This window comes from Sphingopyxis sp. GW821-FHT12C06 (assembly GCF_058807415.1).
This window is the reverse complement of the sequence record NZ_JBXAQR010000004.1, coordinates 283,023-337,377: the sequence shown is the minus strand read 5'-3', so window position 1 is coordinate 337,377 and position 54,355 is coordinate 283,023. Positions and strand designations below refer to the sequence as shown.

Here is a 54,355-nt window from a genome sequence, read left to right as displayed (position 1 = left end):
CCATCCTGCTACTCGGCGGCTGGTGGTTCGGGAAACCGATGCTCAAATATCTGCTGCAATCGGCACTCGAGGGCGTCACCGAGCGCGGCTGGCTATTGCTGTCGCGCAACTGGGGGCTGTTCTTTGCCGCGCTCGGCATCGCCAATCACATCATGTATGTGATGATCCAGCGCGGCGATTTCAGCTTCGACACCTGGCTGACGGTCAAGGTGTGGGGTATCACCGCCCTCTCCTTCATCTTCACCCTCACCCAGCTTCCCGTGATGATGAAGAACGGCCTCGCGCTGCCCGAAGATCCCGCGGCCGACAAGCAAGGTTGAGCCATCCCCCCGACGCTGGCATAGCAGGCGTCATCGGCACCGGGTCGCATCCCATGCCGGATCACAAAGGGGGAACTGCAATGGACAAATTTTTCGGAAATCTGCACGCCGTGCTGGGCGCGGGACTGGTGCTCGCGATCATCCTGATGCTGTGCCTCAACGGCCAGAATTTCGAAGATGGCGTCGCCGCCGGCAACGCGATCATGCGCTGGCTGCACACCTTCTTCGGCGTACTGTGGATCGGCCTGCTTTATTATTTCAACTTCGTCCAGATCCCGACGATGCCGAAAATCCCGGCCGAACTGAAACCCGCAGTGGGCAAGCACATCGCGCCGGCCGCGCTTTTCTGGTTCCGCTGGGCAGCGCTGATCACCGTGCTGCTGGGCCTCGCGATCGCCGGCCACGCCAAATATCTGGCGCCCGCGCTGGGGCTGCAAGATCCCTATAAGCTGATCGGCGTCGGCATGTGGCTGGGGCTGATCATGGCGTTCAACGTCTGGTTCGTGATCTGGCCGAACCAGAAGAAGGCGCTGGGCATCGTCGAAGCCGATGATGCGACCAAGGCGAAGGCCGCCAAGACCGCGATGATCTTTTCGCGGACCAACACCCTGCTGTCGATCCCGATGCTCTATGCGATGGTGAACTTCAGCTAAGCTGGCCCAAGGCCAAAAGAAAAGGCGCTCCGGGAAACCGGGGCGCCTTTTCCTTGCCCCCTCCCGCAAGCGGAAGGGGATATCAACTCAGCCGTCAATAGCCGCCTTATGCATCCGGCCGTTCAGCACATAATGCGCCACGCCAACCTGCATCCCCGCGGCCTGCGCATCGTCGATCTCGCGCACGCGGCGCGCGGGCGATCCGGCCCACAGTTCGCGGGTCGGAATCTCCTTGTTCTCGGTGAGCAACGCGCCCGCCGCGAGCATCGCGTCGCTGCCGATCCGGCACCCGTTCATCACCGTCGCCTTCAGCCCGACAAAGGCGCGGTCGTCGAGCACGCAGCCGTGCACCATCGCGAGATGGCCGATCAGCACATCTTCGCCGATGATCGTCGGAAAGCCTTCGGGGCGGTGCGGCATCGGACCGTCGCAATGGACGACGCTGCCGTCCTGGATATTCGACCGCGCCCCGACGACGATCCGGCTGACGTCGGCGCGCAGCACGCAATTATACCAGATGCTGACATCGGGGCCGATCACGACATCGCCGATGATCCGGCACCCCGGCGCGATGAAGGCGCTGGGGTCAATCTGCGGCGTCTTGCCGTTGATGCTGATGATGCTGACGTCGTGATAGGTCATTCGCGATCCCCAATGATATTGCCCCAGTACAGGATAGGCAGGGTCGAGGCATAGTCGTCGGTCCAGCGCTCGAAATGCGCCCGCCCTTCCAGCGGCACCCAGACACCCTGTTCCTGCGAATCCTTGCGCGGCCTGATGCCGCCGGTCAACGCGTCCATGCGCTGCGGCGTCGCGGTCAGCGCGACCCAGTTCGACCCGGTGAGGTCACTGAAATCGTCGCCGGTCGGCGATGGGTCAATGCGGATCGCCGCGCTCCAGCCGCGCGCCTTCGCCTCGGCCGCGAGCACGGGTTCGAGGTCGAAAAAGCGGTTGGAGATATGGATCAGCAATATGCCGCCCGGTTTCAGCGCCCGCGCATAGATGCCGATCGCTTCCTTCGTCAGCAAATGGAGCGGAATGGCGTCGGATGAAAAGGCATCGATGACGAGAATATCGAAACGCCCCTGCGGCTGGTTTGCAACCTGCAGCCGCGCGTCGCCGAGGATGATCGGCGTGTCGCCGGCGCATTCAGACAGGAAAGTGAATTTCGCCGGATCGCGCGCGATATCGACCATCACCGGATCAATCTCGAAAATCGTCCATTTCTGCCCGGGCTTGCGGTAGCAGGCGAGTGTCCCCGCCCCCAGTCCGACGATACCGACCGCCGCATCGGGCCCGGCCAGCGCCTCGGCTTTGTCGAGGGTCAACCCGACCCCCGACTGATGGCCGTAATAGGTCGTCGGCTCCAGCTGCTTCCCGGCCTCGGTGCGCTGCAATCCATGCAGCGTCGTCCCGTGCGCGAGCCGCCGCTGGTGGTGCCCGGGATCGTCAGTGACCGTATAGACGCCGAAATAGCTGCGGACGCGCATGCCGCTAAAGCTTTCCTGCACCGTATCCCAGCCGCCGACACCAAGCATCAGCAGCGCGAAAACCGGTACAAAGGCCCAACGCCAGCCGATGACCAGCAAGCCGATTGCGAAAATGACGATTCCCCACCACTTCACATCGGCCACCACCCCGGTCCAGCCGTCGATCATTTTCCAGCACGCAAAGGCAGCCACCGCGACGAGCAGCGCCGCCGCCCAGCGCGCCGTCTGTGGCTTCAACCCCAGCCACTGGTCCCACGGGAAGAGTGCCGGCAATGGCAGCAGCATCGCCGACCCCAAAACGAGCAGCGGATGTTCGTACACCCAGTCAAAGACCAGCGGCGCAAACAGCGCGGCGAACAGCCCGCCGAGAACCCCGCCCGCCGACATGATGAGGTAAAAAAGCGTCAGATACCGGGGGGCCGGCCGCAGATGGTAAAGATAGCCGTGCAGCGCGGTCGCGACGAGGAACAGCATCGCAAGGCTGGCAAGCGCGATCATCATCGATCCGCCGCCCGAACTCAGCAGCGACAGGCCTCCCACCGACAACAGTCCGGCCGGCGCAACGACGGTGATGGTCTGGACCAGCCGGTCCATGGTTGAAAAGGCAATCACGAAGCTCAGCAAATACAGGCCGAGCGGCAGCACCCAAAGCAGCGGCATCGCGACGATATCGGTGGTGAGATGCGTCGTCGTCGACAGCATCAGCCCCGAGGGCACAGCAGCGATCAGCAGCCAGTGAATCTGGCGCCGCAGCGTCGGGCGCGCCTCGCCGTCCGCTACCGCCTCGGCGCCGGCAGCCTCCCCTCCGGCCCGCCAGCGCGCCGCCGCGCTGATCCCGACCAGAACGACCAGCAACGCATAGCCCGCGGTCCAGCCCCAGCTTTGCGCCGCGAGCGGCAGCGCCGGTTCGACGAGTGCAGGATAGCTGATCAACCCGGCAAAGCTGCCGAGGTTCGACGCCGCATAAAGAATGTAGGGATCGCCCGCGCGCGCGTCGGCGGCGAACCACCGCTGCATCAGCGGCGCCTGCGCCGCGACGACAAAAAAGACCGGGCCGATCGACGCGATCAGGAGCAGCGGCACCCACAAAGCCTCTTGCCCCGGTGCGGGCGGCGCGATGTTGGCGATGCCGATCGGCAGCCACAGCGCCGCAGCGACGAGCAGCGCAACGTGGATCCCCGCCTGGCGCCGTATCTGAAAACGCCCGAGCCAATGGGCATAGGCATAGCCGCCGAGCAGCAGCGCCTGATAGACCAGCATCGCGCTGTTCCACACCGCGGGCGCGCCGCCCAGTTTGGGCAGCACCATCCGCGCCACCATCGGCTGGACGAGGAAAAGCAGGAAGCTGCCGACGAGGATCGTCAGGACGAACAGCCAGCGGCGCGGCGAAGCAGAAGCGGTCATGCGGTTTCCCATGCCAAGCGTGATAAGGAATAGGTTACGTGCGGGCGCAGCGGATCGCCCTCGGCAAGCTTCGGATGATCGAAGTCGAGCTCTGCGCGATACTGCATGCCGAGCCGCTCCATCACTGCGCGGCTGCGGACATTGTCCTGCCAGGTGATCGCCCGGATTTCCTCGTCGGGCAGGTTCGCGAAAACCCACGCGGCCGCACCGCGCGCCGCCTCGCTGGCGAAGCCCGCGCCCCAGCAGTCGCGCGCCAGCCGCCAGCCGATCTCGACCTTGTCCGCGACAGGTGCCATGTCGCCGCGAATCACCCCGCACCAGCCGATCAGCCGCGCGTCGCTCTGGCGTTCGAGTGCCCAGAAGCAATGGCCATGCTCGGCCTCATGCCCGCGCATCCACGCGATCCGCGCGGCGGTTGCTTCCATATCGAGCGGCGGACCGAGGGTCGCCATGACCTCCGGGTCGCTGCAGATCGCCTGAAAAGGCGCAACATCGTCGTCGCGCCACGATCGCATGGCCAGCCGTTCAGTCCTGATCATCCGGCGAGAAGTCGAGCCGCGTGGAGCGCATGATAGCTCAGTACGCCCGACGCTCCGGCCCTGCGAAAAGCGAGCAGGGTTTCGAGGACGAGCGCGTCGCGGTCGCCCGCGCCCGCCGCCGCTGCGGCCTCGATCATCGCATATTCGCCCGACACCTGATAGGCATAGACGGGCACCGCGAAATTCGCCTTCACCGCGGCGACGATGTCGAGATAGGGCAGGCCCGGCTTCACCATCACGCTGTCGGCACCTTCAGCCAGATCCTGCGCAACTTCGCGCAGCGCCTCTTCGGCGTTGGCGGGGTCCATCTGATAGGTTTTCTTGTCGCCCTTGAGCAGCCCGCGCGAGCCGACGGCATCGCGGAACGGGCCATAAAAGGCCGAGGCATATTTGGCGGCATAGCTCATGATCTGGACATGGCCGAAGCCTTCGGCCTCCAGCGCCTGCCGAATCGCACCGATGCGGCCGTCCATCATGTCGCTGGGCGCGATGATGTCAGCCCCTGCCCGCGCCTGATTGAGCGCCTGCCCGACCAGCACCGCGACCGTCTCGTCGTTGAGGACATAACCCGCATCGTCGATCAGCCCGTCCTGCCCGTGGCTGGTATAGGGGTCGAGCGCGACGTCGGTGAGAACGCCGATATCGTCGCCCAGCGCATCCTTGATCGCGGCGACCGCACGGCACATCAGATTATCGGGGTTGAGCGCCTCGGCGCCGTCAGGGCTGCGCCGGTCGGGCTCAGTATAGGGAAAGAGCGCGAGGCAGGGAATTCCAGCCGCAACGGCGTCCTTCGCACGATCGACGATCCGGTCGACCGACCAGCGCGACACGCCGGGCAGGCTGGCGATCGGCTCCTCGGTCCCCGAACCGGGACAGACGAACAGCGGCCAGATCAGGTTCGCGGGCGAAAGCTGGGTTTCGCGCACCATCGCGCGGCTCCAGCCGGTACGACGGGTGCGGCGGAGGCGCAGGTCGGGGAAAGCGGCATGAGTCATGCGGCGTGCATAGCCGCGCTGGGCTGTGGGGCAAATGGATATTGGCAGTTCGCACTGCCCGTCTCTGGCCGCTTGCATCGAGCAAGCGGCACTTGAGAACCGCTGGACAACAGGATCAAATCCCGCCGTCCGCCCTCTTCGATGCGACGTGGGCGAGCGAACCCAGCTTCGGCCCCTCAATCTGTTTTGGCGCAATCGGCGTCAGGGCCGCACCGGGGGCGATCGCGGTCAGCGACCGGATGCGCGCCCGGAAAGCCGCCAGATCCTTGCCCTCCAGCGCCGCGCGGGTGACGAAGGTCACCGACGCGGGGTTCACCGCATGGCCGTTGCGATAGAGTTCGTAGTGAAGATGCGGCCCGGTCGAGAGCCCCGTCGAACCAATATAGCCGATGACCTGCCCGCGGCTGACGCGTTGCCCCGGGCGCACCGCGATGCGGCTCATATGACCATAGCCGGTGCCCAGACCATTGCCGTGGTTGAGCTTTACATAATTGCCGAATCCGCCGTGACGCCCGGCGATCGTCACCACGCCATCGGTCACCGCATAGATGGGCGAACCATAACCGCCGCCGAAATCCATCCCACTGTGCATGCGGCGATACCCCAGGATCGGGTGGCGCCGCATACCGAAGGTCGAGGTGACACGCCCGTTGCTCGGCCGCGCCATACCGCCGCGCTGCTCGCCGACGCCCGATGCCTCGAACCACTGGCTGCGGCCGTCCTTCTGCCATTCGAGCATCGACAATTTGGTCTGCCCACCGCGAATCAGGCCGGCATAAAGCAGTTTGCCCGTTTCGCTCTCGCCGGTTTCGGCGCGGCGATGATCGACGATGATGTCATATTCGTCTTGCGCGCGGATATCGCGACCGACCGAAATCTGCTGACCGATAATGCGCAGATAGGACTGGATCGCCTGCGGCGGCGCCCCGGCGGCGCGTGCCGAGCGATACAGGCTGTCGCCGACGCGACCGCGAATCCGCAGCGGCGTCGCATCGACCGCGATCGGGATGCGCCGCATCACCAGTCGCCCGTCCACTCGCTCCATCTCTATCCGCAAGTCGAAGCGCGCGCGCATCGCCAGCGCGTCGACCGGGCGCGGCATCGTACGCGCAGGCCGGCGGCCAAGGATCAGGTCGATGCGCGTTCCGGGTGCGATATCGGCAAGCGGCACCGCCCCCGACACTTGCACCGCCAGTGCCTGCGCTTCGGTTCCGCCGACCCCCGAACGTTCGAGCAGGCGCGCGAAACTGTCCCCACTGCCCAGCGTGGCGGTGAGTTCGATCTGCGGCCGTTCGGGGGTCTGGGTGAGCGGACGCACCGCGTCGGTCGCCGCCATGTGCCGCCCGGTGTCGCCGCCGAGCGCCAGCGGCACGATCATCTGCGCGCGCGCTTCGTTGAAGTCGGCCGTGTCGAGTGCGGGCGCGCCGCCGACTTCGATCGGCTGGATGCCCGGAAAGGTCGCGATCGCCGTTCCGCAGAGCAGGGTTAATGTCGCCAGCCCCCGCCACCAGGTCGCCGACCCGATATGATCGCCAAGGTCGGGAACGAGATCGAGCTGCGCCAGCCGCTCGCGCCACACCGGCCCGGGTTCCGCGCCAGCGCCAGCGCCAGCGCGACCCAGCGGAATCGCCTGCGACATGGCGAGCGCGGCCGTATTGCCGGACATTCCCGCAATGGGTTCGTGACGCTGGAACAAAAAGTGCGACCCCCATTCGACGACCAACCCCCTCGCGAGCGCCGCCGATGATGTTTCCGTGGCAATCTCTGTAAACAAAGGCCGTTAAAGTCAATTTAACGCGCCCCAAGGGATTTGGCCTTGCGGCAAGCCGTGTCGGCGTCGGGCCATGACGTGCCCGGTGGCCAGAAAATTCGCATTTCCGCCGCCATTGGGCGATCCCCTGTTGCGCGCCGCCGCCGGCCATGCCAGCGTAGCGGGCAAGACAATGCCACCTCCCTCATCCCATCCGGTCAAGGCTGTCCTTGGCCCCACGAACACCGGCAAAACCCATTTGGCGGTCGAGCGTCTGACCGCTCACAGCAGCGGCATGATCGGCTTTCCGCTGCGCCTGCTGGCGCGCGAAATTTACGACCGTGTCGTCGCGATCAAAGGCCCGGCCGAGGTCGCACTCATCACCGGCGAAGAACGCATCATGCCGGCGCAGGCGCGCTATCTGCTCGGCACGATGGAAGCGTTGCCGATCGAACGCGACGTCGCTTTCGTCGGCATCGACGAGGCACAATTGGGCGCCGACCCCGAACGCGGCCATGTCTTCACCGACCGGCTGCTGCGCGCGCGCGGCCGCGAGGAAACGATGATCCTCGGCTCCGCCAGCATCAAGGGACTGGTGCGCAAACTGGTGCCAGAGGCCGACATCGTCACCCGCCCGCGCTTTTCGACCCTGAGCTATGCGGGGTCTTCGAAGCTGTCTCGGCTCCCCAAACGCTCCGCCATCGTCGCCTTTTCGGCCGAGGAAGTTTACGCGATCGCCGAAATGCTGCGCCGCTTCTCGGGCGGCGCAGCGGTGGTGATGGGGGCGCTCAGCCCAAAGACGCGCAATTCGCAGGTTGCAATGTTCGAGGCAGGCGAGGTCGACTATCTCGTCGCCACCGACGCGATCGGCATGGGACTCAACCTCGACGTCCAGCATGTCGCCTTCGCGAGCCTGCAGAAATTCGACGGGCGGCGGCTGCGGCGGTTGACCATTTCGGAAATGGCACAGATCGCCGGGCGTGCCGGGCGGCATCAGCAGGACGGCAGCTTCGGCACCGTCGGCCTGCCGCAGGGCGGCTTCACGCCTGAGGAAATTGCCGCGATCGAGGGGCATCATTTCCCGCCGCTCGCCAGCCTGTTCTGGCGCAATCCGACCCCGGGCTTCGGCTCGCTCGACCAATTGCTGTCCGACCTCGCCCGGCCTCCGACCGATCCCGTGCTGCGCCCGGCGCCCGAGGCGGTCGACATCGCCGTGCTCAAACATCTGGCGGGCGACCTCGAAGTCCGCGCGCGCGGTGGCGATTTCGACGCTGTCCAGCGTCTCTGGGACGTGTGCGGCCTTCCCGATTTCGAACAATTGGGCGCCGAACATCACAGCCGCACCGTGCTGAAGCTGTGGCAATGGCGCACCAACGGCGACGGGATGATCGATCCCGACTGGTATGCGCGCAAACTCGCGAGGCTGAACGACGTCGAGGGCGATATCGACCAGCTCGCGAGCCGCATCGCCGCGGTCCGCACGCTCTGCTTCATCGCCCAGCGCGGCGACTGGATCGCGGGCGCTGCGGGCTGGACCGAGCAGACGCAGGATCTCGAATCGCGGCTGTCCGACGCATTGCACGCCGCGCTCGCACAGCGCTTCGTTGACCGCCGCCTCGCGCTGCTGCTTCGCGATGCCGGGCAACGCCACGCCGCGCTGCCGGTCGCGGTCGCCGCCGACGGCACCGTTGCGGTCGATGGCGAACCGATCGGAACGCTCAAGGGCTTTCAGTTCAAGGTCGACCCGGTGGCGCGCGCGAGCGATCACAAGATGCTGCTCGCCGCCGCCGAAAAGCATCTGCGCGCCGAACTCGCGCGGCGCGCGACGGCGTTGGCGGAAGGCGACGGCAATGCGCTGGCGCTGGTCAGCGACGCCGGCGCGACGCCGCGCCTCGCGTGGCACGGCCATGTTGTGGCGTCGCTCGGCCGTGGACCTACGCTGGTCCAACCGGCGATCCTGATCGACCCGTCGCTGCGCCGGCTCGAACCCCAGCAGGTGCAGGCGATTGCCGAACGATTGCAGCAATTTGTCGCACAGCAGCTCGCTCGCCACGCCGGACCGCTCGCCGCGATGGGCGAAGCGGCAGGCGATCTTTTCACCCCGCCGCGCGTCCGCGCACTGCTCGCCGCGCTGGTCGATGGCAGCGGGCTCGTCGCGCGCGCCGCGGTCGAAGAACAGCTCGCGGCGATGGCGGTCGAAGAACGTCCGCAGCTTCGCAAGCTTGGACTCACCATAGGCTCGCTCGACATCTTCCACCCGCAGTTGCTCAAACCCGAAGCGGTGCGCTGGCGCGCCGCGCTGATCGCGGCACAGCAAGGCGGCACGATCGCTGCGCTGCCACCGCACGGCGCGGTGTGGCAAAAGGAGGGCGCGGGAATCGCCCTCGGCATCGCGGGGTTCCGCCGCTGCGGCGCCGGATGGCTGCGTATCGACATGGCGGAGAAACTGGCGCGCCAGGCGCACGCCGCGCGGTTGCAGGCGGCCGCCCCGCCGTCCGCTCCGATAGCCGGCGCCGACCCGCATCATGACCATGAGTCGGACCTGCCGGAAGAAAGCGAAGACGGCCTCCCCGTCGCCGCTCCGCCGGGCTTTGCGATCGATCCCGCGCTCGCGACCTCGCTCGGCCTCGACACCGAGGCGCGCCGCTCACTGCTGCAGAGCTTCGGCTTCCGCACCATCGGCGAACCCGCGCTCGAACGCTGGCGCTGGTCGGGACTCAAGAGCGCCGAGAAGCGCCCGCGCCGCAAACACGCCCATAAAAATGGCGGAAATGCCAAGGCAGGAACGCCCGGCGTCCATAGCCATGCGGTGCGGCCGCCCGTAAAGCGGGGCAAAGGATCGGGACCCAAATCGGACCGGCCTGTACCACGCCCGCCGGAACGCGACCGCCCGCCGCGCCGTGGCCCGTCGCCGAACAGTCCGTTCGCCGGGCTTGCCGCGCTCCTCGCGGGCGCGCGCGAGGATTAATGGCCAGCCCGGGCGCCGCGGGAAGCATCCGGCTCGACAAGCTGCTCTGGTATCTGCGTTTCGCGCGCTCGCGCGGCATCGCCCAGGCGATCGTCGCCGCGGGGCATATCCGCCTCGACGGACGACGCGTCACGCGCTCGTCGTGCGCGGTCCATGTCGGACAGACGCTCGTGCTGCCGGTCGGCGAACATATCGAGGTGGTGCGCCTGCTCGCGCTGCCAATGCGCCGCGGCCCGCCCGGCGAAGCGCAGGCATGCTACGCCCGTCTTGACGCGAACGCTCCCGCTACTGTCACTTCCGCTATCAGCAGCCCAGAAAATGCTGTGCCGCAAAAGCGTGGGCAGCATCCTATGCATTGAGAGTGATTCGCAACTGTCGCTAAGCGTTGACGCGTCGCCGCCGCGCGGCATAGGAGGCGAAGAATCGCAATTTCGGGTGGCCTGGGGGCCGCCAACCAAGGGAGCCTATACCCATGACCTATGTCGTCACCGATGCCTGTGTCCGGTGCAAATATATGGATTGTGTCGAGGTTTGCCCCGTCGACTGTTTCTATGAGGGCGAGAATATGCTCGTCATCAATCCCAACGAATGCATCGATTGCGGCGTTTGCGAGCCCGAGTGCCCGGCCGAGGCAATTTTGCCCGACACCGAAAGCGGTCTCGAGAAATGGCTGGAAGTGAACACCAAGTTCAGCGCCGAATGGCCGAACATCACGGTGAAAAAGGACAGCCCCGCCGACGCCGACGAATATAAGGGCGTCGAGAACAAGTTCGAGACGCTGTTCTCGCCCGAACCTGGCGAGGGCGACTGATACAAAATGGGGCGGGACTTTCCCGCCCCTTCTTTTTTGCCCCCTTGAAACCGTTCCGGTTGGCGACGATGTAGGATGGCGGAGGGGCCAGCCAGCCGGTTCTCGGCGCGGCGCTCCAATAATGAAGGACGAATACCCGATGATCGATCCGCTGAGTGCGCTGGTACCCGTAGTCGTCGAACAGACGAGCCGCGGCGAACGCAGCTTTGACATTTTCTCCCGCCTGCTGCGCGAGCGGATCATCTTTGTCACCGGCGAGGTCGAGGACCAGATGGCCTCGCTGATCACCGCCCAGCTGCTGTTCCTCGAATCGGAGAATCCGAAGAAGGACATCTGGATGTACATCAACTCGCCGGGCGGAGTCGTCACCGCGGGCATGGCGATTCACGACACGATGCAATATATTCGTCCGCGCGTCGGCACGGTGTGCATCGGCCAGGCAGCGTCGATGGGCAGCTTCCTGCTCGCCGCAGGCGAACCCGGCATGCGCGTCGCATTGACCAACGCGCGCGTGATGGTGCACCAGCCCTCGGGCGGCGCGCGCGGCATGGCGTCGGACATCGAAATCCAGGCGCGCGAGATTCTCCGCATCCGCAAGCGGATGAACGATCTCTATGTCAAATATACCGGCAAGTCGCTGAAAGAGATTGAAAAGGCGATGGACCGCGACACCTTCCTCGAGGCCGACGAAGCCAAGGAATTCGGCATCGTCGACCAGGTCTATGACCGCCGCCCGGCAGCGACCGATGGCGATGCCCCCAAGGACGTCAGCGAAGGCCCGACGCCCTGATATTTCTGCCCGGCAAGGGGACGGCAATCGCGTTTCTTGACGCCATATTTACCGTCCTCTGCCAGGCAGACATTGTCCCCGTGTCACCCAATTGCCATATTGTAATTGGGTGACCGCGGGCTAGGATGAACGCGGCAGCGCCCTTTTGGCGCCCGCCAGAGGAATATATATGACGAAACTAAGCGGCTCGGACAGCAAGAGCACCCTTTACTGCTCCTTCTGCGGCAAGTCGCAGCACGAAGTCCGCAAGCTGATTGCCGGGCCGACCGTGTTCATCTGTGACGAATGCGTTGAACTGTGCAACGACATCATCCGCGAAGAGATCAAGGGCGGAATCGCCGCACGCAAGGATGGCGCGGTGCCCACGCCGCTGGAGATCTGCCAGCATCTCGACGCCTATGTGATCGGCCAGAATGTCGCCAAGCGCGTGCTGTCGGTCGCGGTGCACAATCACTACAAGCGCCTCGCCAACAGCGGCCGCGGTGATGACGTCGAACTGGCGAAATCGAACATCCTGCTCGTCGGCCCGACCGGCAGCGGCAAGACCCTGCTCGCGCAGACGCTCGCGCGCTTCCTCGACGTGCCCTTCACCATGGCCGACGCAACGACGCTGACCGAAGCCGGCTATGTCGGCGAGGATGTCGAGAATATCATTCTCAAGCTGCTGCAATCGTCCGACTATAATGTCGAAAAGGCGCAGCGCGGCATCGTCTATATCGACGAAATCGACAAGATCAGCCGCAAGGCCGAAAATCCGTCGATCACCCGCGACGTGTCGGGCGAAGGCGTGCAGCAGGCGCTGCTCAAGCTGATGGAAGGCACGACCGCGAGCGTTCCGCCGCAGGGCGGGCGCAAGCATCCGCAGCAGGAATTCCTCCAGGTCGACACGACGAACATCCTGTTCATCGCGGGCGGTGCATTCAGCGGCCTCGAAAAGATCATCGGCGACCGCCTGCAGGGCAAATCGATCGGCTTCGGCGCGCATGTCGCCGGCCCCGACGAGCGCCGCATGGGCGAAGTGCTGAAGAATATTGAGCCCGAAGATCTGCTGAAATTCGGCCTGATCCCGGAATTCGTCGGCCGCCTGCCGGTCATCGCGACGCTCGAGGATCTCGACATCGACGCGCTGGTCAAGATTTTGGGCGAGCCGAAGAACGCGCTGGTGAAGCAGTATCGCAAGCTGTTCGATCTCGAAGAGGTCGTGCTGACCTTCACCGACGATGCGCTGGTCGCGGTCGCCAAAAAGGCGATCGAACGCAAAACCGGCGCGCGCGGACTGCGCTCGATCGTCGAAGCGATCCTGCTCGACACCATGTTCGACCTGCCCGACCTCACCGATGTCGTCGAGATCGTCGTCGACAAGGATGTCGTCGAAGGCCGCAAGGATCCGGTGCGCGTTTACGCCGACAAGGCGAAGGAAGCGGCCGGCGACGCCGCCTGAATCGAGTCGCGCCAGCGGCGCGGCTCCTTTCATTATGTTGCATTGCAGCAACAGTTGCGGGAAAAAACGCATCGTGGCCTGTGGATAACTCCCGGGCCGCGACGCAAATTCGCGCTTTCCCGGCGCCTGGCTGACTGCACGCCCCCTCGCGGCTTGCACTGTCACATTTGCTGTCACAATCGTGCCACATGCGGGCGTCAGGGGCGCTCGCAGGTCAAGCGCGCCCCATTTGCCGCGCCTGCCAGACGCTAAAAATAGGGGACATCCTGACATGAAACTTCGTTATTCGATCGCCGCTAGCCTGATGGCTATCAGCGTCGCGACCGTCATCGCGGCACCAGCCCAGGCACAGCAGATCACCACCGGCATCCAGGGCCAGGTCAAGGACGACAGCGGCGCCGCAATCGGCGGCGCGACCGTCGTCGTCACCGACACCCGCACGGGCGCTGCGCGCACCATCACCACGGGCACCGACGGCCGCTTCACGACGACCGGCCTCACCACGGGAGGTCCGTACACGATCGCCGTCAACGCCGACAGCTTTGAAGGTCAGACGATCCAGGACGTCTATACCTCGCTGCAGGGCAACACCGAACTCACCTTCGCGCTTGCATCAGGCGGCGGCGAAATCGTCGTCACCGGTTCGCGCGTCAAGGTCACCCAGCTCGAAGTCGGCCCCGGCACCAGCTTCGCGGGCGAAACCCTCATCGCCGCGCCGTCGTTCAATCGCGACGTCCGCGATATCATCCGCTTCGATCCGCGCGTCAGCCTCGACCGCGACGACGGCGGTTCGGGCCAGGATCGCGTTTCGTGCCTCGGCGGCAATGATCGCGGCAACTCCTTCACCGTCGACGGCATCAGCCAGGGCGATATCTACGGCCTGAACGACACCGGCTTCTCGTCGCGCAGCTCGACCCCGATCCCCTATGATGCGGTTCGCGAAACGCAGGTGCAGTTCGCGCCGTTCGACGTCGACTATGGCCAGTTCACCGGTTGCGCGATCAACGTCGTGACCAAGTCGGGCACCAATGATTATCATTTCGGCGGCTTCTTCGAATATACCGATGCGGGCCTGCGCGGCAAAAACGTCGCCGGGCGCCCGGTCGTCTCGATCAAGCCCGACAAGCGCTGGGGCGGCTATTTCAGCGGCCCGATCATCAAGGACCGCCTGTTCATCTATGGCGCCTATGAGCATCAGGAAGCCGGCCAGTCGCAGGACGAAGGCCCCAATGGCGGGGACTTCACCACCGAAACGCCCGGCGTTTCCGTGGCGCAGTTCAACGAGATCACCCAGGTCTTGCGCGACGTTTACAAGATCGATTCGGGTCCGCTCGTGACCAATCGTCCGTTCACCAACGATCGCTATTTCGTCCGCGCCGACTTGCAGATCAACGACCAGCACCGTCTGGAAGCGACCTATCAGCGGCTGGAAGAAAGCACCGTTCGCGCGGACGATCTGGCGACCACTGGTCAATTTGCCAACACCATCGTCGGCCTGAACACCTTCTACAAGAGCGGCACCAAATCGAACTATTATTCGGGCCGCCTCTATTCGCAGTGGAACGACAACCTCTCGACCGAATTGCGCTATTCGCGTTCGGAAGTACGCGATTTGCAGGATCCGTTCGGCGGCGGCGAAGCCCAGTCGGCCAACCCGATCCCGCGCATCGTCGTCGGCATCCGCAACGCCGTCGGCACCCCTGATGGCGCGGTGGAAGTCGGCCCCGGCTTCTCGCGTTCGGCCAACGACCTGCGAACCACCGTCGATCAATATCGTGCGGTGGCCAAACTCGATGCCGGCAACCACAAGTTCAAGATCGGGTTCGAGTGGAACCATGCGAACCTGTTCAACCTGTTCGTTCAGAATGCGACCAGTACGCTGAACTTCCGCAGCATCGCCGACCTGCGCGCCGGCCTGCTGTCGCCGGGCACCGGCAACAACAACACGACCAACACGCCGAGCAACGTCGTCAGCGGCGCGGTCGAGGGCGCCTTCGGCAACTTCTCGTCGACCGGCAACATCAACGACGCTGCCGCAGCCTTCAAACGCGACCTTTATTCGGTCTACGCGCAGGATGATTGGGAAATCACCGACAGCCTGAGCGCCGTGATCGGCGTGCGCGCCGACTGGTACGACGGCGGCGCGCCGAAGCATAATCCGGAATTTTTCCGGCGCTATGGCATGACCAACGCGATCGGTTTCAGCAACCTGCCGCCGGTGGTCCTGCCGCGTCTCGCCATGACATACGACATGAAGGATTTTGCGGTCTTCTCGCGGGCCCAGATTCGCGGCGGCGTCGGCATCTTCTCGGGCGGCGATCCGCTCGTCTGGTTCGGCAATGCATTCCAGAACGACGGTCGCGGTTTCTCGCAGGGCACCAGCCAGTCGGCCAATTGCCCGACCGGACAGATCAGCGTTCTGACCAACGGCCAGTTCACCGGCGTTCCCAAATGTATCGCTGCCGACGGCATCGCCAGTGCAGCGGCGGGGCTGGGCGATACCCAGTCGGTCAATCCGAACATCAAGTCGCCGACCGTGCTCCGCGCGAATATCGGCTTCTCGTCGGAACTGAACTTTGCCGACAGCGGCTTCTTCAGCGGCTGGAACGTCAACCTCGACTATATCTACAGCAAGTTCCGCAACCCCTATACGCTCGTCGATCTGTCGGCGTCGCCGGCTGTGGCAACCTGGCTCACCGCCGGGGGCGGTACGGCCGGACCGGCGATCGGCCTGAACGGTTACACGATCGATGGCCGCCCGATCTACCGGTCGCTTGATCCCAACGTCGTCGGCTGCACGGCCAAGCTCACCGGCCAGAACCCGGGTCCGGTGTACAGCAATGTCAACGCCGTTTGCTTCAACACCCAGCGCGACGACGAGCTCCAGCTGACCAACGGCCCTGGCTACACCAGCCAGATCGCATCGTTCATCCTGTCGAAGAACTTCGACCGCGGCCTGTTCACCGAAAACGGCTCGACCTTCTTCAGCATCGGCTATGCCTATACCGACGCGCACGACCGCCGGAACATGTACAATTCGACCGCAGGGTCGAACTATGACAACACCGCCGCGTTCGATCGTCAGAACCCCGCCGAATCGCGTGGCTTCTTCTCGAGCAAGCATAACATCACCGCACAGCTGAATTTCCGCGAAGAATTCTTCAACGACCTCAGCACCCGCCTTGGGATCAGCTTCGTCGGCCGCTCGGGCCGTCCGTACAGCCTGACCTTCTCGGGCGGTTCGGTGTTCGGCGACAGCGTGTCGGGGTCAGACAATGCGCTGATCTATCTGCCCAAGGGCCTCAATCCGGTCGATCCCAACGTATCGCCCGAATCGACGATCACGGCCGACCAGATGAAGAGCCTGGTCGATTTCACCAACTCGCTCGGCTGCGCCAAGAAATATATCGGTCGCTCGATCCCGCGCAACACCTGCTCGAACGACTGGTTCTTTGATATCGATCTGTCCCTCTCGCAGGAAATCCCGGGTCCGGGCCGCTTGTTCGGCAAGAATGACAAGATCAAGCTCTATGCCACGATGGACAATTTCCTGAACTTCCTCGATCGGGACTGGAACGTCCAGCGTCGCCGCGACTTCGCCGGACGTCAGGATCTTGCCACGGTCAGCAATATCGATGCCCAGGGCCGCTACATCTTCACCAGCGTCAGCGGCGTGGGAACGTTCAATTCTGACAACCAGATCAACGTCAGCTCGTCGGTGTGGCGTCTGAAGGTTGGCGTATCGTACGACTTCTGATCGAACGGCAGTTGCAACAGAAAAGGGCGCGGGAAACAATTCCCGCGCCCTTTTTCATACCCGATGGAAATATATCAGCGGAGCGCCCGTCGCTGACCGGAATCAGTCCGCAGCGATACGCCGCGCAGTCTCTTGCACCAGCGCTATCATGTTGGGCACGCCCTGCGTGCGGTTCGACGATAGCTGGCGCGTGAGCTCAAAGGGCGCGAGCGCACCCGCGACGTCCATGTCCGCCACTTCGGCCGCAGGCTTGTCCTGCACCGCCGAAAGCACCAGCGCGACGATCCCCTTGGTGATCGCGGCATTGCTGTCGGCAAGGAAGTGGAGCGCGCCATCGTCGCGCGGAACGGGATAGACCCAGACGCTCGCCGAACAGCCGCGCACCAATGTGGCGTCGGTCTTGAGCGCGTCGGGCATCGGCTCGAGCGTGCGGCCAAGTTCGATCAGCAGGCGATAACGATCGTCGCCGTCGAGAAAGTCATATTCGTCGAAAATGTCGGAGAGGCTGCGCATGCGATGCGCACTGGCAGAAACCGCGCCGGGGCGAAAGGGGCAAGACGCCCGTCCCCTGCATGGTCATTGCGCGCGGAGTGAAGCAATCCGGGGCGGAGCAAGGCGGCCCCGAATTGCTTCACTGCGCACGCAACAACCGCGGCAAAGGGTCAAAGATCGACCCCTGCGGCAATCGCCTCGAGCTTGCGAAGCCGTTCCTTGAGGTCGGCGATCTCGATCCGCGACCCGGCGTGCGGGACGGCGGGGTCGTGTTGGGCGCTATGCCCCGCGGCGAGTTCCTCGCGCTTCAGCTGGATCCAGTCACGCCAGCCGCGCAGCGCGACCAGGCTCATGATCGTCAGCGCGATCAGCGCGACGGCGGCGGGGACAAGGCTGGTCGCAAGATCGGAAGTGATGGCGGCCATGGTTCGGCTCCTTCTTCGTCACATATCAGGGGACAGAGCGGTCGCGCAGCTTTTCGATTTCTTCATCGAGGCTGGCGGCGCGGTTGTGGTCGGTGGCAATGCGTTCGAGCACCTGGATGCGTTCCTTCAGCGCGCGGATTTCGGCCTGCAGCGCCCTGGTTTCTCCATTGTCCTGAGCGACCAGATAGTCGCCGCCCTTGGGATCGCGGCGGATGCCGTGCTTCGCGCGGACAATGCTGCCGATCGTCACGATCAGAACGATGCCGACAACCATTTCAAATGGGCCCATGGGGAAGATCCTTTCCGTATGTCTTGTTCTAGTTGAGCGGCGCGTCGCGCAGCTTTTCGATTTCGTCGGCAACGTCGATACCGCGGTCGGTCACGATCCGCTCGAGAACGCGAACCCGCGTTTCCAACCGTTCGGTCTGCGCCGCATATTGGGCGGCTTTCTCGGCGGTCATTTCCGACTGTTTTTCGATCATCTTCTGCTGATGCTTCGACCAGAAGATAAAACCGGCGAGGAGGAAGGGCGCCAGCGGGATCAGGATCCAGATTTCGTCACCCATGATCATATTTCCTTAGTTGGACGGACGCCGCAGCGCCTCGATCTCGTGGCTCAGCCGGCCGGCTTCGTCGGTGACGATGCGCTCGACCACCGCGAGGCGGTCCTTCACCGAACCCAGTTCGGCGCGCAGCTGGGCATTTTCCTGGCTGATCAGCTTGACGCGTTCCATCGCCTCGTCGCTGGTCTTGGGATAGACCGCCTTGCCCCAGCTATTCTCGAGCGGATAGCCGTGCTTGATCCGCAACCAGGTGGTGAATATCCATCCGCCGACACCAAGGACGCCGATGATGGCGATGATCGGTGCGACAGAATTCAGAAATTCGAGATTCATTATATTGTCCCTCTCAGCGCAGCCGGTCGATCTGGCCGGCGAGTTGCGCCGCTTGGCCGTGGGTGTCAGTAACGATGCGTTCGAGTACCGAAATCCGATCCTCCAGCCGGCCGATTTTGTCTGCCAGCTTGGCATTGTCGTCGGTCAGCAGCGCGATTTTTCGATCAGCGTCGGCGTCGGTTCGATGAACCGTGCCGCCCCATTCATTTTCGACCGGATAACCATGCTTTGCGCGGATCCATGTCGTGAACATCCAGCCGCCGATCGACAGTGCGATGATCGCGATCACAAAGGTAGGACCACCCCAGCTCATCTTCTTTCTCCCTGTTGCCCTTCAACCGTCCTCGGTCCGTCGGCGCCCGATTACCGAAGCGCGTCGATTTCGTCGGCGAGGCGGCGGTTGTGGCTGGTGTAATATTGTTCGATGTCGGCGAGCCGGCGGTCGATGTCGCGGAAGCGCGACTTGATGTCGCGGGTCGACGCGGTCGGGTTCGATCGCACACCCTGCCAGAATTTCGCTTCCTCGTTCGATCCGTAAAGGGCGAACGGCTTGGGCGTGGCCATCCAGGCGACAATCACATAAGCGATCAGCGTCCAGGGGAAACCGCCCATCAGGGTGAGGAGGACGGCGCCGACGCGGACCCAGAGGACATCGACACCACTATAGTCCGCGATTCCCGAGCACACGCCGCGCCATTTGGCGTTTTGTTTGTCGAGGTAGAATTTTGTGCGGCTGGCAGACATCTCAGTTCCTCCTGGTCGTATTTTCAAGTCGCGCCAGGTCTTCATCGCTACGCACCGCGGGGCGGAAGTCGGGATGGTCGGCGCTGATGATGCGTTCGACAGTATGTAGACGATTCTCGAGCCGGCGAGCCGTATCGTAAAGTTCGTCGAGCAGCTGTTCATCTTCTCCGGTCAGCGTCTTGGCCTGTTTCCACTTGGTGATGTAGTGGAGGATCAGCCAGGGCAGACCGAGGAAGAGTGTCCCGATGACGATCGGGATGATGATGATTTCTTCCATCGGCCCCGTCCCTTACTTCTTGGCCTGCGCAGCTTTCAGCGCGGCGAGTTCGTCGGCGACCTGGTCGGCGGCCTGCAGCTCGGCGATTTCCTCATCGAGCGACTTTTTATAGCCGAGGCCCAGCGCATCGGCGCGGCCTTCGGCCTCATCGACGCGGCGTTCGAGGATCTCGAAGCGCGAGAAGGCATCTTCGACGCGGTCGCCATTGGTCATTTCGCGCAGCTTGTAGCGGTTTTCGGCGCTTTCAAGCCGGGTGACGACGCTCGACTGGCGCGTGCGCGCTTCCGAAAGCTTCTTCTGCAGCTTGGCAATATCGCCTTCATAACCCGCCAGCGTTTCGTCGAGCACCGCGATTTCGGATTTCAGACGCGCGGCCATGTCGCCAGCCTTCTGCTTTTCGACGAGCGCGGCGGTGGCGAGGTCTTCGCGGTCCTTCGACAGCGCGAGTTCGGCCTTTTCCTTCCAGCTGTCCTGCAGGCTTTCCAGCTTGGCGATATGACGGCGCATTTCCTTCTGGTCCGCAATCGTGCGGGCGGCGGAGGCGCGAACTTCGACAAGCGTTTCGTTCATCTCGAAGATGATCTGACGGATCATCTTCTCCGGGTCTTCGGCCCGATCAAGCAGGTCGGTGACATTGGCGGCGATGATGTCGCGGGTTCGTGAAAAAATACCCATTTGAAAACTCCTGTCGAAAATCTTGAGACCTGTTGTCTGTTATTGAAAGGCTGGTGCCGGGGCGGGGCAAGGGGGGAGAGAGCCCCGGCACCAGTTCCGGTCAGGCCAAGGGACTGACCGCCGGGGAGGTGGCAGCATCGACCAGCGTAGCGGCGGGCGCGCCGGTGAGGCTGGTGGCGATTTGCGGCTGCTCGATCACGCCGACGAGGATGGCCAGCGCTCCCGCCGCGCTGAGCGCGAAACTGGTGGCCTGGGCAAACATCACTGACATGGTCGAACCTTCCTCTGCTGCGCCGGCACGGTGTGCGCCGGTTCGACGAATACTATGCAGGAGCTGTGCCAATTGCCAAGCAGCCCGGAAAAGCGCCAATTGGGAGCGATGAACAAGCCCTCAGCCGCATTTCTCTTGCCAATCAGCGGGAAAATTTGCCAATGATTGGGAATGGAGCGCGAAACGCAATTTATCGGCCAGTCGGCCACCTTCCAGGACGCGGTCGACCGCGCCAGTCAGGCCGCGGCGCTCGATCGTCCGGTGCTGGTGATCGGCGAACGCGGGACGGGCAAGGAATTGATCGCCGAGCGCCTCCATCGCCTGTCGACGCGCTGGGACCGCCCCTATGTCATCCTGAATTGCGCAGCGATGCCCGAGACGTTGATCGAATCGGAATTGTTCGGCCACGAAGCCGGCGCCTTTACCGGCGCGACGCGTACCCGCGCCGGCCGCTTCGAAGAAGCCGACGGCGGCACGCTGTTTCTCGACGAGCTCGCCACCATGTCGATGGGCGCACAGGAACGCCTGCTGCGCGCGGTCGAATATGGCGAGGTGACGCGCGTTGGCTCCTCACGCCCGATTCGCGTCGACGTCCGCATTGTCGCCGCGACCAACGAACATCTGCCCGCACTGGTCGACGCCAACCGCTTTCGCGCCGACTTGCTCGATCGCCTCTCGTTCGAAGTGATCACCCTGCCCCCGCTGCGCGCGCGCGAAGGCGACATCGAAGTGCTCGCCACCTATTTCGGCCAGCGCATGGCGGCAGTGCTCGGCTGGGACGAATGGCCGGGCTTTGGCCCGCGCGCGCTCGCGGCGATGGAGGGCCATGACTGGCCGGGCAATGTCCGCGAACTCCGGAACGTCATCGAACGCGCCATCTATCGCTGGGCCGACCCCGAACGGCCAGTCGACGCACTGAGCTTCGACCCTTTCGAAAGCCCGTGGCGCCCCGCTGCGCGCACCCCTCTGCCCAAAGTGGAAGACAGTGCACCACCGCCCCGGGCACCCGATTCGATCACGAGTCCGGCGGCGCCCCCATCGTCCGGCACCGTCAGCGACCTGCGCGCCGCGGTCGATGCCTATGAACGGCAGATATTGTCCGAGACCATGGCGCGCTGCCGCTTCAACCAGAAGGTCGCGGCCGAGGCATTGGGGTTAAGCTATGACCAGATTCGCCACGCGCTGAAAAAGCACGGGCTGAATCAGTAGTCGTCGCCGTCGCGGGGGCGCAGGACGCGCCTACCGCCCCGGCAACTGCGCATTCAGCGAATCGAGCACGGCATCCTGCGCCGAGGCCATATCGGCCAACCGGTCGCGCAACGCGTAAATATCGGGAAGCCCGTCGATCGCCTCATCGACGCTGCGCTCGATATAGAGGCGGTCGATGTCGGCGAGCGCCCCCGTCAGCGGCGCGCGCGCGGCGGTCAGGCGAGAGATCGCCTGTTGGGCAACGACCCAGCGCTCGCTGCCAACCGGCGCTCCGGCGGCAGCGGAAACTGTTGATGCGGTCGAATTGCGTTCGGCGGCAAAGGCTTGCTGCGCGCTCGCTGCATCCGATTCCCAGCGAGCGAGTCGCCCGGCGAGATCGGCGGGAAGCGGACCCGGCGGCGCCACGACCACTGCGGGCGGCGCAACATCGAATCGCCCTTCGACCGGCCGCTTGGCAAGCGATGGCGCATCGCCTCCCTGTGCGGCGGCACACCCCGACAGCATCGGAGTCGTCGCCAGGATCAGTGGACCCAAAAGAAAAACGCGTTTCATCGCCGTCTCTGATATGGGGGGGCGAGCAAGGCAGCAAGTGCCGAATCGGCGATGCGCGCGATAATCCGCCGCGCAGCGGGCTTTTGGACAAAAAGCACGGGATTTGGCGGTTGACAGCAACGGCATGGCTCGCTAGTGGCGCTGACTTTCCCGCATGCCGGAAAAATCGCCAGCTTCGGCGGGTGACTGGTGCGCGGGTGACTTAGTTTTTTGATTGGATGGAAGACCATGTTCGCAATCGTGCGCACGGGCGGCAAGCAATATCGCGTCGCCGCTGGAGACAAAATCGCCGTCGAGAAGATCGAAGGCGAAGCTGGCGATACCGTGTCGCTGGGCGACATTCTGCTGGCCGGTGACGGCGGCGAAGTGAAGGACGCGAACGGTCTGACCGTTTCGGCCGAGATCATCGCACAGACGCGCGGCGAAAAGGTCATCGTCTTCAAGAAGCGTCGTCGGCACAACTACCGTCGTCGCAACGGCCATCGCCAGTCGCTGACGCTGCTGCGTATCCTCGCTGTCGGTGATGCCAAGAAGGCCGCGCCGAAAAAGGAAGCCGCACCGAAGGCTGAAGCTGCTCCGGCTGCCGAAGCCGCTGCCAAGCCCGCTGCCAAAAAAGCAGCCCCCAAGAAGGAAGCCTGAGCGCGGTAACGCAGCTCGGCCCAGATTTAAGGAGCATCCCTCATGGCACATAAAAAAGCAGGCGGTTCATCGCGCAACGGTCGCGACTCAGCCGGCCGTCGCCTTGGCGTGAAAAAGTTCGGCGGTCAGGAAGTGATCGGCGGCAACATCATTATTCGCCAGCGCGGCACGCGCGTCTATCCGGGCGTCAACGTCGGCATGGGCAAGGATCATACGCTCTTCGCAACCGCCGAAGGCCGCGTCCGATTCCACGACGGCAAGCTTGGCCGTAAATATGTATCGGTCGATATGATGGCCGCTGCCGCCGAATAAGGACGATCGCTGACGGGTCGTCCTGCCAAGGGATGACCCGGAGCTGTCCTTTCCGCCACAAGCGGAAACCAGGTTCGAAAAGAGGGAGACGGGTCACCCCCGGACTCCCTTTTTTCTTGCCTGAAATCCGCACACTAGCGGTCAGGCGTGAAAATCGGGCCTTCCATCTCCCTCCACATCGATTGTCGTCAAAGCGTCACCATCTGGCGCCAGGGCGACAGGCAAATGGGAGTGACAAGATGTTTGCGCGTACCGAAAGACTGTTGCTGCGGCCCGGCTGGCAGGAAGATGCGCCCGCGCTGGCGCAGGCCATCGGCGAGGAAAGCGTTGTCCGCAATCTCGCGACCGCGCCCTGGCCCTATGGCGAGACCGAGGCCCAGGAGTTTCTGGGCAAGCCGATTGATCCGGCGCAGCCGCGCTTCCTGATCTTCGCCCGCACCGGCGGCGCCCCGCGCCTTGTCGGCGGCTGCGGCATTTCGCCGGACCCCGAAGGGGCGCTCGAGATGGGTTACTGGATCGCGCGGCCCTATTGGGGCCTTGGCTTCGCAACCGAGGCAGGGCGCCAGCTCATCCGCATCGCCCGCGCCATGCATATGCCCCGGCTTGCCGCGGGCCATTTCACCGACAATCCGGCGTCGGGCGCGGTGCTGCGCAAGCTCGGCTTTCGCCCTACCGGGCGCATCGCCCAGCGCTACAGCGTCGCGCGAGGCGGCCTGTTCGACTGTGCCTTGTTCGAAGAAGGCGCCGGTGACGCCGATGGCTCTGTCACCCCGATGCGAACCCGCATCGGGGTGGACGAGGATTTTCGTCAGGAACTCCGCCTGATGGCTGCCTGACCTTGGCCCCTCCCGCTCGCGAGAGGGGCCAGGCAGCCTAACCCCGGAGCTTGTTCGCCATACCCATGATGTCGTCGAGCGGATTGCCGTCGCCATCGAGGTCGAGCATGTTGGCAAGCCCCCCCAGGCCGCCGGACGCCGAAGGCGCCGCACCGCCGCCCAGCGCGCCGCCGAGCACATTGCCGAGCATTCCGCCGAGACCGCCGCCCGATCCGCCACCGCCAAGCGCACCGCCGATCAGGTCGCCAAGCCCGCCGCCGCCCGACTGGCCGCCGCTCTGCTTGGCCATATAGCCCGCCGCCATCATCGCGAGTATCGGCAGCATCTGCTTGAGCAGACTGCTGTCGATCCCGGTCTGGGCCGCCGCCTGTCCGGCGACAGTACGGCTGACATCCTTCGATCCGAAAATCTGGCCGAGCACGTCATTGCCCTGATCGACCGGGGTCGGTTGCGACCCCAGCACCGAATCGAGCAAGCCGCCGCCGCCGAGCTGGCCGAGCAGCCCGCCGAGGCCCTCGATCCCGCCGCCCTGCGCCTGTTTCTTGAATCCGCCGAGGATCGCGGGGAGCAGCGCGTCGGCGCCCGCTTTCGCGATCGAGGGGGACACGCCAAGTTCTTTCGCCATCGATTCGATGCCGCCCGCCTGGGCCAGGATGTCGGTCAGATTCATTTGCTCATCTCCCTCTCCGGCGCGGATCGAACCGCGCCGATGCGGCGTTAGTATAACAGCGCGCGGGCGAAGGACGAGATGTTCATTTTACTGTCATTTGGCTGTGCGTAACTTTAGCATGCAGCGATGCGACTCCCCATCCCGGGGGCCGCGACGCAACCTGATGGGAGCAAGTTCATGGGCATTTTCAGCAGTATCAAGGACGCTATCTTCGGCAAGAAAGCCGTGGCAGCAGAGCCCGCCGCACCGTCCGCGTCGGCAAACGCCGTCGGATCCGCACTCGACGCCGCAACAAGCGCCATGGCCGCTGCCCCTGCTGCCCCGGCGACGATCAGCGAAGTCGATGTCGTCGCGATCCTGTCGGCACAGGCCGCCAACGCCGGCCAGCCGCTCAACTGGGACAGCTCGATCGTCGACCTGATGAAGCTGGTCGGCATCGACCCCAGCCTCGACAACCGCAAACTGCTTGCCGAGGAACTTGGCTATACCGGCGAACGCAACGGCAGCGCCGAAATGAACATCTGGCTGCACAAGGCCGTGATGCGCGAACTCGCCGCCAATGGCGGCAGCGTGCCCGCTGCCCTCACCGACTGACGGATCGCGATAATTTTCGACATGGGGCGGGAGGGCATACGCTTTCCCGCCCCTTTTCATTGACCACTGCGTGCCTCCGCTCCAGACAGGTTTCATACGAAACAAAGTCGCCAAGGGAGCGCTCACGTGCACGACAGTCTTTCCACCCCCTTCAGCCGCCGCCAGACCCTCGCCACGCTCGGCGCCAGCACCGCCGGTCTGGCGCTGTCCGCGCCGTCATGGGCGGCCCCGGCCCCCGCGACATCGAGCGCCGACGCGCTGCTCGCGTCGGTCGCCGATAACCTCCTCTCCCATTCGCCCGAGGGCGCGACCTCGCTCGGCATCGACACCGGCGCCCGCGCCGCAATGCGCGCGAAGCTCGGCGATCGTTCGGCCGCCGGGGTTCAGGCGCTCGCCGCCACGTTGAAAGCCGACGTCGCGCGCGTCCGCGCCGTCGATACCAAGGGCCTCGACCACAAGACGCGCACCAGCCTCGCGGTTGTCGAAAGCGCCTATGGCGTCGCGCTCGACGGCTTTGCCCTGCCCTATGGCGACGTGGCGGTCGGTGGCTGGCGCAACACGCCCTATGTCGTGATCCAGAATGTCGGCGCCTATCTCGACGTGCCCAAATTCCTCGACAGCGACCATCCGGTCAAAAATGCCGCCGATGCCGAAGCCTATCTCTCGCGGCTCAACGCTTATCCCGCTGCGCTCGACGGCGAGACCGACCGGCTGAAGGCCGCGGGCGGACAGGGTCTGATCGCGCCCGCCTTCCTGATCGACAAGGCGGTCAAGCAGATGGAGGCAAGCCTTGCCGACGCCCGGCAGGGTGGCGGCCTCGTCGAAAGCCTCGCCAAGCGCACGCGCGAGGGCAAAATCGCGGGCAATTGGGGCCCGCGCGCCCAAACGATCACCCGCGGCGCCGTCGTCCCCGCGCTCGAACGCCAGCTCGCCGAGCTGAAGGCGCAGCGCAGCAAGGCGACGATGGACGCCGGCATGTGGGCACGTCCGGGCGGCGACGAGTGGTATGCCTGGGCGCTGCGCGCCTCGACGACGACGCGCATGACCCCCGAAGAGGTCCACCAGATGGGCCGCAATGAACTCGCCGAACTTCATGGCCGGATGGACCCGATCCTCAGGAAACTTGGCTATACGCAGGGCTCGGTCGGCGACCGGATGAATGCACTCGCCAAGGATCCGGCGTATAAATTCCCCGACAATGATGCCGGACGCGCCGAAATCGTCGCCTATATCCAGACATGGCTCGGCAAGATCCGCGCGCAGTTGCCGCATGCCTTTCGCACGCTGATGAAGGGCAATGTCGAGGTCAAGCGCCTGCCGCTCGCCGAAGAACCCGGCGCGCCCGCGGCCTATGGCGGCGCGGGCTCGATCGACGGCTCGGTCCCCGGCAAGATGTGGATCAACCTGCGCACCACCGAATTGCACAGCAAATATTCGCTGCCCGACCTGACGATGCACGAGGCGATACCCGGCCATGCCTGGCAGGGCGAATATGCGAACCAGATGCCGCTGATCCGTTCGATGCTGGCGTTCAACGCCTATAGTGAAGGCTGGGGCCTTTATGCCGAACAGCTTGCCGACGAACTGGGCCTCTATGATGATTTCGAGGTCGGGCGTCTCGGCTATCTCCAGTCAATCGCCTTCCGCGCCTGCCGCCTTGTCGTCGACACCGGCATCCACGCCAAACGCTGGACGCGCGAAGAAGGCGTGCGCTTTTTCGTCGAGCAAAATGGTTCGAACCCGCTCGAGGTCGCGAGCGAAGTCGATCGTTATTGCAGCTGGGCGGGACAGGCGTGCGGCTACAAGGTCGGTCACAGCGAGATCAACCGCCAGCGTGGACTGGCGCAGGCAGCGCTGGGCGCGAAATATGACCTGCGCGATTTCAACAATGTCGTGGTCGAAGGCGGCAATGTACCGCTCGACGTGCTGGCGAAGAATGTCGACGCCTATATCGCGGGGGCGAAGGCCTGAGGGAGTCTCACTCGCCCTTCTCGCCATCCCGGGGCAAGCCCGGGATGGCGAATCAATCCGTTTCGTCCCCGACTGTCATTGCCCCCGGCTCACCCGGGGGGCCGCTATTTCTTGCCGAACAGCGATCCGGCGATGCCGCCCAGGTCGTTGAGCGGGTTGCCGTCGCCGTCGCGGTCGAGCGCGCCGAGTATCCCCGAGGCGCCATCCTCCCGGAGCATCGTCGCAAAGCGACCGAGCGAGCCTTCACCGCCGATCTGACCGACAATTTCCTGCAGCTTTTCGAGCGGCAGCCCGGTCGCTGCGGCGGCCCCCTCGGCGGTATCGCCCTGCATCGGGTGATGCTTGGCGAGCGCGGCGATGGCCGATTCGACATGTTCGGGCGACAGACCGACCTTCGCGGCGAGGTTCGTCACCGTGTCATTCCCCGAAATCTGGCCAAGAATATTGTCCAATATGCTCATGTCATGCGCTCCTTGTGGAAGAACCCGGCGCGAGACTATCACGCCGAAGGCAACGGCGCGAGGTCCGGTGAGACAAATCCCCGCCGCGCAGCCACCGAGAACAGAAGGTCGCGGCTGTAGAAACGCAGCGGCCAGTCGCGACGGCCGACGTCGGACAGCAACATCGCGTTGACACGCGCGGTCAGGCCCGTCTCGCCAGTCTCCGACAGAAAAAGCCGCACCCCCGCGACATAGGCGCGGGTAATGCTGTCGTGATAGCCCTGGGTATCATCATTGACCCCGCCGACGCTCGTATTGAAGCGGCGGATGATGCCGCCAATCTCGGCGTCGACATCGACGTCGGGACGCTCGCTGAGCAGCCAGAGGCAAGCGCCCAGATGCGCCTCATGCGTCCAGGCTTCGCGCGGCAGGGCGCAGGCGAGCAGCCCTTCGCCGATCGCGCGGATGTCATCGTCGCGGGCAAACAGGCGCGGTGTATAGTCGGTGGTCATCTCGTCCGGTCCTTCCGGGTGATCTTGCCACCCGGAAGGACCGGGCGGAATTATGCTGCGACGGCCGCCTGCGGGGCAGCCTGACGAACGCCTTCGTCGACATGCTCGGCAAATTGCGCGAAATTGTCGATGAATTGCTGCACCAAAGTTTGCGCGGTGCGGTCATAGGCGGCCTTGTCGGCCCAGGCTTCGCGCGGATCGAGGATCGCGCTGTCGACGCCGGCCACAGCGACCGGATATTCGAAGCCGAAATTCGGATCCTTGCGGAATTCGGCATCGTTCAGGCTGCCGTCGAGCGCGGCGTTGAGCAGCGCGCGTGTTGCCTTGATCGGCATGCGGCTGATCCCGTCCATCGTCGCCATGCCGCCGGTCCAGCCGGTGTTGACGAGCCAGCACTGGACGCCGCCCTTGGCGATACGTTCTTTCAGCAGATTGCCGTACACCGACGGATGGCGCGGCATGAAGGGCGCGCCGAAGCAGGTCGAGAAGGTTGCCTCGGGCTCGGTCACGCCGATTTCGGTCCCGGCAACGCGTGCGGTATAGCCCGACAGGAAGTGATACATCGCCTGTTCGGGGGTCAGCTTGGCGATCGGAGGCAGCACGCCATAGGCATCGGCGGTCAGCATGATCACCGTCTTGGGCACCGGCCCCATATTCTCGGTCGATGCGTTGGGGATGAAGTCGATCGGATACGAACCGCGGCTATTCTCGGCGAGGCTGTTGTCGTCGAAGTCGAGCTCGCGGGTCGCGGGATCGATCACGACATTTTCGAGCACCGTGCCGAAGCGCTTGGTGGTCGCGAAAATCTCGGGCTCGGCTTCGGGCGAGAGGCGGATCATCTTGGCGTAGCAGCCGCCCTCGAAGTTGAAGACCGCGGTGTCCGACCAGCCATGCTCGTCATCGCCGATCAGCGTGCGCGACGCGTCGGCCGACAGCGTCGTCTTGCCGGTGCCCGACAGGCCAAAGAAGACCGCGGTGTCGCCGTTCGCGCCGATGTTCGCCGAACAGTGCATCGGCATCACGCCGTCGACGGGGAGCAGATAGTTGAGGATGCCGAACACCGACTTCTTCATCTCGCCCGCATAGGCGGTGCCGCCGATCAGCACGAGCTTTTCGGAGAAGTTGACCGCGACGACGGTTTCGGTGCGCGAGCCATGTTTTGCCGGATCGGCGCGGAAGCTCGGCAGGTCGATGATCGTATATTCGGTCGCGAACGCCGCCAGCTCTTCCTCGGTCGGGCGAACGAGCAAGGTGCGGATGAACTGGCTGTGCCACGCAAATTCGGTGACGACCTGGACGCTGACGCGATGTTCGGGCTGCGAGCCGCCGAACAGCTGCTGGCGATAGATCCGCGGGCGTTCGGCAAGGTGCGCGAAGAAATCGGCCTTGAGCGCGGCAAAATGTTCGGGGGTCATCGGGACATTGGTCTTGCCCCACCAGATGGTGTCGGCGGTTTCGGCGTCCTGGACGATGAACTTGTCCTTGGCCGACCGGCCGGTGTGCTTGCCGGTTTCGACGACGAGCGGGCCATCCTTGGCGAGCAGGCCTTCGCCGTGACGGATCGCATCTTCGACGAGCTGCGCGGTGCCCCAGTTTTCGGCAACCTCGGCCCGGGTTTCCACTGCCGCGTCACCGATCAAAATGCGAGTCATAGCCTTGCCTTTCCCTAGGCGTCCGGGCCCCTTTGCATAGGTATGCGGATGATCCCGAACACATGGGGAGGCCCGCATTTCCATGGGTGCCGACGTGACGCCGATTCTGTGAATTGGCTGTCGCGTTAGCGAGGATGACCCAAGAGGTCAAAAGATTAAAGCACCCTTACGGGCCGCCCGTGCACGGATATCGGCGGTCGGTCGACCGGTACAATCGCGCATCCTTGCGCGGTTGTTTCAGGGGAAAAATGCCCTCCTCCGTCACGCGGTTGTCGCTGCGCGCCGGATCGGCTAATCACTGCAAAATACCGCCAACGGAAAGAGCATGACGGCAACCATCGCACTGGTCGACGACGACCGCAACATCCTGCAATCGTTGTCGATCGCGCTCCAGGCCGAGGGGTTCGTGACGCGCGTCTATTCGGACGGCGAAGCCGCGCTCAAGCCGCTGCTCGACAATCCGCCCGACCTTGCTGTCTTCGACGTCAAAATGCCGCGAATGGACGGGCTCGAGCTGCTGCGCCGGTTGCGCGAGAAGAGCCAGCTTCCGGTCATTTTTCTGACCAGCAAGGATGACGAGATCGACGAGGCGCTCGGCCTCGCGATGGGCGCCGACGATTATATCGCCAAGCCCTTCTCGCAGCGGCTGGTGATCGCACGCATCCGCGCGATCCTGCGCCGCGTCGAACTCAACAAGAATCTGCCGAGCGAAGATGACGAACCCGTCGCCGAACCAATCACCCGCGGCCGGCTGCAAATGGATCCGGCGCGCCACAAGGTTGCCTGGGACGGGAAAGACGTCACCTTGACCGTCACCGAATTCCTCATCCTCGAAACGCTCGCGTCGCGCCCCGGCATCGTGCGCAGCCGCAACCAGTTGATGGACGCTGCCTATCAGGACGATGTCTATATCGACGACCGTACGATCGACAGCCATATCAAGCGCCTGCGCCGCAAGTTCCGCGAGGTAGACCCCGAATTCGATGCGATCGCTACCCTCTATGGCGCGGGCTACCGCTTTGCCGACGATGCGTGACGCGAAAAAGCCCGAAGGCAGTATCGCCGAGCAGGAGGAATCGCCGCTCGTCTGGTCGTCGCGCTGGTCGCTGACGACGCGCATTCTCGCGGTCAATATTCTCGCGGTCGCCATGCTCGCGGGCGGCTTTTATTATCTCGATACATATCGCAGCCGGCTGGTCGATACGCGCATCGAGGTGATGAAGGACCAGCTGGCGATGCTCGACGCCGCGCTCGAGGCAGCGAGGCCCGACCAGCGGCAGCGGCTGGTCGATGAGTTCGCAACCGCGACCGAATCGCGGCTGCGCTTTTATGATTCCGGCGGCAAGCGCAGCTTCGACAGCTTCGAAGCCGGACCGCAGACCTACACATTGCGCGACCCCGACCTGCAGGCCTGGCAACGCGACGCCGCGCGCGCGATGGACCGCGGCATCGACTGGATCGTCGGCGCGCCAAGCTATCCCGATTTTCACGAACCCGCGATCGATACCGCCGCCGCCTGGCCCGAAGTCGTCGAGGCGCAGCGGAGCGGCGATGTGGCGATCCGTTTTCGCTATGCCCCCGAACGCACCCCGCTTTTGAGCGCCGCACGCGTCGTCGATCTCGAAACGCCGCAAACGGTGCTGATGACGCTGAACGCGCGCGACATCACGCGCACCGTGCGCGCCGAACGCTTCCGCCTCGCGATCGTCGTGTCGGTGGTGCTGATGACCTCGGTCCTCCTCTCGCTCTTCCTCGCGCGCACCATCGTCCGTCCGCTGCGCCGGCTTGCGCGCGCTGCGGTGCGTGTGCGGCTGGGTCGCGCCCGCGAAGTTGTCGTTCCCCGACTGCCCAGCCGCCGCGACGAGATCGGCACCCTCGCCCGCGCGCTTTCGGACATGACGCAAGCGCTTCGCGAGCGCATCGACGCCGGCGAGCATTTCGCCGCCGATGTGACGCACGAGCTCAAAAACCCGATCGCCTCGGTGCGTTCGGCGATCGAAGGGCTGGGCCGCGTCCAGACCGGCGAACAACGCGCGCAATTGCTGGCGATCGCCGACGAAGATGTCCGCCGGCTCGACCGGCTGGTCAGCGACATCAGCGAGGCGAGCCGCGTCGACGCGCAATTGTCGCGCACCCTGTTCGAACCCGTCGACGTCGGGATGATGATCGAATCGATGCTCGCCGGCCGCGCCGCGCGCGCCGACCAGCGGCCGGGCCAGCCGCGCATCGCCTTCGCCCGCCCGCGCAAGGACACCACGACGGTGATGGGCGACGGCCACCGGCTCGAACGCGCGATCGACAATGTCATCGACAATGCGATCAGCTTTTCTCCCGAAAACGGGCTCGTCTGCATCGCCGCGACCCGGCTGGGCGATGAGGTGCATATCCGCATCGACGATGACGGACCCGGGATCGACCCCGATCAACGCGATGCCATTTTTCGCCGCTTCCATAGCGAACGCCCCGACGGCGAAGCCTTCGGCCGCCACAGCGGCCTCGGGCTCGCCATCGCGCGGACGATCATCGAGGGGCATGCGGGAACGATCGCCGCGCGCGACCGGGAGGACGGCAAACGTGGCGCCAGCCTGCTCATCACCCTGCCCGCGCGTCCGGCGCGCGAAAACCATACCGAAACGGGATAGCCACGCCCGGTATCCGCCTTGCGGCCCTGCAGCAGCACCGGTAAGCCTGCGCGATGTTTCCCAGCCGGACCCAGCCCCAGATCGTCAATGTCCATGCCAGTTGCGTCGCGGCCGGCAGCCGCGGCATTTTGCTGCTCGGCCTGTCGGGTCAGGGCAAGTCGGATCTCGCGCTACGGCTGATCGATCGCGGCGCGCGGCTCGTTGCCGACGATCGCTGCGACATCTGGTTCGACCGGAACCAGCTGTGGTGCCGCCCGCCCGCGGCTCTTGCCGGCAAACTGGAAGTGCGCGGGATCGGCATCGTCGAACAACCCTGGACCGCGCCCGTTCCGCTCGCGCTCGCGGTGCGGCTGACCGAACGCTACGAACGCATGCCGCCGGCGGGGCAGGTGGAAATGGTCGCGGAGCACGCGCTCCATGCTATCCAGCTATCCGCCTTTGAAGCATCGGCGCCTATCAAGATATTGCTCGCGCTCGACCATTTGGCGCTCCACCCATGACCAACCATCCCGAACCCCGCCTCCTGCTCGTCACCGGCCTTTCGGGCGCGGGCAAATCGACCGTGCTGAAGGTGCTCGAGGATCTGGGGTGGGAGGTTGTCGACAATCTCCCGCTCGCGCTGCTCGACGCGCTGATCGACGCCCCGGTCAAAAGCAGCGAGGCAGGGCGACCGCTCGCGGTGGGGATCGACAGCCGCAGCCGCGGCTTCAAGCCCGCAGCGCTGGTGCGACAGATCAAGGCGCTGCGCGATGCCGGCGGGCGCGACGTGCAGACGTTGTTCCTCGACTGCGCCGGCGCCGAACTCGAACGGCGCTTTTCCGAAACCCGCCGCCGCCACCCGCTCGCCGAGGATCGTCCCGCCGCCGACGGCATCGCGCGCGAGCGCGAGATGATGGAGCCGCTGCGTCGCTGGGCCGAACATGTCATCGACAGCACCAACTACAGCAGCAACGATCTGCAACAGGAGGTCCGCCAGCGCTTCGGCGACAGCAGCCACGACGAACCCGCCCTCAATATATTGAGCTTTGGCTTCGCGCGCGGCTTGCCGCGCAACGCCGATCTGGTGTTCGACATGCGATATCTGCGCAATCCGCATTGGGATAGCGCATTGCGCCCGGGCACCGGGCTCGACGCCGATGTCGCGGCCTATATCGTCGCCGACCCCGCCTATGAGGCGACGGTGGCGCAGATTGAGGCGCTGATCCTCGCCTTGCTGCCGCGCTACCGCGCCGAGGGCAAAAGCTATGTCACCATCGCGTTCGGCTGCACCGGCGGCCGTCACCGTTCGGTTCATGTCGCCGACCGCGTCACCCGGACGCTCCGCGCCGCGGGCCATCGCCCGACACTCACCCACCGCAACCTTGACTCTGCCCCGCAAGATGGGCTTGAGGGCAAGCCCCCGCCCGCATCTCCCGCGTCCGGCGACGAACAAGCATAAGGGTCCCGCTTTTCATGCCCACCGATAAAGCCTTGCCGCTCCTGGGAATGGTCCTGGTCACCCACGGCCGACTCGCCGAGGAGATGGTGACCGCAATGGAGCATGTCGTCGGTCCGCAGCGCGCGATCGCGACGGTCTGCATCGGCCCCAACGACAATATGGAAATGCGCCGCCGCGAAATCGCCGATGCGCTGCGCAAGGTCGATGAAGGCCGCGGTGTGATCATGCTGACTGACCTGTTCGGCGGAACGCCGTCGAATCTCGCGATCAGCCTGCTCGAAACAGGTCGGACCGAAGTGATCGCCGGGGTCAATCTGCCGATGCTGATCCGTCTCGAAAGCGCGCGCAAGACGATGGAGCTTCGCCCCGCGGTGATCGCCGCAAAGGAAGCCGGACAAAAATATATTTCCGTCGCATCGGAAATGCTGGGGGTGGGTTCATGAGCGAAATTTCGGAAACGGTTGAAATCACCAACCAGCGCGGGCTCCACGCGCGTGCCAGCGCAAAATTCGTCACCTTCGTCAGCCGCCTGCCTGAAACGGTGAGCGTCGAGGTCGAACGCAATGGTTCGCGCGTCAACGGCACGTCTATCATGGGGCTGATGATGCTCGGCGCCGCAAAGGGCGATTCGATCACCATTTATACGAAGGGCGACGGCGCCGATGCCGCGCTGCTCAAGCTCGTCGGGCTGGTCAAGGACAGCTTCGGCGAGGATTGACCGCATGACCGGTCGTCGTACCCCGATTGAAAGTCTGTCGAACCCGCTGATCAAGCGGATGCGGCTGCTCCGCGAGAAACGCCATCGCCGCGCCGAAGGCCTGTTCCTCGCCGAGGGGCTGCGCATCGCAACCGAAGCCCGGGAGGCGGGCACCCTCCCGCAATGGCTGTTCCTCGGCCCCGATGGCGACGCGCACCCGCTCGCCGCCGCGCTCGCCGCCGACACGCTGAAAGCGGGCGGCGAGGTGATCGACACGACGGGGGCAATCCTCTCCAAATTATCGGGCAAGGATAATCCGCAAACCGTCGTCGGCATCTATGCCGAACCCGAAACCAGCCTTGCCGATCTCGACCGCAGCGCATCACCGATCTGGCTTGTCGCCGAACGGCTGCGCGATCCGGGCAATCTCGGCACGATGCTGCGCACCGGCGATGCGGTCGGCGCGGGCGGGCTGATTCTGCTCGACGAAAGCACCGATCCCTATGCCGTCGAGGCGGTGCGCGCGAGCATGGGCGCGATCTTCACGCAAAAGCTGGTCGTCACACGCTGGGAGGAATTCCTCCCCTGGCTGCGGCAGGGACCCGGCCAGCTCGTCGCGACGTGGCTCGGCGGCGACACCCAGGATTATCAGGCGGTGCGCTATGACGCGCCGACCTTCATCCTCACCGGCAATGAATCGCAGGGCATGCCCGCCGAATATGCCGCCGCCGCCGACGTGCGCGTAAAAATGCCGATGATGGGCAAGGCCGACAGCCTCAATGCTGCGGTCGCCACGGCGGTAATGGCCTATGAGGTGCTGAACCAGCAGCGAAGCTGAACGGGCGCCTGCAATATCGTTCAGCATGCCGCCATTCGCATGCTATTATCCGGCCGGCTTTCCCGTTCGCATTGCGCGAGGTTCGTGGATTCCCGGTCTCGCACGATGACGACAGGTATCCCGCCTCCGCCCGGCACGAACGGAGGTGCCCAGGAGTATCCAATGTCAAAAACCCTTCCCCTGCTTGCCCTTGCTGCCACTCTTGCGGGCTGCGCGGCCGGAGCGCCGCCACAAGGCCCCGGTGGACCGCCCGCGACCGCCTATATGGCACTCGGCACCGAGCCCGGCTGGACGCTCGAGATTACCCCGGGCCGGCTGAACTATGCCGGCGATTATGGCGAGACGAAGATCATTGTGCCGAACCCCGGTGCGAAGCCATCCTTCAATGGCGAACGTTATGTCACGCCGCGCCTGACGGTCGACGTCACCCGCACGGCGTGCAGCGACGGGATGAGCGATCGGCGCTACGCCGATACGGTGACCGTCACGGCCGACGGCAAGACGGTGAAGGGCTGCGGTGGCGCGATCCTGCCGCCCGATACGCTGGCGGGGTCGAACTGGACCTTCGTGTCGATCGGCGGAGTGGCGGTGACGTCCGACCGTCCGACCTCGCTGCAATTCGACGGCGAACGGCTCAGCGGCAGCGCAGGCTGCAACCGCTTCGGCGGCGGCTATGCCGTCAAGGACGGCGTATTGACCGCGGGTCAGCTCGCAGCGACGCTGATGGCCTGTCCCGGCCCCGGCATGGAGCAGGAGCGCGCCTTTTCCGACCTGATGTCCGCCCCTGCGGGTATCAGCTTCCCGTCGGACGGCACGATGGTGCTGACCGGAAAAAACGGCAAGACCGCCGTACTCAAACGGGTGATCTGACCATCACGGCCCCTGCAATAGCAGGGGCCGAACCCTATTCCCCCGCGTCGTTGACCGCCGCCGGCGCCGCCGCCAGCTTGGCGAGCGGGCGCGCCGATTGCTCGGCGACGGGCAGCACGGGAATCTCCTTGTCGCCGGTTTCGATATCGAGGCTTTCGAAACGCCGCGCCTGCGTCAGCACCTGCGATTCGAAACTGCCAACAAAGCTGTTATACGCCCCCGTCGCCTGATCGAGATTCTTCCCGACGCGCGCGATGTGAGCCCCCATCGTGCTCATACGCGCATAAAGCTCCTTACCCAGCGCCGCGATTTCGCGCGCCTGATTGGCAAGTTTTTCCTGCCGCCACACCGCCGCCACGGTGCGCGCGATCGCGATCAAATTGGTCGGGGTCGCGAGCAGCACCTTGCGCTCGAACGCATAGTCCCAAAGCCCCGGATCCTGATCGAGCGCGGCAGCGAGGAAATGTTCGCCGGGGACGAACATCACGACGAAATCGGGAGTGTCGTCGAACTGGTTCCAATAGGCTTTGGCACCCAGCGTGTTCACATGCGCCTTCATCGCCGCGGCATGCGCGGCAAGATGCGAGACCTTCTCGCGTTCGTCGACCGCGCCGAATGCATCCTGATAGGCGTTGAGCGACACCTTGGCGTCGATCACGAGATTCTGCCCGCCCGGAACGCGCACCACGACGTCGGGACGCAGTCGCCCGCCGTCACCGTCGGTCACGCTCACCTCGGTCTGGAAATCGGCATGTTCTGAGAGGCCGCAGCTTTCGAGCACGTTGCGCAATTGCTGCTCGCCCCAGCGCCCGCGCGCCTTGGGCGCGTTGCGCAGCGCGTTGACCAGCTTCGCCGCCTCGCTTGACACCCGCTCGGTGCCCTCGCGCATCGCCGCAATCTGGCCATGCAGCAGCCCGAAAGCGTCGCGCCGCTCGGCCTCGACCTTCGCCACCGCCAGTTCATATTTTTCGAGCCTGTCGTGGACCGGATGGAGCAACGCCTTCAAATTCTGCCCCGCGGTCGCCTCGCTCTCCTTGAAGCGCGCTTCCGCACGATCGAGAAACGCCTTTTGCGCGCCGTCGAGCATCACCTGCCCGACCTCGCGAAACTGCGTGGTGAGCGCCGCTTGCGCGTCCTTGAGTTGCGCGATCTGCGCATCATGCGCTTCGTCACGCGCGCGCTGCTCGCTCAGCAGCGAGGCCAACTGGATATCGGCGCGCTTGCGCGCCTCGGCCTCGGCGGCAAGGTCGGCGACCGCGCTCCGGAACCGTTCGGCAAATCCGTCGCGTTCGGCCTTGAGCCCGCCCGACTGGCGGCCGGCAGCGAGCCAGCCGATGACCGCTCCCAGAAATAGGGCAACGAAAGCGATGATGAGCAACATGATATCCATGCATGGAACATAGAATGAACACCGCTCGCTTGGCTAGTCGCTAATTGCCCAATGTCATGCCGCACTTTGCAGCTTATGCTCACCCTCGATCCGGTATAAGGACCATATCGATATGACAATGCGGGGCCTTCAACGATGCTTGCTCGCGCTGGTCGCGGCGATGCTGTTCGTCGCCGGTCCCGGCGGGCCCTTTTGCATGGAGGCGGTCGCCGCGCAGCCCGAAGCCATGGCGACGACCGACTGTGGCCACCCCGCACCGGCCGGGAAAAAGACGCCGCCGCCCCACCCGCATTGTGTCGCCCCGTGCATCGCGATCAATGGCGCCGCTGCGACGCTGGCGCCGCGCGTGCACGAAGACATGCCACTCGCCGCGCCCGACGGGCGCACCCTCCACGGCGTTCATCCTGCCCCCGGTTTCGAACCTCCACGACGATAGAAGGCTCTGTTTCCAGTTTCTGTCTTTCAAGGAGTTTTACAATGAAAACCATCATGTTCGGGCTGGCCATCGCGCTGGCCGCCCCCGTCAGCGCCTTCGCCGCAGAAGCCCCGACCAGGGACTGCTGCTGCAAGGAGATGAAGGAGGATTGCGCCTGTTGCGACAAAATGGGCAAAAAGGGTGAAGAACACCCCGAGCACAAAGACATGCAACATTGATCATCCGGTCGGGGGGCGCCTGGTCGCCTCCCGGCCTTTTACCGGCGCAACACCGAAGCGCCGGCCCCCTTCCTGTCAGACTTGGTGCTCCGGCCCGAATGGCAGCACCGCCCGATACGCCTCCACCCCCGGCGCGCCGCCGACGATCATGCCCTGCGTCAGCAGCCAGTAGTGGCGGACAATCTCGGCCTGCTGCTCCAGCCCGTAGCGTTCGAGCCGCCAGCCAGGCTTGAGGCTGTAGTGATAGGTCGCGAACGGGTGGCGCATCAGCACCAGATACCAGCGGCCGCGCGTCTGCGCCTGCCAGACATGAACCATCTCGTGGATGAACAGCCCTTGCAATCGCTGCGACGCCGCGCCGAAATCGTCGCAATAGAGGTCGCCGTGCGGGTTGAAATGCAGGCTGCCCATCGGCGCCATGACGATGTGCCGCGGCTGGAAGAAAATCCATTTATGGTGGCAGATGCGTACCCGGTCATAGGCGATCGCGTCGCCGAACACCGGGCGCGCGAGCGCGATTTCGCCCGGAGTCAGGGGACGCGACGGTCGCCGCACTTATTTCTTGGCCGCGTCCGGGGCTGCCTTGCCGGCGTCGGCATGGTTCATCGCGCCATGATCCATTCCGCCATCGGTGACCGCGGCCCCCTCGGCCGGCTTGATCACCATGTCGAACAGGATGCGCTCGTTATTGTTGTTGGTGAAGACGAACGCCATCGGCAGCTTGCCCGCGCGCACGGCGGCGCCGTTGATGCCCCAGATCATCAAATGCTTGCCGCCCTGCGCAAACCGCAGCTCGCCCTTTGCGGGAACGTCGGCGCTGGCAAGCGGCTTCATCGTCATCATGCCGTTTTCCTTGACGCTTTCGTGCATCTCGACCCGCTGTGCGAGGTCGGCGGTCACCGCCATCAGTTTCACCGGGCGCGGCCCGCCGGTGACCCGGAAATAGCCGACCGCCGGCCGGTCGGGGGTCGCCCCCATCACGATATGGCCGCTGACGACGTTGAGCTCCGGTCCCTTGCCCAGATTTTCCCCGCAAGCCGTCAGGGTGAGCGCGGCGGTGGCGGCGGCAAGGATGGCAAAGGGTTTCATTTTGGGAGGACTCCGTAAAAGCGCATGAATTCCCCTCCTCGATAAGCCCTCAAAACCCTTGTGCCAAGGATAAGCGCACCTATATCGCCCCCAGAAACCCAACATACGGCGTGCCTGTTTAGGGCGCCGGGAAGCAACAAGGACGAGTGAAATATGGCCAAAGTGATCGGGATCGACCTCGGCACCACCAACAGCTGCGTGGCGGTGATGGAAGGCGGCAAGCCCAAGGTTATCGAAAATGTCGAAGGCACGCGCACGACGCCGTCGATCGTCGCCTTCGCCAAGGACGGCGAACGGCTGATCGGTCAGCCGGCAAAGCGCCAGGCTGTGACCAACCCCGAAAACACGGTATTTGCGGTGAAGCGCCTGATCGGCCGCCGCTTCGACGATCCCATGACCAAGAAGGATATGGAACTCGTCCCCTACAGCATCACCAAGGGCAGCAACGGCGACGCATGGGTCAAGGCCGGCGGCGAAGATTATTCGCCGTCGCAGATCAGCGCGTTCATCCTTCAGAAGATGAAGGAAACCGCCGAAGCCTATCTGGGTGAAAAGGTCGAGCAGGCGGTGATCACCGTTCCCGCTTACTTCAACGACGCCCAGCGCCAGGCGACCAAGGACGCCGGCCGCATCGCCGGCCTCGAGGTGCTGCGCATCATCAACGAGCCGACCGCAGCCGCGCTCGCCTATGGCCTCGACAAGACCGAGAACAAGACGATCGCGGTCTATGACCTTGGCGGCGGCACCTTCGACATCTCGATCCTCGAAGTTGGCGACGGCGTGTTCGAGGTAAAGTCGACCAACGGCGACACCTTCCTCGGCGGTGAAGATTTCGACTCGACGATCGTCCAGTATCTCGCCGACGGCTTCAAGAAAGACGAAGGCATTGATCTTCGCGGCGACAAGCTCGCGCTCCAGCGCCTGAAGGAAGCCGCCGAAAAGGCGAAGATCGAGCTGTCGACCGCCGCGACGACCGAGGTCAACCTGCCCTTCATCACCGCCGACGCCAGCGGACCGAAGCATCTGGTCAAGACGATCACCCGCGCAGATCTGGAAAAGCTGGTCGAAAATCTCGTCAAGCGCACCCTCGAGCCGTGCAAGAAGGCGATCAAGGACGCCGGCGTTTCGGCGAGCGAAATCGACGAAGTCGTGCTCGTCGGCGGCATGACCCGCATGCCGCGCGTGCGCGAAGTCGTGAAGGATTTCTTCGGCAAGGAACCGCACACCGGTGTGAACCCTGACGAAGTCGTCGCGATCGGCGCCGCAATCCAGGCGGGCGTTCTGCAGGGCGACGTCAAGGACGTGCTGCTGCTCGACGTCACCCCGCTGTCGCTCGGCATCGAGACGCTCGGCGGCGTGTTCACGCGCATGATCGATCGCAACACAACGATCCCGACCAAAAAGTCGCAGGTTTACTCGACGGCTGACGACAATCAGTCGGCAGTGACGATCCGCGTGTTTCAGGGCGAGCGTGAAATGGCCGCCGACAACAAGGCGCTCGGCCAGTTCGACCTCGTCGGCATTCCGCCCGCTCCGCGCGGCGTGCCGCAGATCGAAGTGACCTTCGACATCGACGCCAACGGCATCGTGTCGGTCCACGCCAAGGACAAGGGCACCGGCAAGGAACAGCAGATCAAGATCCAGGCATCGGGCGGCCTGTCGGACTCCGACATCGACCAGATGGTCAAGGATGCCGAACAGTTCGCCGAAGAGGACAAGGCACGCCGCGAAGCGGCCGAGGCGAAGAACAACGCCGAAAGCCTCGTCCACTCGACCGAGCGCCAGATCATCGAACATGGCGACAAGATCGACGCGAGCCTGAAGGCCGAAATCGAAGCCGCGATCGCCGAAACCAAGACCGCGATCGAGGGCGGCGATGCCGCAGCGATGACCGAAAAGTCGCAGGCCCTCGCACAGGTCGCGATGAAGCTCGGCCAGGCGATCTACGAGAAGGAACAGCAGGCGGCCGCGTCCCCCGGCGCCGATGCTGAAGAAGCGAAGAGCGACGAAGACGTCGTCGACGCCGAATTCTCCGAAGTCGAAGACGACAAGAAATAATCACGAAACTCTCCCCGTCGCGCCGGGCCGGCGCGACGGGGCAGAGGGGACCTGTTGACCTATGTCACTCGACATTGATTATTACGAACTGCTCGAAGTCGAACGCACCGCCAACGAAGCGGCGCTGAAGGCCAGCTATCGCAAGCTCGCGATGAAGTATCACCCCGACAAAAATCCGGGGTGCGACGACAGCGAAGCGCGCTTCAAGGCGATCAGCGAGGCCTATGACTGCCTGAAAGATCCGCAAAAGCGTGCCGCCTATGACCGTTTCGGCAAGGATGGCGTGCGCGGCGCGAATGGTGGCGGCGGCAACGCCGATTTCGGCGACATCGGCGATATTTTCGAATCGATTTTCGGTTCGGCGTTCGGCGGCGGCCGCCAGCAACGCGGCCCCGCGCGCGGCGCGGACCTGCGCTATGACATGGAAATCAAACTCGAGGACGCCTTCGCCGGCTGCACCCGCGAGATTCAGGTCGATGTCGCCGCGCGCTGCGACAGTTGCGACGGTTCGGGCGCCAAGCCCGGCACCCGCACAAACCGCTGCGGAACCTGCGCCGGCCACGGCAAGGTGCGCGCGCAGCAGGGCTTTTTCATGGTCGAACGCACCTGTCCCGCCTGTCAGGGCGCGGGCGAGGTGATCGCCGATCCGTGCAACAGCTGCCACGGCGAAGGCCGTGTCGACCGGCGCAAGACGCTGACCGTGAACATTCCCGCCGGCGTCGACGAAGGTACGCGCATCCGTCTGTCGGGCGAAGGCGAATCGGGTGCGCGCGGCGCCGCGCCGGGCGACCTTTATATTTTCCTCCACATGGCGCAGCACAAGGTGTTCGAACGCGAGGGCACGACGCTGTTCACCCGCGCGACGATCAGCTTCACCACCGCGGCGCTCGGCGGCGACATCGCCATTCCGGGGCTCGACGGCGAGAAGCATGACATCAACATCCCGGCGGGCATCCAGTCGGGCAAGCAGCTGCGCAAGCGCGGCGCGGGCATGCCGGTCCTGAATGGCCGCGGCCACGGCGACCTCGTCGTCCAGGTCGACGTCGAAACCCCGACGAAGCTCAGCGCGCGCCAGAAGGAGCTGCTCGCCGAGTTTCGCGAAACCGAAACCGGCGACGAATGCCCCGCCAGTCAGGGCTTTTTCGGCCGCATCAAGGAAATGTGGGACGATCTGACCGATTGATCCCACCCGGCACCGCCGACATCCGATAGTGTCATTCCCGCAAAAGCGGGAACCCGGGAGTGGAGTCAGCCGGCGCGCGCTCCGGGTCCCCGCTTTCGCGGGGATGGCAAAGATAATTAGCCAATCTCGCCCCTGAGCTCGTCGATCAGTGCCTTCACCTTGGGCAACCGCCCTTCCTCTTCATCCAGTATTGCGTGGAAAGCGCGTCGCTTGATCGCGGCCAGCGCATCGGCGGGCATCGCAGCGTCGCCGGTCACGCTGCTCGCGACAATATCGATCAGCCGGTCGGCACCGTGGAGCCGCCCCCACAAATAGTCATTCTCGCGGTACGCGCGGCTGAAAAAGGCGCCGAAGCTGTTGAACTCGATCCCCTTCAGCATCGCGCCCGCGCCGCCGGTACGGATCGCGGTCGCGTCCGACGGCGAAATGCGGTCGATCTTGATCGGGTCGAACTCGTCGAACCCTTCGCCCTGCAGCAGTGGCAGCGTCGCAATGTCGTAAAAGGGGTAACCCAGATAGGCGAGCAGCATCACCCGCCGGTCGTCCTTCGGCAGCGCGGCAAGCGCCGCCGCGATCAGCGCATCGGCGTCGCGATCGACCGTGGTCAGGTCGCGCCGCGCCGCGATCGCGTCGATCCAATGCCCCGGCCCGGCGTCGGCGGGCACATCGAGGTCGGCGAGCCACGCATCACCCTCGCGCTCCAGATACAGACCGAGCGCGGTGAAGATCGCCCCGCGCATTTCCTCGCATGCCAGGTCGCGCTCGGCGCGACGCGCCTCGACCGACGCATCGAGTTCGCGTGCCAGAAAGCGCAATCGGCGAATGCGAAAGCCCATGTCGTGGGTACGAAAAAAGGCGACCGCATCGCCGCTCGCGCCGGCGCCCCGCTTGCCCGAAATCCGGTCGAGCCCGCGCGCGCGGACCTCCTCCCACAGCGCCCGCCGCCGGTTGGCGAAATGCACCGGGCCTTCCGCAGGTGCCAGCCGGTCGATCACCGCGACCAGCTCCTCGACGACCGCCGAGAGTTTCAGATGGCCATAGGGTGCGTAAGCAAACCCCGCGCGCAGCGAGGCCTGATCCTGTGCCTTGGCGCGCCATTTATCGAGCCGCGCCGGGGTCGGGGTGTCGAGGAAGAAAGTGCTGCCGAACAGCGCCGCGACCTGTTCCTCGACCTCGACCTTCATCGCATCGACGATATGCTGCATCCGCCGGATACGCCGCGACATGCCGCCGATCGCCTCGACATTGTCGCGGATCGGCTGTTCGCGCGGAATTTCGGACAAGGCGCCGAGGATCGTCGACAGGAAACCGGGTAGCCGCGCAGGCTCACCCTCGGCGGCCGCCCCGGGCTTGCCGAAACTGATCGAGCGGAAATCGGGCTTGGGGTCGATATAGACGAAGCGCCGGTCGATCTCGCGCCGCGCCGGGCGCTGTTTCAGCGCCGCGATCGCCGGGCGGAAGGGCGCGTTGGCGAGGACCGATCCGTCGATCAGCACCCGGTCGGCGGGGTCGGCCTCGCCGCCCGCGGGAAGCTGCACGCGGATGAAATCGTCGCGGCCCTGCCAGTCGATCCCGCGTTTTTCCAGCACACCGTCGAGTTCGCGCAGCGTGAAGGGCGGAAAGGCGCCCGGAAAACTCGCGGTCGCGCGCGCCGCTGCGGCCAGCCCCGGTACGTCGCTCAGCTGCTTGCCGCTTCGCCCATTCTGCCGGAAATGCATCACCAGCCGATGCTCCTGCTCGGTGACGCGCGGCGGGCTGTTGAGCGCGAGCGGCGCGCTATGCCCCGCGAAATCGGTAACCGAGACAAACAGGTCCACCGGCTGCCCCGCAGGCACCAGCACCGGCCCCTTCGGCCCCGCCTCCATCGCATCAAACGCGTCGAGCAGCAGGTTGCAAAAGGTCGCACCGCCGAACGGCGGCTCGAACCAGCGCGCGCGGACGAAGCGCGAGAGCTTGGCGCGCACCTCGTCCTGCGCGCCCTCTCCGACGGTGCGGTCGATGACATTGCCGCGCTTCTTCATCGCCCAGCCGGCGATCGGCACCGCCCAGAATTTGGTCGCCGCCGACAGCGGCCGCGCATCGGGGTCGAGCAGGCTGTCGACATCGGCGTCATCGAGCCACAGGTCGGTGAGCGGGTCGAGCGACTGGCCGGTCGCCAGCGCACGGGCGAGGAAAATGCCATTGATCCCGCCCGCGCTCGCGCCCGCGACAATGTCGGCCATCACGCGCAGCCGCACATTGCTGTGCGCCGCAATCGCCGCGAGCAATTCGCCATAGACCGCGCCCGATCCCGTCGGTACCGCGCCGTCGTGCCAGGCGCGCGAGGCCGCGGCCAGACGCCACGCCTCCTTGGTGATGCCGTGCATATAGACGGCCAGGCTGATACCGCCGTAGCAAATCAGGGCGAAGCGCAGTTCCTTTTCCCGCATCGGCAATATGATAGCGCGATTTGCCGGGTGTGGCGAATTTTCCACACCGCTCCGGCAAAGCAAAGCCGGCTCTCCCATGCCAGGCTTTTCCCTTGCTTCTGCAAATCTCTCGCATTAGCGGCCGCTCCGGACAGGAGTTAAGAATGATTCGCAAATTCGTCGCCGCCGCACTGGTTACTACCGCGCTGTCCTCCCCCGCCTTTGCGCAGGACACAGCGCCCGTCGACGAAGGCGCGAACGGCGAGGCGACGATCGTCGTCACTGCGGCGCGCACCATCTTGCCGCCCAACGCGCTGCCGCTGACGATCGACATCATCGACAAGGACACGCTCGATCAGCAGATCGCGATGTCGGGGTCAGTCACCGACGCGGTCGCAAACCTGACCCCCAGCTTCTCGCCGACGCGCCAGAAACTGTCGGGCTCGGGCGAAACGCTGCGCGGCCGCTCGCCGCTCTATGCAATCAACGGCATCCCGCAATCGACCCCGATGCGCGACGGCAGCCGTGACGGCTTCACTATCGACGGCTTTTTCGTCGACCGTGTCGAACTGATCTACGGCTCGAACGCGCTGCAGGGCATCGGCGGCACCGGCGGGATCGTCAATCAGGTCACGGTTGGCGCGCCGAAAGACGAAGGCATCGGTGGCCGCGTGCTGCTGCAAGGCACCGCGGACAATGATTTCTCCAAAGCCGGAATGGGCGGAAAGATTGCCGGTCTTGTCCAGTATAAGGCGGGCCGCTTCGACGCGACCGTGGGCGCTGCGTATGACATTCGCGGCGTCTTTTCCGATGCCAAGGGGCGCCCGATCGGGCTCAACCTGACGCAGGGAGAGACGCAGGATAGCAAAACCCTCTCACTGTTCGCGCGCCTTGGATATGAATTGTCATCGACAGCACGGCTCGACCTGATCGCCAGCCGTTTCGAACTGAAGGGCGATGGCGACTATGTCGCGGTCGCCGGCAACCGGCTGACCGGTCTGCCTACAAGTGCCAAGCGCGGCACCCCGCCGGGCGAATCGGCCGCGAGCCGCACCGAAAGCATCGCGCTGTCGCTGACCGATACCGACCTTGGCGGCGGCAATTTCGTCGGCCAGATATTCTTCAACCGCAGCCGCGACACCTTCGGCGGCGAAATCCTGACGCAAGCAACCTTTCAGGATCCCAAGCTGGCCCCTGTCGGCACCTTGTTCGACCAGTCGCAGAATCGCAGCCGCAAGCTCGGCGCCAAATTCAGCTATGAACGCGCGGTGCCCGGATTTGAGGATCTGACCATGACGATCGGCTTTGACGCGCTCGTCGACAAGACCGAGCAGGCGCTGATCGCGACCGGCCGCGTCTGGGTACCGTCAAGCGATTTCCGCAGCCTCGCGCCCTTCGGTCAGGCCAATCTCAAACTGTTCGACGGCATTGTCCGCGTCGCCGGCGGCGTGCGCTGGGAAAATGTCCAGATCAAGATCGACGATTTCCATACGCTCGCGTCGACCACCTTTGTCGCCTGCCCCAACCCGCCGGCCGTGCAGCCGGTGCCCTGCGGCGTGGCGAGCTATGGCGGCGTCGATGTCGGGGGCGGCAAGCCCAAGTTCGACGATCTGCTGATCAACGGCGGCGTGATCGTCGAGCCTTGGGCCGGCATCCGCGCCTATGCGAGCTATGCCGAGGGCTTCACCGTCCCCGACATCGGCCGTATCACCCGCGCGGTGAAGGATCCCGGCATCGACATCGACAATTTCCTCGATATCTCCCCCGTCGTGTCGAACAACCGCGAGATCGGATTTGAAGTCAAGCGCGGCCCCGTCGATGCCAGCGCCGCCTATTTCTGGTCGTCGAGCGACAAGGGCCAGTTGCTGGTGACGGGCGCCGACCGCAATTTCGACGTTCAGCGCCTGCGCGTTGAAATTCAGGGGCTCGAAGTCAATCTGGGCGTCCAGACGCCGATCGACGGGCTCAAGCTCAATATCGGCTATGCCCATCTCAACGGCCGGTTCGACAGCGATGTTGTGCCCGACGGCAAGGTCGACAGCGATCTCGACGGCGTCAACATCTCGCCCGACCGGCTCAACCTTGCGGCGAGCTATGCCAGCGGCCCCTTTTCGGCGCGCGTGCAGACACAGGTCTATTTCAAGCGCCGCTTCGACGGCAAGGCGCGTGCCGCCGACGATGCCGCGGGTCGGCCCAACCTGCTCGGCGACAATGATTTCGGCGGCTATACGCTGACCGACGCCTATGCCCGCTACCAGACCGGCATCGGCGGCATCAGCCTGTCGGTCCAGAATCTGTTCAACAAGCAATATATCGACTATTCGAGCGACACCCGCCTGCCGAAGGATCCGCTGTCCTTCTTCGCGGGGCGCGGGCGCACCTTCACCCTCGGCTGGGATTACAGGTTCTAGGGATGAAAACGCTCGACACGCTCCATCGCTGGATCGGCGGCCTGATCGGCCTCATCCTCGCGCTGCTCGGCCTGTCGGGCGCGATCCTTGTTCACAAGGAAGAATGGATCGGCCTGCCCCACGCGGCCGATCCATTGCGCAGCGACCTCAGCGTGATCACCGCGACGACCGAGAGACTGATGGCATTGCCCGGCGATCCGCAGGGCATCATCTACGCAAGCCCGCGCCTCGGGCTGCACCAGCTGCGCTTCGACGAGGGCGCGGGTCTTTATGCCAGCCAGTCGGGCGAGGTGGTTTCGCGCTGGGCGAGCCAGTGGGAGCGCCCCGAAATCTGGCTGTTCGATTTCCACCACCATCTGTTCACCGGCGATTTCGGCGAATGGGTGTCAGGGATCGCGGGCCTCTGCGCACTCTTCTTCATCATCTCGGGCGCGATCCTGTGGTGGCGCACGCGGCGGACCTTCAAACTCCGCCTGTGGCCCAAGCGAATGAGCCGCCCCGCAATCGTCATGCAGCACCGCGACCTCGGCATCGTCGTCGCGCCGCTATTGCTGCTGTCGGTCGTCACCGGGACGATGATGCTCTTCCGCCCCTTCGCCGCGATCATCGTCGCGCCCTTCGGCTCGGTTGCCGAAACGGCAAAGGCGCTCGAGCCACCCAAATACAAGGGCGGCCCGCTCGCCGTAAAACCCGATTATCGCGCGATGCTCACCGAGGCGCGACAGCGCTTCCCCGGCGCCGAATTCCGCATCCTCAGCCTGCCGCGCAAGCCCGGCGACCCGATCATGCTGCGCATGAAGCAACAGGCCGAGTGGCTCCCCAACGGCCGCTCGACGCTCTGGTTCGACGCCGCGACGGGCAAATTGCTCGGTTCCCGCGACGCGCTCGCGATGGCACCGGGGGCGCAAGCGTTCAACATCGCCTATCCGCTCCATGCCGGAAAGGTCGGCGGGCTGTCCTATCGCCTGCTGCTCACCGTGTCGGGGCTTGCGATGGCGCTACTCGGCAGCCTCACCGTCTGGACCTTCTGGTTCCGCCGGCCGAAGCCCGTGAAGCGGCCGGTTAAGAAAGCGGCGCTGGCCACAAACTAACCACCATCGTCACCCCGGACTTGATCCGGGGTCCAGCTACCCTTTGCCCTGCCACACAAGAAGCGGGATGCCGGATCAAGTCCGGCATGACGAAGGAATAGAGTCCCGGCCGCATCCACGGCGCTTTCCTATTTTGCCGGGCAACCTATATCCTGCCCCACCCATGACCCGCGCCCGCGTCCTCCTCTTGACCGCCGCCCTCGGCCCGCTCGACTATCGCGTCCCCCGCGAAAGCGAAGCCCCGCTCGGCAGCGTCGTCGTCGCGCCGCTCGGCCCGCGGCGGCTCGGCGGCGTGGTGTGGGAGGATGAAAGCTTCGGCGCCCCCGAACCCGTCGGCGACAACCGCCTGCGCAATCTTTACGAAATCGTCGCGGTGCCACCGATTCAGGCGCCGCTCCGCCGCCTCATCGAATGGACGAGCGACTATTATCTCGCCGCGCCCGGCTCGGTGCTGCGCATGGTCCTCCCCGGGGTCGCCTTTGCCGACGCGCGCCGCCCGATCGTCGAATATCGCGCCACCGGCGAGGTTCCCGCAAGGATGACGCCGCAACGCACCGTGGCGCTCGAGGCAATTGGCGAGCGCCAAGGCATGGTGCGCGAGCTCGCCGCGCTCGCCGAGGTGAGCGAGGCGGTGATTCGCGGCCTCGTCCAGACCGGCGCGCTCGAAGCCATCTCGGTCTCCGCCGACGCGCCCTACCCCGAACCCGATCCCGCCTTCGCCCCGCCCGACCTCTCCGATGAACAGACCGCCGCCGCCGCGCAGCTCAAAGCCGCGGTCGCCGCCGAGAAATTCGAGACGCTGCTGCTCGACGGCGTCACCGGATCGGGCAAGACCGAAGTCTATATGGAGGCGATCGCTGCGGCGCTCGACGCGGGCAAGCAGGCGCTGGTGTTGCTCCCCGAAATCGCGCTCACCGAACCGATGCTCACGCGCTTCGCCGCGCGCTTCGGCTGCGAGCCTGTGGGCTGGCACAGTGGCCTCCGCTCGGCCGAACGCCGCCGCGCGTGGCACGCGATTGCCAGCGGCGACGCCCGCATCGTCATCGGCGCCCGCTCGGCGCTCTTCCTCCCTTATGCCCGGCTCGGTGTGATCGTCGTCGATGAAGCGCATGAGACGAGCTTCAAGCAGGAGGATGGCGTCCATTATCACGCGCGCGATGTCGCGGTGATGCGCGGCCATTTCGAGGGGCTACCGGTCGTCCTCGCCAGCGCGACGCCCGCACTCGAAAGCCTCGCACAGGTCGAATCGGGGCGTTATCGCCACATCCAGCTACCCGCGCGCTTCGGCGGCGCAACCCTGCCGGACCTCGCGGCGATCGACATGCGGGTCAACCCGCCCGATCGTGGCCGCTGGCTCGCCCCGCCGCTCGTCGACGCGCTCGCCGACCGGCTGACCAAGGGCGAGCAGAGCCTGCTCTTCCTCAACCGCCGCGGCTTCGCGCCGCTGACGCTGTGCCGCACCTGCGGCCACCGTATCCAGTGCCCGAACTGTACCGCATGGATGGTCGAGCACCGCCTCGTCCACCGCCTCGCCTGCCATCATTGCGGCCATGTCATGCCGCCGCCACGGCTCTGCCCCGAATGTAAGGATGAGGACAGCCTCGTCGCCTGCGGCCCCGGGGTCGAGCGCGTCGCCGACGAAGTCACCCTGCGCTTCCCCGAGGCGCGCGTCGCGATCGTCACCTCCGACACGCTCTGGTCGCCTGCGAAAGCCGCCGAATTCGTCGACAATGTCGAGGGCGGGCTGGTCGACATCATCATCGGGACGCAGCTCGTCACCAAAGGCTATCATTTCCCCAACCTCACCCTCGTCGGGGTGGTCGACGCCGACCTCGGCCTCGACGGCGGCGACCTGCGCGCATCCGAACGCACCTTCCAGCAGATCGCGCAGGTCGCGGGGCGCGCGGGGCGCGGGGTCAAGCCCGGCGAGGTGCTGATCCAGACCCGCGTCCCCGACGCGCCCGTCATGGCGGCGCTCGTCGCCAACGACCGTGACGGTTTCTATTCGGCCGAGGCCGCAGCGCGCAAACATGCCGGGGCACCGCCCTATGGCCGCTTCGCCGCGCTCGTCATCTCGTCCGAAGATATCGAGGTCGCGCGGGGCGTCGCCAAGCGATTGGGCGACAAGGCGCCGGTCGCCGAGGGTCTCGCCGTCTATGGCCCCGCCCCCGCCCCGCTCGCGATGCTCCGCGGCCGCCACCGCTTCCGTCTGCTGCTCCACGCCCCGCGCAGCTTCGACCTGCAGGGTACGATTCGCGACTGGGTCGGCCAGATCGACTGGCCTTCGAAAGCGCGGCTCGCGATCGACATCGATCCTTACAGCTTCGTCTGACCCTCAATAATCGGGTTCGGCCCCACCGAAGACCTGCCGCGCCTGTGCGGTCAGCCACCCCATCGCGGCGGCCCACGACTGATGGCCATGGCTGATCCGTGCGACGCCGAGGGCTGCAAGTTCCTTGTGGGTCGGGCCGCCCTTGCCGCGCAAGATATTCACCGGCAGCGGTGATCTCTCGCAGATCGCGCCGATGCATTCGGGGTCGAGCAGGAAGGGCACGAACAGCGACCCAGCCCCCGCATCGGCATAGACGCGCGCGCGTTCGAGCGTCGCCGCGACCAGCGCGTCGCCATCCTTCGCCGCATCGGCGCCGCGAAACACATCGCAGCGCGCGTTGACGAAAATGCCGGTATCAGCCGCAGCGCGATAGCGCGCGCCGGCCTCGGCGACCGGCAGCAGCTCGTCGGCTCCGGGCAGCCGGTCCTCCATGTTGATCCCCGCTGCGCCCGCATCTTTCGCCCGGCCGACCGACACGCCGACCGCCACCGGATCGGCGCCATAACCCGATTCCATATCGATCGTGACCGGCAGGTCGGTGACCGACAATATGCGTGCGAGATTTTCGAACACATCCTCGAGCGGGAAATCCTCGCCATCGGCGCGGCCCTGCGCGCCCGCGACGCCATAACTGCCGGTCGCGATCGCCTTCGCGCCCGCCGTGGCAACGGCCTTGGCGCTCCCCGCATCCCAGATATTGACGAGGATCAGCGGGTCGCCGGGGACGTGCAGAGCGCGGAAGGCGGCAATTTTGTCAGTCATGCGGAAACTCCATCTTCTCAGTTCGGGGATCGGTTCGTCAAAAATCGTCGAGGCGCGGCTGGCCGGGAGCGCCCTCGCGGCGCAGCAGTTCGTCCTTGATCGGCAGACCATAGGCATAGCCGCCCAGGGATCCATCGCTGCGCACGACACGGTGGCACGGGATCAACACCGCGACATTGTTCGCGCCATTGGCGCTCCCCGCCGCGCGAACCGCCTTGGGCTTGCCGACCGCCGCGGCAATGTCGGAATAGCTGCGCGTTTCGCCCGCAGGAATTTTGCGCAGCTCGCGCCACACCGCTTCCTGAAAGGCGGTGCCTTTCACGTCGATCGGGATATGATCGAAACCGCCCGTCGGCGCTTCGACCGCCTCGACGACCTGCCCGAGCAACGCCGTGAACGCATCGCCGCCCTCAACCAGTTCGGCCGCCGGAAAGCGTTCTTCGAGCGCCTCGCGCCCTTCGGCGAAGCTCAGCCGGCACACGCCCTTTGTCGTCGCGGCGACCAGCATCTCGCCCAGGCTGGTCGGCACGACCGCCCAGTGGATCGTCGCCCCCTTGCCGCCATTGACCCACGCCGAAGCCGTCATTCCCATCCGTCCCTCCATATTCTCATAGAAACGCGACGGCCCCGAAAAGCCCGCGTCATAAATCGCGTCGGTTACCCGATTGCCATCGCTCAAGGCCTGCCGCGCGCGTTCCTCGCGCAGCGCGCGGGCATAGGCGGCGGGCGACAGCCCGGTGTGACGCGTGAAGACACGCTGGAAATGCGTCGGCGAATAGCCGGTGCGCTTCGCGAGATCGGCGAGCGCGAGGGGTTCCTCGCTCTGCTTGATCGCCTTGATCGCCGCGAGCACCGCGCCTTCGTCGCGCGCAACATCATCGGGCAGGCAGCGCTTGCACGGCCGCAGCCCGGTCGCGCACGCCGCCGCGCCATCGGCGAAGAAGCGGACATTGTCGCGGTGCGGATGGCGTGCGGCGCAGCTCGGCCGGCAATAAATGCCCGTTGTCAGCACTCCGGTCACGAAGCGCCCGTCGAGCGCGCGGTCGCGGCGCAGCACCGCCGCCCAGCGCGCGTCGTCGTTCATCAGGTCGCTGCTCATGCCGCATCCCTTTCGATCCGCGCCGCGAAACAGCCATAGGCGGCGTTATGGGCATCGATATAGTGGGTGGCGTCGTCGGCGAACAGGTCACGGATCGCGCTATCGGCCTCGCCCGGTCCCGCAAGCCGCGCAGTTTGCAGCATCCCGCCTTGGTCAAAAGCCCGCAGTGCGAACGATCGGCCTTCGAACACCGGCGGCAGTTCGTCGCGCCAGGTCGCCGCGGCCACACCCGGCCGCACATAAATCGCATAGGCGCTGCGATAGGGCGTCGCGACATCATGGCTGGTGTGATGGAGCAGGATCAGTTCCTCACCCATGCGCGCATCCTCGAGGCTGATGCGGCAGGGAAAGCCGCGGTCGGAGGTCGCGGTGACGCGCCGCGCGTTGCGGTCGGCAAGTTCGGCGTCGTCCATCGCGAACATGGGCTTGAAGGGATCGGGGCTGAGCCCGTGGATCAAATAGGTCATTGGATCTTCCTTTCTTTCGGCGTTGGACGTGCAATGCCACGGTGCGATCCGGACCGCGTCCCGATGCTTGCGTTCAAAGTGGCAACCCCTTAGTGTGTTGCTGTATTATATCATTGACTCACCAACGCCCCTCCGCCATTCTGCCGCGCATACCGGAGGGTTGGCCATGGCATCCATCGACGCAGCAATCGCACCCGCAAGAACCGCGCGCCGAACCGACTGGCTGGGGCGCTCCGCAACCTTCTGCTATCTCGCGATCGCGGCCGGGCAGCTGCTCTTCATCGCCTTCATCCTGCTGTTCTATTACCCCCCGACGCTGACCGGAAATTTCGCCGCGTGGAACGACAAGCCGCTAATCACCGGCTTCGTCGCAGGCGATACTGCGGGCAATCTCTTCTTCGCGGCGCATGTGCTGATGGCCGCCATCATCACCTTCGGCGGGCTGGTGCAGTTGCTTCCCGTCATCCGCAATCGCTGGCCCGCGCTGCATCGCTGGAACGGCCGGCTCTATTTGCTCTGCGCGCTCGCGCTCGCACTCGGCGGGCTCTGGATGACATGGGGGCGCGGAACGTGGCTCGCGCTGGGCGGCGCGATTGGCATCACGCTCGATGCACTGCTGATCATGGGTTTCGGCGCTATGGCATTTGGTGCGGCCCGCGCGCGGCGCTTCGTCGATCATCGCCGCTGGGCGATCCGGCTGTTCGCGGTCGCCAGCGCGGTCTGGTTCATGCGCGTCGGCTATATGGCCTGGGGCCTCGCGACCGGCGGCGCGGGGATCGGCGAGGCGATGGACGGTCCGTTCGACCTGTTTCTCGCTTTCGCCAATTCGCTGCTCCCGCTC

The 54,355-nt window shown here is 64.9% G+C and carries 57 protein-coding genes (2 of these 57 only partly in view); 30 read left to right on the top strand and 27 right to left on the bottom strand.

Annotated elements, in window-relative coordinates:
• Both AC1RRJ_RS13885 and AC1RRJ_RS13880 read left to right on the top strand, forming a co-directional pair.
• Positions 1-320 carry the end of an inner membrane-spanning protein YciB gene (locus tag AC1RRJ_RS13885; RefSeq protein ID WP_493123653.1) on the top strand. It extends 382 nt beyond the left edge of the window, so the window shows 320 of its 702 coding nt (coding positions 383-702); the start codon falls outside the window, past its left edge; the stop codon is at positions 318-320.
• A gap of 80 nt (positions 321-400) precedes the next feature.
• The gene (locus tag AC1RRJ_RS13880; RefSeq protein WP_493123651.1) at positions 401-973 is read left to right on the top strand and encodes a urate hydroxylase PuuD; all 573 of its coding nucleotides are present in this window, start codon (positions 401-403) and stop codon (positions 971-973) included.
• An 87-nt stretch (positions 974-1,060) separates the two neighbouring features.
• Here the strand turns inward: AC1RRJ_RS13880 and AC1RRJ_RS13875 are convergent, their stop codons facing one another.
• From AC1RRJ_RS13875 to AC1RRJ_RS13855, 5 genes are all read right to left on the bottom strand, one after another.
• A complete protein-coding gene (locus tag AC1RRJ_RS13875; RefSeq protein ID WP_493123649.1) occupies positions 1,061-1,615 on the bottom strand; it encodes a gamma carbonic anhydrase family protein in 555 nt (184 codons plus the stop codon).
• The gene (locus tag AC1RRJ_RS13870) at positions 1,612-3,867 is read right to left on the bottom strand and encodes a spermidine synthase (protein ID WP_493123647.1); all 2,256 of its coding nucleotides are present in this window, start codon (positions 3,865-3,867) and stop codon (positions 1,612-1,614) included. Before AC1RRJ_RS13870 ends, AC1RRJ_RS13875 begins: the two co-directional genes overlap by 4 nt.
• On the bottom strand, positions 3,864-4,406 hold the full coding sequence (locus AC1RRJ_RS13865) for a GNAT family N-acetyltransferase (protein ID WP_493123645.1): 543 nt from the start codon (positions 4,404-4,406) through the stop codon (positions 3,864-3,866). Before AC1RRJ_RS13865 ends, AC1RRJ_RS13870 begins: the two co-directional genes overlap by 4 nt.
• Complete coding sequence (hemB, locus tag AC1RRJ_RS13860; RefSeq protein WP_493123643.1) at positions 4,403-5,401, bottom strand: porphobilinogen synthase; 999 nt, start codon at positions 5,399-5,401, stop codon at positions 4,403-4,405. Before hemB ends, AC1RRJ_RS13865 begins: the two co-directional genes overlap by 4 nt.
• Before the next feature lie 115 nt (positions 5,402-5,516).
• Positions 5,517-7,040, bottom strand: coding sequence for a peptidoglycan DD-metalloendopeptidase family protein (locus AC1RRJ_RS13855; RefSeq protein WP_493123641.1), 1,524 nt, complete (start codon positions 7,038-7,040; stop codon positions 5,517-5,519).
• Positions 7,041-7,344: 304 nt separating this feature from the next.
• On the opposite strand from AC1RRJ_RS13855, the gene AC1RRJ_RS13850 reads away from it, so the two are divergent.
• The 6 genes from AC1RRJ_RS13850 (at position 7,345) to AC1RRJ_RS13825 (ending at position 16,918) form a co-directional block, all read left to right on the top strand.
• Positions 7,345-10,119: a helicase-related protein gene (locus AC1RRJ_RS13850; protein WP_493124141.1), complete on the top strand. Its 2,775-nt coding sequence runs from the start codon at positions 7,345-7,347 to the stop codon at positions 10,117-10,119.
• Positions 10,119-10,478 carry an RNA-binding S4 domain-containing protein gene (locus tag AC1RRJ_RS13845; protein ID WP_493123639.1) on the top strand — a complete coding sequence of 120 codons (360 nt, stop codon included), beginning with the start codon at positions 10,119-10,121 and terminating at the stop codon, positions 10,476-10,478. The genes AC1RRJ_RS13850 and AC1RRJ_RS13845 overlap by 1 nt, the downstream gene beginning before the upstream one ends.
• Before the next feature lie 113 nt (positions 10,479-10,591).
• A complete protein-coding gene (gene fdxA / locus AC1RRJ_RS13840) occupies positions 10,592-10,930 on the top strand; it encodes a ferredoxin FdxA (RefSeq protein ID WP_166943107.1) in 339 nt (112 codons plus the stop codon).
• A 139-nt stretch (positions 10,931-11,069) separates the two neighbouring features.
• Complete coding sequence (locus tag AC1RRJ_RS13835) at positions 11,070-11,720, top strand: ATP-dependent Clp protease proteolytic subunit (RefSeq protein ID WP_493124139.1); 651 nt, start codon at positions 11,070-11,072, stop codon at positions 11,718-11,720.
• A 169-nt stretch (positions 11,721-11,889) separates the two neighbouring features.
• Complete coding sequence (gene clpX, locus AC1RRJ_RS13830) at positions 11,890-13,161, top strand: ATP-dependent Clp protease ATP-binding subunit ClpX (protein ID WP_088474052.1); 1,272 nt, start codon at positions 11,890-11,892, stop codon at positions 13,159-13,161.
• Between the two features lie 271 nt (positions 13,162-13,432).
• On the top strand, positions 13,433-16,918 hold the full coding sequence (locus AC1RRJ_RS13825) for a TonB-dependent receptor (RefSeq protein WP_493123636.1): 3,486 nt from the start codon (positions 13,433-13,435) through the stop codon (positions 16,916-16,918).
• A gap of 102 nt (positions 16,919-17,020) precedes the next feature.
• On the opposite strand, the gene AC1RRJ_RS13820 is transcribed toward AC1RRJ_RS13825, so the two are convergent.
• From AC1RRJ_RS13820 to AC1RRJ_RS13775, 10 genes are all read right to left on the bottom strand, one after another.
• A complete protein-coding gene (locus AC1RRJ_RS13820) occupies positions 17,021-17,431 on the bottom strand; it encodes a SufE family protein (protein ID WP_493123634.1) in 411 nt (136 codons plus the stop codon).
• A 149-nt stretch (positions 17,432-17,580) separates the two neighbouring features.
• Complete coding sequence (locus AC1RRJ_RS13815; RefSeq protein ID WP_493123632.1) at positions 17,581-17,835, bottom strand: hypothetical protein; 255 nt, start codon at positions 17,833-17,835, stop codon at positions 17,581-17,583.
• A 25-nt stretch (positions 17,836-17,860) separates the two neighbouring features.
• Positions 17,861-18,124, bottom strand: coding sequence for a hypothetical protein (locus AC1RRJ_RS13810; protein WP_493123630.1), 264 nt, complete (start codon positions 18,122-18,124; stop codon positions 17,861-17,863).
• A 28-nt stretch (positions 18,125-18,152) separates the two neighbouring features.
• Positions 18,153-18,401 (bottom strand): hypothetical protein, encoded by a 249-nt coding sequence (locus AC1RRJ_RS13805; RefSeq protein WP_493123628.1) that lies wholly within the window; start codon positions 18,399-18,401, stop codon positions 18,153-18,155.
• Positions 18,402-18,413: 12 nt separating this feature from the next.
• Entirely contained in the window at positions 18,414-18,731 is a 318-nt protein-coding gene (locus AC1RRJ_RS13800) for a hypothetical protein (RefSeq protein ID WP_493123626.1), read from the bottom strand.
• A 13-nt stretch (positions 18,732-18,744) separates the two neighbouring features.
• The gene (locus tag AC1RRJ_RS13795) at positions 18,745-19,044 is read right to left on the bottom strand and encodes a hypothetical protein (RefSeq protein WP_493123624.1); all 300 of its coding nucleotides are present in this window, start codon (positions 19,042-19,044) and stop codon (positions 18,745-18,747) included.
• 50 nt (positions 19,045-19,094) lie between these two features.
• A complete protein-coding gene (pspC, locus tag AC1RRJ_RS13790) occupies positions 19,095-19,475 on the bottom strand; it encodes an envelope stress response membrane protein PspC (RefSeq protein ID WP_493123623.1) in 381 nt (126 codons plus the stop codon).
• 1 nt (position 19,476) lies between these two features.
• Positions 19,477-19,752: an envelope stress response membrane protein PspB gene (pspB, locus tag AC1RRJ_RS13785; RefSeq protein ID WP_493123621.1), complete on the bottom strand. Its 276-nt coding sequence runs from the start codon at positions 19,750-19,752 to the stop codon at positions 19,477-19,479.
• 12 nt (positions 19,753-19,764) lie between these two features.
• A complete protein-coding gene (gene pspA / locus AC1RRJ_RS13780; protein ID WP_493123619.1) occupies positions 19,765-20,427 on the bottom strand; it encodes a phage shock protein PspA in 663 nt (220 codons plus the stop codon).
• Between the two features lie 100 nt (positions 20,428-20,527).
• Positions 20,528-20,698, bottom strand: a complete 171-nt coding sequence (locus tag AC1RRJ_RS13775) for a hypothetical protein (protein ID WP_493123617.1) — start codon at positions 20,696-20,698, stop codon at positions 20,528-20,530.
• A 171-nt stretch (positions 20,699-20,869) separates the two neighbouring features.
• On the opposite strand from AC1RRJ_RS13775, the gene pspF reads away from it, so the two are divergent.
• A complete protein-coding gene (pspF, locus tag AC1RRJ_RS13770; RefSeq protein WP_493123615.1) occupies positions 20,870-21,907 on the top strand; it encodes a phage shock protein operon transcriptional activator in 1,038 nt (345 codons plus the stop codon).
• Positions 21,908-21,937: 30 nt separating this feature from the next.
• Here pspF and AC1RRJ_RS13765 read toward each other — a convergent pair whose 3' ends face one another.
• Positions 21,938-22,459 carry a hypothetical protein gene (locus AC1RRJ_RS13765; protein ID WP_493123613.1) on the bottom strand — a complete coding sequence of 174 codons (522 nt, stop codon included), beginning with the start codon at positions 22,457-22,459 and terminating at the stop codon, positions 21,938-21,940.
• A gap of 228 nt (positions 22,460-22,687) precedes the next feature.
• Here AC1RRJ_RS13765 and rplU point away from each other — a divergent pair, with 228 nt between their 5' ends.
• The 3 genes from rplU to AC1RRJ_RS13750 all read left to right on the top strand — a co-directional run bounded on the left by rplU (position 22,688) and on the right by AC1RRJ_RS13750 (position 24,246).
• A complete protein-coding gene (gene rplU / locus AC1RRJ_RS13760) occupies positions 22,688-23,098 on the top strand; it encodes a 50S ribosomal protein L21 (protein WP_493123611.1) in 411 nt (136 codons plus the stop codon).
• Between the two features lie 42 nt (positions 23,099-23,140).
• Positions 23,141-23,410 (top strand): 50S ribosomal protein L27, encoded by a 270-nt coding sequence (rpmA, locus tag AC1RRJ_RS13755; RefSeq protein ID WP_088474039.1) that lies wholly within the window; start codon positions 23,141-23,143, stop codon positions 23,408-23,410.
• A 239-nt stretch (positions 23,411-23,649) separates the two neighbouring features.
• Positions 23,650-24,246, top strand: coding sequence for a GNAT family N-acetyltransferase (locus AC1RRJ_RS13750; RefSeq protein ID WP_493123609.1), 597 nt, complete (start codon positions 23,650-23,652; stop codon positions 24,244-24,246).
• A gap of 37 nt (positions 24,247-24,283) precedes the next feature.
• Here the strand turns inward: AC1RRJ_RS13750 and AC1RRJ_RS13745 are convergent, their stop codons facing one another.
• Positions 24,284-24,916 carry a DUF937 domain-containing protein gene (locus tag AC1RRJ_RS13745; protein ID WP_493123607.1) on the bottom strand — a complete coding sequence of 211 codons (633 nt, stop codon included), beginning with the start codon at positions 24,914-24,916 and terminating at the stop codon, positions 24,284-24,286.
• Positions 24,917-25,093: 177 nt separating this feature from the next.
• On the opposite strand from AC1RRJ_RS13745, the gene AC1RRJ_RS13740 reads away from it, so the two are divergent.
• Together AC1RRJ_RS13740 and AC1RRJ_RS13735 are read left to right on the top strand one after the other, a co-directional pair.
• A complete protein-coding gene (locus AC1RRJ_RS13740; RefSeq protein ID WP_493123605.1) occupies positions 25,094-25,510 on the top strand; it encodes a DUF3597 domain-containing protein in 417 nt (138 codons plus the stop codon).
• A 126-nt stretch (positions 25,511-25,636) separates the two neighbouring features.
• Positions 25,637-27,481, top strand: coding sequence for a DUF885 domain-containing protein (locus AC1RRJ_RS13735; protein ID WP_493123603.1), 1,845 nt, complete (start codon positions 25,637-25,639; stop codon positions 27,479-27,481).
• A gap of 104 nt (positions 27,482-27,585) precedes the next feature.
• On the opposite strand, the gene AC1RRJ_RS13730 is transcribed toward AC1RRJ_RS13735, so the two are convergent.
• From AC1RRJ_RS13730 to AC1RRJ_RS13720, 3 genes are read right to left on the bottom strand one after another with little or no spacing between them, the layout of a single operon-like run.
• Positions 27,586-27,942, bottom strand: a complete 357-nt coding sequence (locus AC1RRJ_RS13730) for a hypothetical protein (RefSeq protein WP_493123601.1) — start codon at positions 27,940-27,942, stop codon at positions 27,586-27,588.
• Between the two features lie 38 nt (positions 27,943-27,980).
• On the bottom strand, positions 27,981-28,433 hold the full coding sequence (locus tag AC1RRJ_RS13725) for a hypothetical protein (protein ID WP_493123600.1): 453 nt from the start codon (positions 28,431-28,433) through the stop codon (positions 27,981-27,983).
• 50 nt (positions 28,434-28,483) lie between these two features.
• Positions 28,484-30,085, bottom strand: coding sequence for a phosphoenolpyruvate carboxykinase (locus AC1RRJ_RS13720; RefSeq protein ID WP_493123598.1), 1,602 nt, complete (start codon positions 30,083-30,085; stop codon positions 28,484-28,486).
• A 325-nt stretch (positions 30,086-30,410) separates the two neighbouring features.
• Here AC1RRJ_RS13720 and AC1RRJ_RS13715 point away from each other — a divergent pair, with 325 nt between their 5' ends.
• The 8 genes from AC1RRJ_RS13715 (at position 30,411) to AC1RRJ_RS13680 (ending at position 36,570) form a co-directional block, all read left to right on the top strand.
• A complete protein-coding gene (locus AC1RRJ_RS13715; RefSeq protein ID WP_088474032.1) occupies positions 30,411-31,121 on the top strand; it encodes a response regulator transcription factor in 711 nt (236 codons plus the stop codon).
• Positions 31,114-32,727, top strand: coding sequence for a sensor histidine kinase (locus AC1RRJ_RS13710; protein WP_493123596.1), 1,614 nt, complete (start codon positions 31,114-31,116; stop codon positions 32,725-32,727). The genes AC1RRJ_RS13715 and AC1RRJ_RS13710 overlap by 8 nt, the downstream gene beginning before the upstream one ends.
• Before the next feature lie 53 nt (positions 32,728-32,780).
• A complete protein-coding gene (locus AC1RRJ_RS13705; protein WP_493123594.1) occupies positions 32,781-33,227 on the top strand; it encodes an HPr kinase/phosphorylase in 447 nt (148 codons plus the stop codon).
• Positions 33,224-34,165: an RNase adapter RapZ gene (gene rapZ, locus AC1RRJ_RS13700; protein ID WP_493123592.1), complete on the top strand. Its 942-nt coding sequence runs from the start codon at positions 33,224-33,226 to the stop codon at positions 34,163-34,165. Before AC1RRJ_RS13705 ends, rapZ begins: the two co-directional genes overlap by 4 nt.
• A gap of 14 nt (positions 34,166-34,179) precedes the next feature.
• The gene (locus AC1RRJ_RS13695; RefSeq protein WP_493123590.1) at positions 34,180-34,608 is read left to right on the top strand and encodes a PTS sugar transporter subunit IIA; all 429 of its coding nucleotides are present in this window, start codon (positions 34,180-34,182) and stop codon (positions 34,606-34,608) included.
• A complete protein-coding gene (locus AC1RRJ_RS13690; protein WP_088474028.1) occupies positions 34,605-34,883 on the top strand; it encodes an HPr family phosphocarrier protein in 279 nt (92 codons plus the stop codon). Before AC1RRJ_RS13695 ends, AC1RRJ_RS13690 begins: the two co-directional genes overlap by 4 nt.
• Before the next feature lie 4 nt (positions 34,884-34,887).
• Positions 34,888-35,700 (top strand): TrmH family RNA methyltransferase, encoded by an 813-nt coding sequence (locus AC1RRJ_RS13685; RefSeq protein WP_493123588.1) that lies wholly within the window; start codon positions 34,888-34,890, stop codon positions 35,698-35,700.
• A gap of 162 nt (positions 35,701-35,862) precedes the next feature.
• Complete coding sequence (locus tag AC1RRJ_RS13680; RefSeq protein ID WP_493123586.1) at positions 35,863-36,570, top strand: META domain-containing protein; 708 nt, start codon at positions 35,863-35,865, stop codon at positions 36,568-36,570.
• A gap of 34 nt (positions 36,571-36,604) precedes the next feature.
• Here AC1RRJ_RS13680 and AC1RRJ_RS13675 read toward each other — a convergent pair whose 3' ends face one another.
• Positions 36,605-37,960, bottom strand: coding sequence for a DNA recombination protein RmuC (locus AC1RRJ_RS13675; protein ID WP_493123584.1), 1,356 nt, complete (start codon positions 37,958-37,960; stop codon positions 36,605-36,607).
• A gap of 112 nt (positions 37,961-38,072) precedes the next feature.
• Between AC1RRJ_RS13675 and AC1RRJ_RS13670 the strand changes: the two genes are divergently transcribed.
• A complete protein-coding gene (locus AC1RRJ_RS13670; protein ID WP_493123582.1) occupies positions 38,073-38,396 on the top strand; it encodes a hypothetical protein in 324 nt (107 codons plus the stop codon).
• Between the two features lie 41 nt (positions 38,397-38,437).
• Positions 38,438-38,614, top strand: coding sequence for a hypothetical protein (locus tag AC1RRJ_RS13665; RefSeq protein WP_493123580.1), 177 nt, complete (start codon positions 38,438-38,440; stop codon positions 38,612-38,614).
• A gap of 75 nt (positions 38,615-38,689) precedes the next feature.
• On the opposite strand, the gene AC1RRJ_RS13660 is transcribed toward AC1RRJ_RS13665, so the two are convergent.
• Both AC1RRJ_RS13660 and AC1RRJ_RS13655 read right to left on the bottom strand, forming a co-directional pair.
• A complete protein-coding gene (locus tag AC1RRJ_RS13660; protein WP_493123578.1) occupies positions 38,690-39,169 on the bottom strand; it encodes a vgr related protein in 480 nt (159 codons plus the stop codon).
• Positions 39,170-39,703, bottom strand: a complete 534-nt coding sequence (locus AC1RRJ_RS13655) for a copper chaperone PCu(A)C (protein ID WP_493123576.1) — start codon at positions 39,701-39,703, stop codon at positions 39,170-39,172.
• 153 nt (positions 39,704-39,856) lie between these two features.
• Here AC1RRJ_RS13655 and dnaK point away from each other — a divergent pair, with 153 nt between their 5' ends.
• On the top strand, positions 39,857-41,761 hold the full coding sequence (dnaK, locus tag AC1RRJ_RS13650) for a molecular chaperone DnaK (protein ID WP_493123574.1): 1,905 nt from the start codon (positions 39,857-39,859) through the stop codon (positions 41,759-41,761).
• Positions 41,762-41,822: 61 nt separating this feature from the next.
• Positions 41,823-42,944: a molecular chaperone DnaJ gene (dnaJ, locus tag AC1RRJ_RS13645; RefSeq protein WP_493123572.1), complete on the top strand. Its 1,122-nt coding sequence runs from the start codon at positions 41,823-41,825 to the stop codon at positions 42,942-42,944.
• A gap of 116 nt (positions 42,945-43,060) precedes the next feature.
• Here dnaJ and AC1RRJ_RS13640 read toward each other — a convergent pair whose 3' ends face one another.
• Positions 43,061-45,373: a patatin-like protein gene (locus AC1RRJ_RS13640; RefSeq protein WP_493123570.1), complete on the bottom strand. Its 2,313-nt coding sequence runs from the start codon at positions 45,371-45,373 to the stop codon at positions 43,061-43,063.
• Positions 45,374-45,516: 143 nt separating this feature from the next.
• Here AC1RRJ_RS13640 and AC1RRJ_RS13635 point away from each other — a divergent pair, with 143 nt between their 5' ends.
• The 3 genes from AC1RRJ_RS13635 (at position 45,517) to AC1RRJ_RS13625 (ending at position 51,186) form a co-directional block, all read left to right on the top strand.
• Positions 45,517-47,763 carry a TonB-dependent receptor gene (locus tag AC1RRJ_RS13635; protein ID WP_493123568.1) on the top strand — a complete coding sequence of 749 codons (2,247 nt, stop codon included), beginning with the start codon at positions 45,517-45,519 and terminating at the stop codon, positions 47,761-47,763.
• Positions 47,764-47,765: 2 nt separating this feature from the next.
• Entirely contained in the window at positions 47,766-48,854 is a 1,089-nt protein-coding gene (locus AC1RRJ_RS13630) for a PepSY-associated TM helix domain-containing protein (RefSeq protein WP_493123566.1), read from the top strand.
• 163 nt (positions 48,855-49,017) lie between these two features.
• Entirely contained in the window at positions 49,018-51,186 is a 2,169-nt protein-coding gene (locus AC1RRJ_RS13625) for a primosomal protein N' (RefSeq protein WP_493123564.1), read from the top strand.
• Between the two features lie 3 nt (positions 51,187-51,189).
• On the opposite strand, the gene AC1RRJ_RS13620 is transcribed toward AC1RRJ_RS13625, so the two are convergent.
• Genes AC1RRJ_RS13620 through AC1RRJ_RS13610 form a run of 3 tightly spaced genes read right to left on the bottom strand, consistent with a single transcriptional unit; the run spans position 51,190 to position 53,514 of the window.
• Positions 51,190-51,948 carry an isocitrate lyase/PEP mutase family protein gene (locus AC1RRJ_RS13620; RefSeq protein ID WP_493123562.1) on the bottom strand — a complete coding sequence of 253 codons (759 nt, stop codon included), beginning with the start codon at positions 51,946-51,948 and terminating at the stop codon, positions 51,190-51,192.
• 37 nt (positions 51,949-51,985) lie between these two features.
• Positions 51,986-53,047 (bottom strand): bifunctional DNA-binding transcriptional regulator/O6-methylguanine-DNA methyltransferase Ada, encoded by a 1,062-nt coding sequence (gene ada, locus AC1RRJ_RS13615; protein WP_493123561.1) that lies wholly within the window; start codon positions 53,045-53,047, stop codon positions 51,986-51,988.
• Positions 53,044-53,514, bottom strand: a complete 471-nt coding sequence (locus AC1RRJ_RS13610; protein ID WP_493123560.1) for a DUF1203 domain-containing protein — start codon at positions 53,512-53,514, stop codon at positions 53,044-53,046. The genes ada and AC1RRJ_RS13610 overlap by 4 nt, the downstream gene beginning before the upstream one ends.
• 166 nt (positions 53,515-53,680) lie before the next feature.
• Between AC1RRJ_RS13610 and AC1RRJ_RS13605 the strand changes: the two genes are divergently transcribed.
• Positions 53,681-54,355 carry the 5' portion of a DUF2306 domain-containing protein gene (locus AC1RRJ_RS13605; protein WP_493123558.1) on the top strand. 147 nt of this gene lie beyond the right edge of the window, so 675 of the gene's 822 nt are visible here — the first part of the coding sequence; it begins with the start codon at positions 53,681-53,683; its stop codon lies off the right edge, out of view.

Bases quoted from the DNA above. Each gene is read 5' to 3' on its own strand.
- AC1RRJ_RS13880 (WP_493123651.1), top strand. From the start codon at position 401: ATGGACAAATTTTTCGGAAATCTGCACGCCGTGCTGGGCGCGGGACTG.
- AC1RRJ_RS13875 (WP_493123649.1), bottom strand. From the start codon at position 1,615: ATGACCTATCACGACGTCAGCATCATCAGCATCAACGGCAAGACGCCG.
- AC1RRJ_RS13870 (WP_493123647.1), bottom strand. From the start codon at position 3,867: ATGACCGCTTCTGCTTCGCCGCGCCGCTGGCTGTTCGTCCTGACGATC.
- AC1RRJ_RS13865 (WP_493123645.1), bottom strand. From the start codon at position 4,406: ATGATCAGGACTGAACGGCTGGCCATGCGATCGTGGCGCGACGACGAT.
- hemB (WP_493123643.1), bottom strand. From the start codon at position 5,401: ATGACTCATGCCGCTTTCCCCGACCTGCGCCTCCGCCGCACCCGTCGT.
- AC1RRJ_RS13855 (WP_493123641.1), bottom strand. From the start codon at position 7,040: ATGTCGCAGGCGATTCCGCTGGGTCGCGCTGGCGCTGGCGCTGGCGCG.
- AC1RRJ_RS13850 (WP_493124141.1), top strand. From the start codon at position 7,345: ATGCCACCTCCCTCATCCCATCCGGTCAAGGCTGTCCTTGGCCCCACG.
- AC1RRJ_RS13845 (WP_493123639.1), top strand. From the start codon at position 10,119: ATGGCCAGCCCGGGCGCCGCGGGAAGCATCCGGCTCGACAAGCTGCTC.
- fdxA (WP_166943107.1), top strand. From the start codon at position 10,592: ATGACCTATGTCGTCACCGATGCCTGTGTCCGGTGCAAATATATGGAT.
- AC1RRJ_RS13835 (WP_493124139.1), top strand. From the start codon at position 11,070: ATGATCGATCCGCTGAGTGCGCTGGTACCCGTAGTCGTCGAACAGACG.
- clpX (WP_088474052.1), top strand. From the start codon at position 11,890: ATGACGAAACTAAGCGGCTCGGACAGCAAGAGCACCCTTTACTGCTCC.
- AC1RRJ_RS13825 (WP_493123636.1), top strand. From the start codon at position 13,433: ATGAAACTTCGTTATTCGATCGCCGCTAGCCTGATGGCTATCAGCGTC.
- AC1RRJ_RS13820 (WP_493123634.1), bottom strand. From the start codon at position 17,431: ATGCGCAGCCTCTCCGACATTTTCGACGAATATGACTTTCTCGACGGC.
- AC1RRJ_RS13815 (WP_493123632.1), bottom strand. From the start codon at position 17,835: ATGGCCGCCATCACTTCCGATCTTGCGACCAGCCTTGTCCCCGCCGCC.
- AC1RRJ_RS13810 (WP_493123630.1), bottom strand. From the start codon at position 18,124: ATGGGCCCATTTGAAATGGTTGTCGGCATCGTTCTGATCGTGACGATC.
- AC1RRJ_RS13805 (WP_493123628.1), bottom strand. From the start codon at position 18,401: ATGGGTGACGAAATCTGGATCCTGATCCCGCTGGCGCCCTTCCTCCTC.
- AC1RRJ_RS13800 (WP_493123626.1), bottom strand. From the start codon at position 18,731: ATGAATCTCGAATTTCTGAATTCTGTCGCACCGATCATCGCCATCATC.
- AC1RRJ_RS13795 (WP_493123624.1), bottom strand. From the start codon at position 19,044: ATGAGCTGGGGTGGTCCTACCTTTGTGATCGCGATCATCGCACTGTCG.
- pspC (WP_493123623.1), bottom strand. From the start codon at position 19,475: ATGTCTGCCAGCCGCACAAAATTCTACCTCGACAAACAAAACGCCAAA.
- pspB (WP_493123621.1), bottom strand. From the start codon at position 19,752: ATGGAAGAAATCATCATCATCCCGATCGTCATCGGGACACTCTTCCTC.
- pspA (WP_493123619.1), bottom strand. From the start codon at position 20,427: ATGGGTATTTTTTCACGAACCCGCGACATCATCGCCGCCAATGTCACC.
- AC1RRJ_RS13775 (WP_493123617.1), bottom strand. From the start codon at position 20,698: ATGTCAGTGATGTTTGCCCAGGCCACCAGTTTCGCGCTCAGCGCGGCG.
- pspF (WP_493123615.1), top strand. From the start codon at position 20,870: ATGGAGCGCGAAACGCAATTTATCGGCCAGTCGGCCACCTTCCAGGAC.
- AC1RRJ_RS13765 (WP_493123613.1), bottom strand. From the start codon at position 22,459: ATGAAACGCGTTTTTCTTTTGGGTCCACTGATCCTGGCGACGACTCCG.
- rplU (WP_493123611.1), top strand. From the start codon at position 22,688: ATGTTCGCAATCGTGCGCACGGGCGGCAAGCAATATCGCGTCGCCGCT.
- rpmA (WP_088474039.1), top strand. From the start codon at position 23,141: ATGGCACATAAAAAAGCAGGCGGTTCATCGCGCAACGGTCGCGACTCA.
- AC1RRJ_RS13750 (WP_493123609.1), top strand. From the start codon at position 23,650: ATGTTTGCGCGTACCGAAAGACTGTTGCTGCGGCCCGGCTGGCAGGAA.
- AC1RRJ_RS13745 (WP_493123607.1), bottom strand. From the start codon at position 24,916: ATGAATCTGACCGACATCCTGGCCCAGGCGGGCGGCATCGAATCGATG.
- AC1RRJ_RS13740 (WP_493123605.1), top strand. From the start codon at position 25,094: ATGGGCATTTTCAGCAGTATCAAGGACGCTATCTTCGGCAAGAAAGCC.
- AC1RRJ_RS13730 (WP_493123601.1), bottom strand. From the start codon at position 27,942: ATGAGCATATTGGACAATATTCTTGGCCAGATTTCGGGGAATGACACG.
- AC1RRJ_RS13725 (WP_493123600.1), bottom strand. From the start codon at position 28,433: ATGACCACCGACTATACACCGCGCCTGTTTGCCCGCGACGATGACATC.
- AC1RRJ_RS13720 (WP_493123598.1), bottom strand. From the start codon at position 30,085: ATGACTCGCATTTTGATCGGTGACGCGGCAGTGGAAACCCGGGCCGAG.
- AC1RRJ_RS13715 (WP_088474032.1), top strand. From the start codon at position 30,411: ATGACGGCAACCATCGCACTGGTCGACGACGACCGCAACATCCTGCAA.
- AC1RRJ_RS13710 (WP_493123596.1), top strand. From the start codon at position 31,114: ATGCGTGACGCGAAAAAGCCCGAAGGCAGTATCGCCGAGCAGGAGGAA.
- AC1RRJ_RS13705 (WP_493123594.1), top strand. From the start codon at position 32,781: ATGTTTCCCAGCCGGACCCAGCCCCAGATCGTCAATGTCCATGCCAGT.
- rapZ (WP_493123592.1), top strand. From the start codon at position 33,224: ATGACCAACCATCCCGAACCCCGCCTCCTGCTCGTCACCGGCCTTTCG.
- AC1RRJ_RS13695 (WP_493123590.1), top strand. From the start codon at position 34,180: ATGCCCACCGATAAAGCCTTGCCGCTCCTGGGAATGGTCCTGGTCACC.
- AC1RRJ_RS13690 (WP_088474028.1), top strand. From the start codon at position 34,605: ATGAGCGAAATTTCGGAAACGGTTGAAATCACCAACCAGCGCGGGCTC.
- AC1RRJ_RS13685 (WP_493123588.1), top strand. From the start codon at position 34,888: ATGACCGGTCGTCGTACCCCGATTGAAAGTCTGTCGAACCCGCTGATC.
- AC1RRJ_RS13680 (WP_493123586.1), top strand. From the start codon at position 35,863: ATGTCAAAAACCCTTCCCCTGCTTGCCCTTGCTGCCACTCTTGCGGGC.
- AC1RRJ_RS13675 (WP_493123584.1), bottom strand. From the start codon at position 37,960: ATGGATATCATGTTGCTCATCATCGCTTTCGTTGCCCTATTTCTGGGA.
- AC1RRJ_RS13670 (WP_493123582.1), top strand. From the start codon at position 38,073: ATGACAATGCGGGGCCTTCAACGATGCTTGCTCGCGCTGGTCGCGGCG.
- AC1RRJ_RS13665 (WP_493123580.1), top strand. From the start codon at position 38,438: ATGAAAACCATCATGTTCGGGCTGGCCATCGCGCTGGCCGCCCCCGTC.
- AC1RRJ_RS13655 (WP_493123576.1), bottom strand. From the start codon at position 39,703: ATGAAACCCTTTGCCATCCTTGCCGCCGCCACCGCCGCGCTCACCCTG.
- dnaK (WP_493123574.1), top strand. From the start codon at position 39,857: ATGGCCAAAGTGATCGGGATCGACCTCGGCACCACCAACAGCTGCGTG.
- dnaJ (WP_493123572.1), top strand. From the start codon at position 41,823: ATGTCACTCGACATTGATTATTACGAACTGCTCGAAGTCGAACGCACC.
- AC1RRJ_RS13640 (WP_493123570.1), bottom strand. From the start codon at position 45,373: ATGCGGGAAAAGGAACTGCGCTTCGCCCTGATTTGCTACGGCGGTATC.
- AC1RRJ_RS13635 (WP_493123568.1), top strand. From the start codon at position 45,517: ATGATTCGCAAATTCGTCGCCGCCGCACTGGTTACTACCGCGCTGTCC.
- AC1RRJ_RS13630 (WP_493123566.1), top strand. From the start codon at position 47,766: ATGAAAACGCTCGACACGCTCCATCGCTGGATCGGCGGCCTGATCGGC.
- AC1RRJ_RS13625 (WP_493123564.1), top strand. From the start codon at position 49,018: ATGACCCGCGCCCGCGTCCTCCTCTTGACCGCCGCCCTCGGCCCGCTC.
- AC1RRJ_RS13620 (WP_493123562.1), bottom strand. From the start codon at position 51,948: ATGACTGACAAAATTGCCGCCTTCCGCGCTCTGCACGTCCCCGGCGAC.
- ada (WP_493123561.1), bottom strand. From the start codon at position 53,047: ATGAGCAGCGACCTGATGAACGACGACGCGCGCTGGGCGGCGGTGCTG.
- AC1RRJ_RS13610 (WP_493123560.1), bottom strand. From the start codon at position 53,514: ATGACCTATTTGATCCACGGGCTCAGCCCCGATCCCTTCAAGCCCATG.